The 57,671-nt window shown below is 33.6% G+C and carries 57 protein-coding genes and 1 rRNA gene (1 of these 58 running past the window's edge); 22 read left to right on the top strand and 36 right to left on the bottom strand.

Annotated features, from left to right (window positions below; translation table 11 throughout):
- The 3 genes in view from U6A24_RS08870 to miaA are tightly spaced (at most 32 nt apart) and all read left to right on the top strand, a layout consistent with a single transcriptional unit that may run on beyond the window.
- Positions 1-1,690: the 3' portion of a DUF3857 domain-containing protein gene (locus tag U6A24_RS08870; RefSeq protein ID WP_324179602.1), read on the top strand. It extends 290 nt beyond the left edge of the window; the window shows 1,690 of its 1,980 coding nt (coding positions 291-1,980); its start codon lies beyond the left edge, outside the window; the stop codon is at positions 1,688-1,690.
- A gap of 32 nt (positions 1,691-1,722) precedes the next feature.
- On the top strand, positions 1,723-2,559 hold the full coding sequence (locus tag U6A24_RS08865) for an ion transporter (RefSeq protein ID WP_324179601.1): 837 nt from the start codon (positions 1,723-1,725) through the stop codon (positions 2,557-2,559).
- The gene (miaA, locus tag U6A24_RS08860) at positions 2,552-3,457 is read left to right on the top strand and encodes a tRNA (adenosine(37)-N6)-dimethylallyltransferase MiaA (protein ID WP_324179600.1); all 906 of its coding nucleotides are present in this window, start codon (positions 2,552-2,554) and stop codon (positions 3,455-3,457) included. Before U6A24_RS08865 ends, miaA begins: the two co-directional genes overlap by 8 nt.
- A 43-nt stretch (positions 3,458-3,500) precedes the next feature.
- Here miaA and U6A24_RS08855 read toward each other — a convergent pair whose 3' ends face one another.
- The 26 genes from U6A24_RS08855 to U6A24_RS08730 form a co-directional block, all read right to left on the bottom strand.
- Positions 3,501-4,214 carry a response regulator transcription factor gene (locus tag U6A24_RS08855; protein ID WP_324179599.1) on the bottom strand — a complete coding sequence of 238 codons (714 nt, stop codon included), beginning with the start codon at positions 4,212-4,214 and terminating at the stop codon, positions 3,501-3,503.
- 3 nt (positions 4,215-4,217) lie between these two features.
- Positions 4,218-5,786: a sensor histidine kinase gene (locus tag U6A24_RS08850; RefSeq protein ID WP_407654019.1), complete on the bottom strand. Its 1,569-nt coding sequence runs from the start codon at positions 5,784-5,786 to the stop codon at positions 4,218-4,220.
- An 84-nt stretch (positions 5,787-5,870) separates the two neighbouring features.
- Positions 5,871-6,449 (bottom strand): dephospho-CoA kinase, encoded by a 579-nt coding sequence (gene coaE, locus U6A24_RS08845; protein ID WP_324179597.1) that lies wholly within the window; start codon positions 6,447-6,449, stop codon positions 5,871-5,873.
- Between the two features lie 8 nt (positions 6,450-6,457).
- Positions 6,458-7,417, bottom strand: coding sequence for a YbbR-like domain-containing protein (locus U6A24_RS08840; RefSeq protein WP_324179596.1), 960 nt, complete (start codon positions 7,415-7,417; stop codon positions 6,458-6,460).
- Between the two features lie 6 nt (positions 7,418-7,423).
- Positions 7,424-8,428, bottom strand: coding sequence for a glycosyltransferase (locus U6A24_RS08835; RefSeq protein WP_324179595.1), 1,005 nt, complete (start codon positions 8,426-8,428; stop codon positions 7,424-7,426).
- Between the two features lie 84 nt (positions 8,429-8,512).
- Positions 8,513-9,331, bottom strand: a complete 819-nt coding sequence (locus U6A24_RS08830) for an enoyl-ACP reductase FabI (RefSeq protein ID WP_324179594.1) — start codon at positions 9,329-9,331, stop codon at positions 8,513-8,515.
- Between the two features lie 156 nt (positions 9,332-9,487).
- Positions 9,488-9,919 carry a DoxX family protein gene (locus tag U6A24_RS08825; protein ID WP_324179593.1) on the bottom strand — a complete coding sequence of 144 codons (432 nt, stop codon included), beginning with the start codon at positions 9,917-9,919 and terminating at the stop codon, positions 9,488-9,490.
- On the bottom strand, positions 9,903-10,355 hold the full coding sequence (locus U6A24_RS08820; RefSeq protein WP_324179592.1) for a carboxymuconolactone decarboxylase family protein: 453 nt from the start codon (positions 10,353-10,355) through the stop codon (positions 9,903-9,905). The genes U6A24_RS08825 and U6A24_RS08820 overlap by 17 nt, the downstream gene beginning before the upstream one ends.
- A 74-nt stretch (positions 10,356-10,429) precedes the next feature.
- The gene (locus U6A24_RS08815; protein ID WP_324179591.1) at positions 10,430-10,999 is read right to left on the bottom strand and encodes a Crp/Fnr family transcriptional regulator; all 570 of its coding nucleotides are present in this window, start codon (positions 10,997-10,999) and stop codon (positions 10,430-10,432) included.
- Positions 11,000-11,059: 60 nt separating this feature from the next.
- Positions 11,060-12,715: a DNA repair protein RecN gene (gene recN, locus U6A24_RS08810; RefSeq protein WP_324179590.1), complete on the bottom strand. Its 1,656-nt coding sequence runs from the start codon at positions 12,713-12,715 to the stop codon at positions 11,060-11,062.
- An 81-nt stretch (positions 12,716-12,796) separates the two neighbouring features.
- A complete protein-coding gene (porD, locus tag U6A24_RS08805; RefSeq protein ID WP_324179589.1) occupies positions 12,797-13,684 on the bottom strand; it encodes a type IX secretion system protein PorD in 888 nt (295 codons plus the stop codon).
- On the bottom strand, positions 13,677-14,888 hold the full coding sequence (coaBC, locus tag U6A24_RS08800; protein WP_324179588.1) for a bifunctional phosphopantothenoylcysteine decarboxylase/phosphopantothenate--cysteine ligase CoaBC: 1,212 nt from the start codon (positions 14,886-14,888) through the stop codon (positions 13,677-13,679). The genes porD and coaBC overlap by 8 nt, the downstream gene beginning before the upstream one ends.
- 4 nt (positions 14,889-14,892) lie before the next feature.
- Positions 14,893-15,225 carry a DNA-directed RNA polymerase subunit omega gene (locus U6A24_RS08795; RefSeq protein ID WP_324179587.1) on the bottom strand — a complete coding sequence of 111 codons (333 nt, stop codon included), beginning with the start codon at positions 15,223-15,225 and terminating at the stop codon, positions 14,893-14,895.
- Between the two features lie 15 nt (positions 15,226-15,240).
- Positions 15,241-16,035: an outer membrane protein assembly factor BamD gene (locus U6A24_RS08790; protein ID WP_324179586.1), complete on the bottom strand. Its 795-nt coding sequence runs from the start codon at positions 16,033-16,035 to the stop codon at positions 15,241-15,243.
- A 120-nt stretch (positions 16,036-16,155) separates the two neighbouring features.
- Positions 16,156-17,097 carry an ion channel gene (locus U6A24_RS08785; protein ID WP_324179585.1) on the bottom strand — a complete coding sequence of 314 codons (942 nt, stop codon included), beginning with the start codon at positions 17,095-17,097 and terminating at the stop codon, positions 16,156-16,158.
- Between the two features lie 12 nt (positions 17,098-17,109).
- Positions 17,110-17,985 (bottom strand): 4-hydroxy-tetrahydrodipicolinate synthase, encoded by an 876-nt coding sequence (dapA, locus tag U6A24_RS08780; protein WP_324179584.1) that lies wholly within the window; start codon positions 17,983-17,985, stop codon positions 17,110-17,112.
- Between the two features lies 1 nt (position 17,986).
- Positions 17,987-18,508 carry a DUF6913 domain-containing protein gene (locus U6A24_RS08775; RefSeq protein ID WP_324179583.1) on the bottom strand — a complete coding sequence of 174 codons (522 nt, stop codon included), beginning with the start codon at positions 18,506-18,508 and terminating at the stop codon, positions 17,987-17,989.
- A 118-nt stretch (positions 18,509-18,626) separates the two neighbouring features.
- A complete protein-coding gene (locus tag U6A24_RS08770) occupies positions 18,627-19,169 on the bottom strand; it encodes a hypothetical protein (RefSeq protein ID WP_324179582.1) in 543 nt (180 codons plus the stop codon).
- Between the two features lie 229 nt (positions 19,170-19,398).
- The gene (locus tag U6A24_RS08765; protein ID WP_324179581.1) at positions 19,399-19,785 is read right to left on the bottom strand and encodes a hypothetical protein; all 387 of its coding nucleotides are present in this window, start codon (positions 19,783-19,785) and stop codon (positions 19,399-19,401) included.
- A 379-nt stretch (positions 19,786-20,164) separates the two neighbouring features.
- Positions 20,165-20,860: a hypothetical protein gene (locus U6A24_RS08760; RefSeq protein ID WP_324179580.1), complete on the bottom strand. Its 696-nt coding sequence runs from the start codon at positions 20,858-20,860 to the stop codon at positions 20,165-20,167.
- A gap of 162 nt (positions 20,861-21,022) precedes the next feature.
- Entirely contained in the window at positions 21,023-21,574 is a 552-nt protein-coding gene (locus tag U6A24_RS08755; protein WP_324179579.1) for a hypothetical protein, read from the bottom strand.
- 131 nt (positions 21,575-21,705) lie between these two features.
- A complete protein-coding gene (locus U6A24_RS08750) occupies positions 21,706-22,392 on the bottom strand; it encodes a lysoplasmalogenase family protein (RefSeq protein ID WP_324179578.1) in 687 nt (228 codons plus the stop codon).
- Positions 22,389-24,383 (bottom strand): NAD-dependent DNA ligase LigA, encoded by a 1,995-nt coding sequence (gene ligA, locus U6A24_RS08745; protein ID WP_324179577.1) that lies wholly within the window; start codon positions 24,381-24,383, stop codon positions 22,389-22,391. The genes U6A24_RS08750 and ligA overlap by 4 nt, the downstream gene beginning before the upstream one ends.
- Before the next feature lie 143 nt (positions 24,384-24,526).
- Positions 24,527-25,117, bottom strand: coding sequence for an LOG family protein (locus tag U6A24_RS08740; protein WP_324179576.1), 591 nt, complete (start codon positions 25,115-25,117; stop codon positions 24,527-24,529).
- 3 nt (positions 25,118-25,120) lie between these two features.
- Complete coding sequence (gene prmC / locus U6A24_RS08735) at positions 25,121-25,981, bottom strand: peptide chain release factor N(5)-glutamine methyltransferase (RefSeq protein WP_324179575.1); 861 nt, start codon at positions 25,979-25,981, stop codon at positions 25,121-25,123.
- Positions 25,982-25,992: 11 nt separating this feature from the next.
- Positions 25,993-26,481 carry a GNAT family N-acetyltransferase gene (locus tag U6A24_RS08730; protein ID WP_324179574.1) on the bottom strand — a complete coding sequence of 163 codons (489 nt, stop codon included), beginning with the start codon at positions 26,479-26,481 and terminating at the stop codon, positions 25,993-25,995.
- Between the two features lie 129 nt (positions 26,482-26,610).
- Here U6A24_RS08730 and U6A24_RS08725 point away from each other — a divergent pair, with 129 nt between their 5' ends.
- From U6A24_RS08725 to U6A24_RS08705, 5 genes are read left to right on the top strand one after another with little or no spacing between them, the layout of a single operon-like run.
- Positions 26,611-27,072 (top strand): hypothetical protein, encoded by a 462-nt coding sequence (locus tag U6A24_RS08725; protein ID WP_324179573.1) that lies wholly within the window; start codon positions 26,611-26,613, stop codon positions 27,070-27,072.
- A complete protein-coding gene (gene ribD / locus U6A24_RS08720; protein WP_324179572.1) occupies positions 27,073-28,116 on the top strand; it encodes a bifunctional diaminohydroxyphosphoribosylaminopyrimidine deaminase/5-amino-6-(5-phosphoribosylamino)uracil reductase RibD in 1,044 nt (347 codons plus the stop codon).
- Positions 28,109-28,717: an HAD family hydrolase gene (locus tag U6A24_RS08715; RefSeq protein WP_324179571.1), complete on the top strand. Its 609-nt coding sequence runs from the start codon at positions 28,109-28,111 to the stop codon at positions 28,715-28,717. The genes ribD and U6A24_RS08715 overlap by 8 nt, the downstream gene beginning before the upstream one ends.
- A complete protein-coding gene (locus U6A24_RS08710) occupies positions 28,714-29,583 on the top strand; it encodes a DMT family transporter (RefSeq protein WP_324179570.1) in 870 nt (289 codons plus the stop codon). The genes U6A24_RS08715 and U6A24_RS08710 overlap by 4 nt, the downstream gene beginning before the upstream one ends.
- A 10-nt stretch (positions 29,584-29,593) precedes the next feature.
- A complete protein-coding gene (locus U6A24_RS08705; RefSeq protein ID WP_324179569.1) occupies positions 29,594-30,208 on the top strand; it encodes an IMPACT family protein in 615 nt (204 codons plus the stop codon).
- On the opposite strand, the gene U6A24_RS08700 is transcribed toward U6A24_RS08705, so the two are convergent.
- Positions 30,197-30,610: an acyl-CoA thioesterase gene (locus tag U6A24_RS08700; protein ID WP_324179568.1), complete on the bottom strand. Its 414-nt coding sequence runs from the start codon at positions 30,608-30,610 to the stop codon at positions 30,197-30,199. The genes U6A24_RS08705 and U6A24_RS08700 overlap by 12 nt on opposite strands.
- A 198-nt stretch (positions 30,611-30,808) precedes the next feature.
- Between U6A24_RS08700 and dnaA the strand changes: the two genes are divergently transcribed.
- From dnaA to U6A24_RS08685, 3 genes are all read left to right on the top strand, one after another.
- The gene (gene dnaA / locus U6A24_RS08695; protein WP_324179567.1) at positions 30,809-32,236 is read left to right on the top strand and encodes a chromosomal replication initiator protein DnaA; all 1,428 of its coding nucleotides are present in this window, start codon (positions 30,809-30,811) and stop codon (positions 32,234-32,236) included.
- Positions 32,237-32,253: 17 nt separating this feature from the next.
- The gene (locus tag U6A24_RS08690; protein ID WP_324179566.1) at positions 32,254-32,718 is read left to right on the top strand and encodes a low molecular weight protein-tyrosine-phosphatase; all 465 of its coding nucleotides are present in this window, start codon (positions 32,254-32,256) and stop codon (positions 32,716-32,718) included.
- A gap of 103 nt (positions 32,719-32,821) precedes the next feature.
- A complete protein-coding gene (locus U6A24_RS08685; protein ID WP_324179565.1) occupies positions 32,822-33,550 on the top strand; it encodes an SAM-dependent methyltransferase in 729 nt (242 codons plus the stop codon).
- Positions 33,551-33,558: 8 nt separating this feature from the next.
- On the opposite strand, the gene U6A24_RS08680 is transcribed toward U6A24_RS08685, so the two are convergent.
- From U6A24_RS08680 to dapF, 4 genes are all read right to left on the bottom strand, one after another.
- Positions 33,559-34,206, bottom strand: coding sequence for a peptidoglycan-binding protein LysM (locus tag U6A24_RS08680; RefSeq protein WP_324179564.1), 648 nt, complete (start codon positions 34,204-34,206; stop codon positions 33,559-33,561).
- A 353-nt stretch (positions 34,207-34,559) separates the two neighbouring features.
- The gene (gene mltG, locus U6A24_RS08675; protein ID WP_324179563.1) at positions 34,560-35,603 is read right to left on the bottom strand and encodes an endolytic transglycosylase MltG; all 1,044 of its coding nucleotides are present in this window, start codon (positions 35,601-35,603) and stop codon (positions 34,560-34,562) included.
- Positions 35,593-36,120 (bottom strand): GNAT family N-acetyltransferase, encoded by a 528-nt coding sequence (locus U6A24_RS08670; RefSeq protein ID WP_324179562.1) that lies wholly within the window; start codon positions 36,118-36,120, stop codon positions 35,593-35,595. Before U6A24_RS08670 ends, mltG begins: the two co-directional genes overlap by 11 nt.
- Positions 36,114-36,899, bottom strand: coding sequence for a diaminopimelate epimerase (gene dapF / locus U6A24_RS08665; RefSeq protein WP_324179561.1), 786 nt, complete (start codon positions 36,897-36,899; stop codon positions 36,114-36,116). The genes U6A24_RS08670 and dapF overlap by 7 nt, the downstream gene beginning before the upstream one ends.
- A 167-nt stretch (positions 36,900-37,066) precedes the next feature.
- On the opposite strand from dapF, the gene U6A24_RS08660 reads away from it, so the two are divergent.
- The 10 genes from U6A24_RS08660 to U6A24_RS08615 all read left to right on the top strand — a co-directional run bounded on the left by U6A24_RS08660 (position 37,067) and on the right by U6A24_RS08615 (position 50,007).
- A complete protein-coding gene (locus tag U6A24_RS08660) occupies positions 37,067-38,485 on the top strand; it encodes a trypsin-like peptidase domain-containing protein (protein WP_324179560.1) in 1,419 nt (472 codons plus the stop codon).
- Positions 38,486-38,629: 144 nt separating this feature from the next.
- Entirely contained in the window at positions 38,630-40,078 is a 1,449-nt protein-coding gene (locus U6A24_RS08655; RefSeq protein WP_324179559.1) for a glyceraldehyde-3-phosphate dehydrogenase, read from the top strand.
- Positions 40,079-40,387: 309 nt separating this feature from the next.
- Positions 40,388-41,005: a tRNA (guanine-N1)-methyltransferase gene (locus tag U6A24_RS08650; protein ID WP_324179558.1), complete on the top strand. Its 618-nt coding sequence runs from the start codon at positions 40,388-40,390 to the stop codon at positions 41,003-41,005.
- 67 nt (positions 41,006-41,072) lie between these two features.
- Entirely contained in the window at positions 41,073-41,750 is a 678-nt protein-coding gene (gene trmD / locus U6A24_RS08645) for a tRNA (guanosine(37)-N1)-methyltransferase TrmD (RefSeq protein WP_324179557.1), read from the top strand.
- A gap of 136 nt (positions 41,751-41,886) precedes the next feature.
- Positions 41,887-42,237, top strand: coding sequence for a 50S ribosomal protein L19 (gene rplS, locus U6A24_RS08640; protein ID WP_324179556.1), 351 nt, complete (start codon positions 41,887-41,889; stop codon positions 42,235-42,237).
- 963 nt (positions 42,238-43,200) lie between these two features.
- Positions 43,201-45,426 (top strand): NADP-dependent isocitrate dehydrogenase, encoded by a 2,226-nt coding sequence (locus U6A24_RS08635; RefSeq protein WP_324179555.1) that lies wholly within the window; start codon positions 43,201-43,203, stop codon positions 45,424-45,426.
- Between the two features lie 281 nt (positions 45,427-45,707).
- Positions 45,708-48,092 (top strand): TonB-dependent receptor, encoded by a 2,385-nt coding sequence (locus tag U6A24_RS08630; RefSeq protein WP_324179554.1) that lies wholly within the window; start codon positions 45,708-45,710, stop codon positions 48,090-48,092.
- A 3-nt stretch (positions 48,093-48,095) separates the two neighbouring features.
- Entirely contained in the window at positions 48,096-48,920 is an 825-nt protein-coding gene (locus tag U6A24_RS08625; RefSeq protein ID WP_324179553.1) for a DUF4249 family protein, read from the top strand.
- Between the two features lie 51 nt (positions 48,921-48,971).
- Positions 48,972-49,787: an N-acetylmuramic acid 6-phosphate etherase gene (gene murQ / locus U6A24_RS08620; protein WP_324179552.1), complete on the top strand. Its 816-nt coding sequence runs from the start codon at positions 48,972-48,974 to the stop codon at positions 49,785-49,787.
- Positions 49,774-50,007 carry a DUF6095 family protein gene (locus tag U6A24_RS08615; RefSeq protein ID WP_324179551.1) on the top strand — a complete coding sequence of 78 codons (234 nt, stop codon included), beginning with the start codon at positions 49,774-49,776 and terminating at the stop codon, positions 50,005-50,007. Before murQ ends, U6A24_RS08615 begins: the two co-directional genes overlap by 14 nt.
- Before the next feature lie 19 nt (positions 50,008-50,026).
- Here the strand turns inward: U6A24_RS08615 and U6A24_RS08610 are convergent, their stop codons facing one another.
- Positions 50,027-50,536 carry a DinB family protein gene (locus tag U6A24_RS08610; RefSeq protein ID WP_324179550.1) on the bottom strand — a complete coding sequence of 170 codons (510 nt, stop codon included), beginning with the start codon at positions 50,534-50,536 and terminating at the stop codon, positions 50,027-50,029.
- A 296-nt stretch (positions 50,537-50,832) separates the two neighbouring features.
- On the opposite strand from U6A24_RS08610, the gene U6A24_RS08605 reads away from it, so the two are divergent.
- Positions 50,833-51,657: a hypothetical protein gene (locus U6A24_RS08605; RefSeq protein ID WP_324179549.1), complete on the top strand. Its 825-nt coding sequence runs from the start codon at positions 50,833-50,835 to the stop codon at positions 51,655-51,657.
- A gap of 153 nt (positions 51,658-51,810) precedes the next feature.
- Here U6A24_RS08605 and U6A24_RS08600 read toward each other — a convergent pair whose 3' ends face one another.
- The 4 genes from U6A24_RS08600 to rrf form a co-directional block, all read right to left on the bottom strand.
- The gene (locus U6A24_RS08600; RefSeq protein ID WP_324179548.1) at positions 51,811-54,834 is read right to left on the bottom strand and encodes a DNA polymerase III subunit alpha; all 3,024 of its coding nucleotides are present in this window, start codon (positions 54,832-54,834) and stop codon (positions 51,811-51,813) included.
- Between the two features lie 15 nt (positions 54,835-54,849).
- Positions 54,850-56,070, bottom strand: a complete 1,221-nt coding sequence (gene dinB / locus U6A24_RS08595) for a DNA polymerase IV (RefSeq protein ID WP_324179547.1) — start codon at positions 56,068-56,070, stop codon at positions 54,850-54,852.
- Between the two features lie 11 nt (positions 56,071-56,081).
- Positions 56,082-57,461 carry an exonuclease domain-containing protein gene (locus U6A24_RS08590; RefSeq protein ID WP_324179546.1) on the bottom strand — a complete coding sequence of 460 codons (1,380 nt, stop codon included), beginning with the start codon at positions 57,459-57,461 and terminating at the stop codon, positions 56,082-56,084.
- A 138-nt stretch (positions 57,462-57,599) separates the two neighbouring features.
- Positions 57,600-57,671: ribosomal RNA gene (gene rrf, locus U6A24_RS23245) — 5S ribosomal RNA — on the bottom strand; the annotation flags it as partial.

Genomic DNA, 57,671 nt, shown 5'->3' with positions numbered 1-57,671 from the left:
AGATAAAGAATTATTTAGAAACCTAACTGCATTTACACATAATCTTGAAAATGGAAAGATTACAAAAGTAAAATTACAAGAACAGCATATCTATAAGGAAGAGTATGATGAAAACCACAATGTTGTAAATTTCACATTTCCAAATGTTAAACCTGGATCTGTGATTACCTACAAATATCAATTAGAATCTCCTTTTATTTATAAGTTTAATGGTTGGGAATTTCAGGACGATATTCCCAAGTTATATAGCGAATTTATAGCGGATATGCCCGGAAATTATTTGTATCATGCAAAGCTTATTGGACCCTTTAATCCCGAAAAACGTGAGGAAAAGCTTATAAAAAGATGTATTGAAGTTCCTGGCGGAGGACATTCTGATTGTTCTCACATAGTATATTTCATGAAGGATATCCCTGCATTTAAAGAGGAACAGTACATGACTGCCAAAAAAAATTATTTCTCAAGAATCGACTATGAATTAAAAGAATACAAAGGCTTCGATGGTACTACTAAAAAATATACTGAAACATGGAAAAATGTTGATTCAAAACTAGCAAAAGAACCAAACATTGGGCTTCAATTAAAAAAGCTTGGCATTACTAAAAATCTATTACCGGATTCTATACAAAGTATGCCCAATACTCTTCCAAAAGCTAAGAGTATCTACAAACACTTTACTTTTAATTATAAGTGGAATGGAAATTATGATATTTTTAAAGATGATGACCAAAGCAGAGTCAAAAAAGTAATTGAAGACAAAATCGGTAATGTTTCTGGCATAAATATACTGTTTCATAACACTTTAAAACAACAGGGCTTCAATGTAAAATCCGTATTACTTGCTACCAGAGAAAAAGGTTACGCGACAAAATTATATCCTGTTATTTCGGATTTTAATTATCTAATTGTACAACTTACCATAGATAACAAAACCTATTTTCTAGATGCCACAGAAAATACTTTACAATTTGGCGAGGTTCCTTTTAGATGTTTAAATCAATATGGTAGATTGTTAGATTTTGATAATGGAAGCTCATGGACAGATATTAGGCCTAGCCAACGTTCCTCTAGCTACTTTAGAGAGTCTCTTACATTTAATTCTGAACTATATTTAGAAGGTAAAGCCGATCATATTTTTTCAGGATATAATGCCTACTTCAAAAGAAAAAAACTTGACCAGATTGATATTGAAAAATATATTGACCAGATTGAAAAAATAAACCATGAAATAGAAGTTTCTAATGTTTCTTTGAGTAATATTGATAAGTTGGACAAACCCTACAAGGAAGAATTTAACTTCATAAGAAAAGTAGAAGAAATTGAAGGCGTTGTATACATCAAACCTTTTTTAAGACCTTTTTTTAAAGAAAACCCCTTTAAGCTAAATGAAAGGACTTATCCTGTAGATTTTGGTTACACAGACTCATATAACTACTATGTTTCTATTGAATTACCAGAGAATTACGAATTTAATGACCTTCCAAAAAGCTCGCGATATACAATCCCCAATGAACTAGGTGATGTAATAACAAGTTATGAAATTAATGGAAAAAAATTGGTTATAAGTCATAGAATTATCTTTGGGTCTTCGTACTACCCAACAGAGTATTATTCAGGTCTAAAAGAGTTTTTCGATTTAATTGTAGAAATTGAGAATAACACACTTATCACTGTTAAAAAAGTGTTTTAGTATTTTTAGTATTTTTAACAAAATCATTTCACTTGAGTAAAGATTCATATCATAAAACCTGGAAAGACCGATTACATGATATCATTTATGAGGCTGATACACCAATAGGTAAAGTTTTTGACGTTACTTTGCTTATTCTTATTGTATTGAGTATCATTTTTGTAATGCTCGAAAGCGTAAAAGGATTACCAAATGATATCTACAATATATTATATTATGGTGAGTGGGTCATTACGGTATTTTTTACTTTTGAATATATTGCGCGTATAATCGCTATAAAAAGACCTTCTCGTTATATATTTAGTTTTTATGGCATCATCGATCTTCTATCTACGCTCCCGTTGTATCTGTCATTTTTCCTTACAGGCACTAGTGCCTTGCTTGCCGTGAGAGCTCTCAGATTACTTAGAGTGTTTAGAATACTTAAAATTTCACGATATATTGGAGAATCCAATAGACTAGTACGAGCAATCAAAGATAGTGGAGCAAAAATACTTGTATTTTTATTTGCTGTATTAGTACTTTGCATTATTATGGGCACAGTGATGTATATGATAGAAGGAGAAGAGAATGGCTTTAAGAGTATTCCCATTAGCGTTTATTGGTGTATTGTAACTATGACCACTGTTGGTTATGGAGATATCGCCCCAACAACGCCTCTAGGACAGTTTATTGCTGCTCTAATAATGATAGTTGGTTATGGTATCATTGCGGTTCCCACCGGGATTGTATCTGCAGAGTATGCAGCAGATCGCAAATCAGGAAAAGTACATTTGAACACCCAAGTATGCTCAAATTGTAATGCTTCAGACCATAAAGATGGTGCCAAATTTTGTCACAAATGTGGAGAGGATTTACACAATGAATAATACCCTTATTGTAATTATAGGACCCACCGCCATTGGAAAAACCAGTTTAAGTATCTCTCTGGCAAAGCATTTTAATTGCGAAATTGTTTCTGCCGATAGCAGACAATTTTATAGTGAAATGAGTATCGGTACAGCGGCTCCCTCTGAAGAAGAATTATCACAGGTCCAACATCATTTCATTCAACATAAAACAATAAAAGACACTTATACGGTTGGAGATTTCGAAAAAGACGCTCTTGAGAAGCTCAATACACTATTTACAAAAGAGAAATATGCTATATTAGTGGGTGGCTCTGGACTATACATTGATGCAATAACCAAAGGACTTGATACATTCCCAAATGTAGATTCTAATATCAGAGAAAAGGTGCGTGAGGAATTTGAGAATTTTGGAATAGAACATTTGCAAGATCGTTTAAAAAAAATGGACCCAATACACTATCACAATGTTGACCTACAAAATACACATAGGGTAATGCGAGCTATAGAGGTATGCTTAAGTAGTGGTAAACCATATTCTTCTTTTCTTACGCGTTCCAAAAAAAACAGGCCTTTCGACATTATAAAAATTGGATTAACAACCGATAGACAAATAATCTATGATAGGATTAATCTGCGCGTCGAGGTAATGATGAAAGAAGGCTTGTTAAATGAAGTAAAAAGTCTATACCCATACAAATCACTAAACGCGTTAAATACGGTTGGTTATAAAGAAATCTTCAACTATTTAGAAGGCCATTGGGATCTGGATTTTGCTATCTCTGAAATTAAGAAAAATACAAGGCGTTTTGCAAAACGTCAGCTTACCTGGTTTAGAAAAGACTCAGAAATTAAGTGGTTTGATTACCAAGAAGACGCCAAAAACATTATAGATTATATCAATAAAAAAACGCTCTAAAAATTAGAGCGTTTTTTTATTAGTATAGTTACCGTTATTTTTTTTAGGCTTCTTCGTTTCTTACTACAAGTCTAAAGCCCTCTCCATGTATATTTAATATTTCGACATTCTCATCCTTCTTAAGGTATTTTCTTAATTTGGCGATATATACATCCATACTTCGGGAAGTAAAATAATTATCGTCCCTCCATATCTTGGTCAGTGCCAGTTCTCTTGGCATAAGATCATTAAGATGTAAAGCTAATAAACGAAGTAATTCATTTTCTTTGGGAGAAAGTTTAATAGGGTCTTCGTCTTTGAAAGTTAAAAAACGAAGTTTAGAATTAAGATGGAAACCTCCTATTTTAAATTCAAATTGCTTACTATCTGCAACAGATTCGGTACTCTTACGTTGCATTATAGCCTGTATTTTCATTAATAAGACTTCACTATCAAAAGGCTTATTAAGATAATCATCTGCTCCTACCTTGTACCCTTTTAAAACATCTTCTTTCATTGCTTTTGCAGTTAAAAAGATGATAGGGATTTCCTCATTTTTGTCCCTAATTTCTTTGGCTAGTGTAAAACCATCTTTATATGGCATCATCACATCTAGAATGCACATATCATAATCATCCTTTTTGAATTTTTCGAAGCCTTCCATACCATTTTTAGCATGCACAACATCATAATCATTCATTACCAGATAATCCTTTAACACTGTTCCAAAGTTTGGATCATCCTCTACAAGCAAAATCTTTTTGTTTTCTGTTTCCATATTTTATGATATTAACGGTAATTTAATAATAAATGTGGAGCCTTTTCCCCTTTCACTCTCCACCCATATTTGACCATGATGGTCATCTATAATTCTTTTGACATAAGTTAAACCAAGCCCATGACCTTTTACATTATGTAAATCTCCGGTATGTTCTCTAAAGAATTTTTCGAAGATCTTTTTTTGTGCCACTTTACTCATTCCTATTCCCTGATCACGAATCTTAAGTATGATACTATTTTTTATATTTTCTGTATAAATATCAATTTTTGGTTCATGTTCTGAATATTTAATTGCATTATCCAAAATATTAACTACCACATTGGTTAAATGACTATCATTCGCCAAAACTGTTGTTTTAAGAGCTCCCAAGTGTGTTTTAATGTACCCTTGTCTATTCTCGACAATTAAAGAAACATGAGTTACCGCATCTTCTATAATATCATGAAGCTCTTGTTTCTCTTTCTTGATATTAAGTTCATTTTTCTCTAACTGAGATATCCTTAGAACATTTTCGACCTGAGCATGCATTCTTTTGTTTTCTTCTCTAATCATACTCATATAGCGCTGCACTTTTTCTGGATCTCCACCAATTTTCGGATTCTTTATAGAATCCAGAGCCAGATTAATAGTCGCTATAGGAGTTTTCAGCTCATGCGTCATATTATTAATAAAATCGGTTTTAATTTGAGATATTTGTCTTTGCTGTAAAAGCTGAGACAATGCACTGGAGTAAGCAATCACAATAATCAAAGTGAAAATTATTGATAATATGGCCATACCTTTAATTGTAGAAAGCACATATCGCTTTTTTCCAGTAAAATTGACATACAATTGATATTCACTTGCTCCTTCATCATCTACAAAAAGTGGTATTGCGTATGTCGTAGGGTAATCCAAACTAAAATCATCAGAACGTACTTTTGTCGCCAACGAATTGCTATAAATTGCATATTCGAAATCAACTTTTATATCTCTTTCTTCGAGCTCTTTTTTTAAAAGATATTCTATCTCCTTTTTTTTAACTCTTCTGTGTATAGGAATAAAGCTTGCTATTTCTCCTATTACAATTTCATAATCCTTTCTTTGAAGATCAGTCAATCCTCGTATTCTTTCCAATTTGGATTTAGAACTTTGTCTGGCAATACCGCTTTGAGTATCCTGTGCAGTAATATCTACATTACGATTTAGAATATTCTTTAGTTTTACCGTATCAATATTAAAGTTCACAAAGGATGAAAACAATTTATAATCTTCATCCAGAATCCCATTGGCGTAAGCAAAAGATTTTGTAGTATTATCAATACTAATATCTAATAACTGACGAATAGTTCTATTATCTGGATCTTCTCCTATGCTATCTAGTATTTCCTGTAGCGGAAAAAACATCTCCTCAAATTCTCTATACTGAATTCCATTGGAAACAGATATCAATATTTGTTTAGCATTAAAAGAAAACTGTTCTTTATTATTTTCAACTGTGTTGTTAATCCAATATCCCTGAACGAAAATAATCCCAATTAATGATAAACTCATAAGGATTATCAGCAATACGAATAACCTTTTATTCATAAATCAAAAGTAAGACTTTAACATTTAGCTACTTTACGGTTTAACCAAATGTTAACAAAATGAAAGATTAGGATTACAAACGTTTTAGGATAATATTCTAGCGTGAATTTCACTTACCTGATTTTCAGTTTCTTCTAAATTTGTATTGTGTATTATAAAATCGGCCAATGGAATTTTTCTCGAATCTTCCCATTGATTATTTGTCCTAGATAGTACCTGTTCCCTGGTTATTGCGTCTCGTTTTAAGACTCTTTCTATTCTTATTTCCAATGGTGCAACTACAAGAATGGTATAATCGCAGTATTTATATCCATCATTTTCGAATAAAATAGCTGCTTCTTTCACCACGTATTCTCCAGTTTGTTTATTCTTCCATTCATTAAAATGACTAGCCACTGCCGGGTGGACAATAGCATTCAAGCCTTCAAGTTTTGATTTGTCTTTAAAAACAATTTCGGCAATATAATTTCTGTTTAAAATACCATCCTTATAAGAATCCTCTCCTAACAATTCAATGATTTGCCCCTGTACGCTGGCATCTGTATTCATTAATTTTTTTGCCTCATCATCCGCAATATAAACAGCAACCCCAAGCTTATCGAACATTTTAGCAACGGTAGATTTTCCGCTACCTATTCCTCCTGTAAGACCTACAACTTTCATCTATATTTCTATTTTAAAACAACAAATTGAACTTGCTTTTCCTGTAGACGCACGTCGTGGATAGCACTAGGTAGATTAACAAGTTCCAATGTCAAAAATGAACTCTCTTCAGAAGCTTTGGCATAATCGGCAACAACCATAAAATCTCTTTCACTGATTTCATTATACTTATCTAAGCCAACTCTATAAACTACGTTAATTTCCTTAGGGAAAATCTTGATCTCTACTCCTTCGGGCACATTATTAAGTGTTATAGGAATTTTTTGATTTCCTTCAGTAAATTTACTCACCAAAATATTTGCCCCCACCTTGGTTGGTACTACGGAAATACTTGAAGGCAATGTTGAAATGTCAATATTTAATTCTGAACTATGATCTTGATTAACCCCTTCGATAACAAGCGACTCTGTATTAATAACCTTAATGGTATCGATAACTTTTGAAGGACCGCTTACTACAATAGAATCTGGAGTAACCACCAACCCCTTATCACTTCCGTAACCGATAGCATACTTAATATCTTGTATTGGTACCACGGGAATTTTTTTCTCAAGATTTAAGTCTAATTTTAATCGCAAACTATCTTTTTGTATCGCAAGAATACGTCCTTTAAAATCAAGTTTATCTCTTAATATCTTGGAGTTTTTATCCACACGAAAATAGTATTGATCTTCTGCACTTGAAGCTGCATCTTCAACATTAAATTCCAACATTGGTTTTTTCCAATTGTGACTCATTAATCTGAAACCGTTACCATTAAGGGTCATTCTTAAACTTTGATCACTTTCCTCATTAAATATTTTATCTTGCGGAATATTTACATACCTAATTCCGATCTCTACTTCTTGGGTATAATTTTTTGAAAACTGAATTAACAACCACAAAACGGACGTAAACACCAGAAAAAACAAAAAGGTCTTTACATTATTTTTTTTGAATGAAAATTTTTTCTTCTTTCTACTTGACATACTAGGTTACTTTGAGAAAAACAATGCCTCAAATTGTTTTTCGGGGACTTTTTTACGTAGATGAATATAATAATAAGATTTTAGGAATCCTTTTCCATATCCATAAAATTGAATAAAAACTGCTAGAATAGACTGCATGCCTATAGAAAAATTTTTATAAGCAAAGGTGGCTCCGAAAAAAATGAGCATGAAGTATAACCCTAAAAGCGCCATGAAATACCAGAGTCCAAATAACGCAGTAATCATTGCAAAAACTAAGTACCCTAGAAAAAGTGCTGGAAACCAATAGGTAACCTTGGCTGTCTCTGGATGCCATAGATTTAAAATTGGTCGTACCAACCCAAATTTATTGACTTGTATATAGAATTTTTTCCATGAAATTCTTCTTTTGTGGAATACTTTAGCATCAGGGATCAAAGCTGTATCATACCCAAGTTTCCAAAGTCTAATGGTAAGATCCGGATCTTCTCCTGGATGGATATTCCCAAACCCTCCAGAAGCTTCAAAAGCTTCTTTTGACAATCCCATATTAAAGCTACGGGGCTGAAACTTACCCATCGTATTTTTACGACCTCTGATCCCTCCTGTAGTAAGATATGATGTCATACTATAACTTATAGCTTTTTGAAGGTTTGAAAAGCTCTTATGTGCGTCGTCGGGCCCACCATAACAGTGTACAAACTGTTTTGTTAAAGACGAATCGACCTTTTCTAAATAATCTAGTGGTAGTATTACATCACTATCCAAAATAATGAAGTAATCTCCTTTTGCCTTGCGCATACCATAATTACGAGAATCCCCAGGCCCAGTATTAGGTTTTTTATAATAACTAATTGATAATTTATCTTTAAACCCTTCTATCACCTGCTCTGATGTTTCAGTTGATCCATCTTCTATGATAACAATTTCATAATCTCTTGAATATTTTACAGCCAACATACTTTGCAGCAGTTCATCAATTTCGTTAGGTCTATTATATACTGGTACAATAAAAGAAAAGTGTGGTTTCATGTCGCAAAAATAAAAAAGAAAAATCCCATTTCTATTCAAGAATGGGATTCTTCAGTTTATACTATCTAATCGTTTTAAACGATTTTATTCTTCGTCTACAAATTTATCCATAACCAATTGGCTTACTCCCATATTAGAAAAACCTCCGTCATGATATAAATTTTGTAATGTTACTTTTTTGGTAAGATCCGAGAACAGTGTCACGGTGTAATCAGCACATTCGTCTGCAGTTGCATTACCCAACGGAGACATTTTATCGGCATACTCAATAAATCCATCAAAACCTTTCACTCCTTTTCCGGCTGTAGTAGGTGTAGGGGATTGAGAAATCGTATTCACACGTACTTTTTTATCTCTTCCAAAGAAATATCCAAAACTACGCCCGATAGACTCTAGATAAGCTTTATTATCTGCCATATCATTATAATCAGGAAACACGCGCTGTGCTGCCATATAGGTCAAAGCAACAATACTTCCCCATTCATTCATTGCATCTTTCTTATACAATGTTTGCATGGTTTTATGAAAAGAAAGTGCCGATACATCCCAGCCTTTTTCACTATAATTATAATTAAGATCGGTATAGTGACGCCCTTTTCTAACATTTACAGACATACCTATGGAGTGTAAAACAAAATCTATTTTACCTCCTAAAATTTCCATTGATTTCTCTACAAGGTTTTCCAAATCTTCTACCGATGTGGCGTCTGCAGGTATAACCTGGGAATTTGTCTTTTCTGCCAAAGTATTAATAGCCCCCATTCTCATGGCAACAGGAGCATTGGTAAGTACAAAACTTCCTCCTTCTTCAAATACACGCTCGGCAGTTTTCCAGGCGATAGAACTTTCGTCTAACGCTCCAAAAATAATCCCTCTTTTACCTTTTAATAAATTGTGTGACATTTAGTTATAAATTAAAGTATAGTTATACGAGCGGTAAAGATAACAAAACAGCTTAAACCAGAGTTAAACAAAATGAATTTTAGTCCGAAATAAAGAAAATCAAAACTTAGTATTTTATTTGAAAAGTTGAAAAATTACTTCTAGTTTTTATGATCATTATTCATTGGATATGCTTTTTGATAACCAACTTAAAGAAAATGCAGCGGCCGACGCTATAAAAACTGAATAATCAAAAACCCCCTTAACCCCAGTATTTATAATCATTGCAGCAGCAAACATAAGCAACAAAACACCACTTGCTTTTGCAGCTAAAGCCTTTTTATATCCTATAAGCAAACATAATGAGAAAATTACCTCGGTCACAGTCGCTAAAATAGCAATAAAAGGTATTAATACTGAAGGGAACCAAGGATTAAGTACCCCCGTGTAATTCACAAAATTTTCCCAATTCCCCCATGCCGATACGCTTTCCGGCCAAAATCCAAATCGATCCAGTACTGCAGACAGAAAACCTAATGCTATTGAAAATCTCAAAAAATAATCTAACAAAACTATATCGGGAATTTCATACTTACTTAGCAACTTCATAATACCCTGCTTTAAAACCGAACACTTTCATCAATCTGTTCCATGTGTTAATTTGAGTAATCGTTAAACTCAAATACGATATTTCTGTTTTACTGAAGTGCTTTTCGAGTCGCTCAAAAATAGAGTCACGCAAAGATCGATGATCAATCATGGTTAACGCTTCGGCAAACGACAACGCTGCCTTTTCTTTATCAGTAAAAAAATCTGTTTCTTCCCAAGCAGATAAAAGGGATAATTTCACATCATTTTCTCCATGATGCTTAAGCTCTTTATGATGCATGTCCAGGCAATATGCACATCCATTTAATTGTGAAACTCTTAGTTTTATTAATTCAAGAAGATTAAAATCAAGTGGAGAGTTTTTTAAATACTCCTCGATCTCTCTTAAAGAGTCAAACATTCCTTTAGGCAATTCATTATAGGTAATTCGTTCCATACTATTTTATTTATATGAGTCAAAATTACCTGGGTGTAGTTTGAAAAAAAATAAGATATCTTAAGAAAAGTAGGTCATGGAGTTTTTCTTAAAAAACTTAAATATTCTGGAGTAATACCGAGGTATGAAGCAAGCATATACTGAGGTATTCGTTGTACAAATTCAGGATTTGCATCAATAAAACCTTTAAAAATTTCTTCGCCCGACATACTATACATAAACTCAATTCTTCGTTGTGTTGCTATATAGGTTCGCTCCATAATGATTCGGAAAAACCGCTCCATTTTGGGTATTTTTCGATACAATTCTTGAAGCGATACCTCTTTTAACTCTAGTACTTGTGTCTTTTCTACTGCCTCGATAATTAAATGTGATGGTATCTTATTGAGTAAGCTATCATAATTTGTTAACCACCAGTTCTCTATCCCGAAATGCATAATTTGTTCATGTCCTTTTTGATCGATATAATACAATCGTAAACAACCCGAGGTAATAAAATATCTGGCACGACAAATATCCCCACTTCGTAACAATTGTTCCCTTTTCTTAAGATTTAAAGTAGACAAATAGGAACTAAATACTAGAAATTCTGAATCTGAAATATCTATATACCTTCTAATATATTGCAGTAGATTATCATCCATAATTATGGCGTTATCTAAGGGTTACAATTAAAAAATCCAAATTTTGAAGCGTACATCAATTCAACCTTGTAGCAAAGACTTTGCATGAGTTAATGCAGAGTCTGAGATATCTTTACCCCCTATCATTTCGGCAATTTCCCTAACGCGTTCTTCTTCATTAAGAAGCCTAAGCTGGGTAACCGTTGTATTATTTATATCTTGTTTATACACCTTGTAGTGACTTTGACCATTGGCAGCAATTTGTGGCAAGTGTGTAATGCTAAAAACCTGAAGGTTTTTACTCATTCTCATCATCAAATCTGCCATTTTATGAGCTACTTCTCCAGACACTCCCGTATCTATTTCATCAAAGATTATAGTTGGAAGCTGTTCATATCTAGATAAAATAGCCTTTATTGCAATCATAATTCTTGATAACTCACCTCCAGATGCAACTTTTTTAAGTTCTCCGTATGCTCCCCCTTTATTGGCCGAAAACAAGAATTCTAGCTTTTCTTTTCCGTTAGATAAATATTTTTCTTCTAAGGTGACTGAAGTTTTAAAATTGGCATTAGGCATCCCTAGAGCCTTAAGGATATTTTCAAGTTCAGCAACCAGTTTTGGCAAGGCTTTCTTTCTCTTTTCATGAATCCTTTTTGCCACTTCGTCTAATTGAGATTGAATAGTACTGATCTCCTGTTTCAGCTTTTCAATATCATCAGATAAAGATTCGGTTTTTGAGACTTTTTCCTGAAGCTCATCTCTTAATTGAATAAGTTCTTCGATTCCTGAAGCACTATGCTTTACCTGAAGGTTATGCAATAGTTGTAATCTCTGGCTAACCTCTTCTAGTTGTTGAGGGTCTGCTTCGAGCTTATCCAGTTCATCAACCAAAGCAGTCTGAATATCGTCAAGCTCTATATAAATGCTCTCAACTCTTTCTGAAAGATCCTTTAAAACTTTGGAATATGATTCTATTTTGGAAAGGTTATTCTTTACAGTGTTTAACTGATCAGAGGTTCCTATTTCTTCTCCAGAAATTATAGAAACCGAACCTGACAACCGTTCTTGGATCTCCTCAATATTATTGAGTTTCTCATAACGTTCTTCCAGCTCACTTAATTCGTCTTTCTTAAGTTTAGCTTCTTCCAGTTCTTTAAACAGAAAAGAATTATAATCATATTCTTTGGTAAAACTTTCTTGGTTTTCTATAAGAGTATTTACTTCTTTTTCTTTTGTTTTCAGAAGTTTTAATCCTCTTTTGTATGATTCAATTTCGTGATCAGCATCGGCCAACGCATCCAAAACTTCAAACTGAAAATCATTTGAAGTAACCTCCAATGTTTGATGCTGGCTATGAATATCAATTAGTTTCACTCCCAAACTCGCAAGAGACTGAAGCGTAACGGGAGTATCATTAATAAATGCCCTAGATTTACCAGAAGGCAGAATTTCTCTTCTAATGATTGTTTCATCATCATAATCCAGTTCTTCCTCTTCAAAAAAAGAACCAAGATCATATGCTTTAATGCTAAAACTTCCTTCGATAACACATTTTTGTGAACTATCTTTAACACTACTTAAATCTGCTCTTTTACCTAGCAACAACCCCAAAGCTCCTAGTAATAGGGATTTTCCTGCACCAGTTTCTCCTGTAATGGTAATTAAACCAGTATCAAAAGTTACCTGCAGTTGTTCTATTAATGCAAAGTTTTTTATAGAAAGACCTCTAAGCAAAGGACCGAAAAGTTTTATTGTTTATTAGGAAGTAAATATACTATATAGTTTTAAAAAGATTTTATCTGTTCATATCATTTTTTAAAACTTAATATCTTTCCAATTATCTGTATATGTTGGAGCAATTTTGTTAAGGATCTGAACTGTTTCAGCAATGTTTACTGAGGGACCGCCTGAAAGAATACTAGAAATCTCGCTAGCTTTAGCGTCAAAAAACACTCGCATTATATATGAATTAGGTCGTACATTATGCATTTTTTCAAGAGATTCCATAGACTGAGTAATTGTCTGTTTCCCTTTTTTTACATTATTATACATAACGTCTAAACCCTGTCTGTGATAGGTATACATTGCAGATCTATAACCATCAAATGTTCCTGAAAGTAAATCATCGTTTAATCTAAACCTAGATTGATTTCCATCTTGCGCATTCCACCCAAGAGCACCACTACTTTGTGCGTTACCTACTAAATTTTTAGCCTCTTCATAATATTCTGTTCCTCCATTTAATTCGAAAGTATCTGCATCAACCCCAAGAATCATATACAAATAAAACGACACCACCGAGATAAGATTCGACTCAAAATTATTTGGATTATAATTTAATGGTTGAAATTCGAGATAGGTAAAATTGAATTGTCTATCATTTACATTAAAAATTGATGTCGAATAATTGGACCCATATATTGGTCGGGATGCTTGCACTTGCAACGTTGCATTAAACGCATCATTATCATACCCTGTAATCGTAACAAAAAAACTGCAATCGATACGTTCTTCTGTTCGATAATCTTTGGATGTCCATTTGGTATTATTAATAAACTCTGCTAGTGATCGCTCAAGTGTTGTAAACACTTGTAGATTAGGGTTTCCTGTTTGCTCTGCATTTACCACAACTTTGGCATTAAATTCTTGTGCAGATGCATTAACGCCTAATATAAGCACTAAAAGTAATATGAGTTTATTCATTTTTAAGCAGATTAATTTCGTTGAATATATCTTTGGCCACTTCTGCCTTTGTTTTTAAATCAAACGCTTTAGTTTCTAATTTATGATTAATCAAAGTCACTTTATTCGTCTGCCCCTTGAAGCCGGCCCCTTTGTCATTAAGAGAATTAAGAACAATTAAATCTAGATTTTTACCTTTCAATTTTTTCTTGGCATTCTCTTCTTCATCTTGTGTTTCTAAAGCAAAGCCAACCAAAAATTGATCTTTCTTCTCACTACCCATCCATTTAAGAATATCTTGGGTACGTTCTAGTTCTATAGAAAAGTCTGAATCTGCTTTTTTGATTTTTTGATCAGAAACATATTTTGGTCTATAATCTGCAACTGCTGCAGAAGCTATAGCAATATCGCATTCTTTATAATTTGAAACAACAGCTTGATACATATCTTTGGCGCTTACCACATTGATAACTTCTATTTGACTGTGACTTACGCTTAATGAAGACGGCCCTAACACAAGCTGCACATTTGCTCCAAGATTTGCAGCGGCTTTGGCTAGTTCAATCCCCATTCTACCACTAGAGTGGTTTCCAATAAATCTTACTGGATCAATTGCTTCAAAAGTAGGCCCGGCAGTAATTAGTACTGTTTTGCCTTTTAGTGGAAGTTTTCCAAGAATATCGTTTTCTATAAAGTCAATAATATTTTCTGGCTCTGCCATTCTTCCTTTCCCTACCAACCCACTTGCAAGCTCCCCAGACTCTGCAGGAATCATAATATTACCAAACTCTTGTAGTGTTTGAAAAGTATTATGAGAAGATGGATGATTGTACATATCAAGATCCATCGCAGGAGCAAAATACACAGGGCATTTTGCAGATAAATATGTTGCAAGCAATAAGTTATCACTAGCCCCAGATGACATTTTCGATAAGGTATTGGCTGTGGCCGGAGCAATAATCATTAAGTCGGCCCACAGTCCCAAATCCACATGGTTATTCCAAACTGCATTTTCATCTTCTTCATCAAAAAAAGAGGAAAGCACCGGATTTTTTGACAATGTGGATAATGTAAGTGGTGTAACAAAATCTTTTGCTGCCGGGGTCATTACTACTTTTACCTCTGCACCGGCTTTAATAAAAAGCCTAACTAAGGCGGCAGTTTTATATGCAGCAATACCAGCGGTGACACCGATTAAAACCTTTTTACCGCTTAATATAGACATAGATTTATAGAGATTCTGTGTCTGTTTTTGTGTTTCTATGATAGATTTTATCTTCTAACCATTCTTGAACAGCTAAAGCATGTGGCTTAGGTAATCTTTCGTAAAATTTGGAAACTTCAATCTGCTCTTTGTTTTCAAAAATTTCTTCTAAACTATCATTATAAGTAGCAAACTCATCAAGCTTTTCAAGAAGTTCTTTCTTGATGTCTGTATTAATTTGAGTGGCTCTTTTTGATATAATTGAAATTGCTTCGTAGATATTATCTGTAGGTTGATCAACAAGGTTTTTGTCGATAGTCGTTGTGTTTACAGGTGCATTGCTTTTTTTCAAATCCATCTTCTACTTTTTTTCTTATTTATATTGTTCTAGTCTTGCCTTTATATCGGTTCCTATTTCGTCTGCTTTCTCTATAAGTTCGCCTTCGGTTTTGTAATACTTCTTATAGTTGTTATAATACTGCTGTGCTGTCTCTAAACGCCCTTTTACAAGTCTTTCATAACTACCAATTGCCAAAAGATACTCAGATTCAAGCTTATAATATAATACCTTCTCTCTAAAAACCGAACCTGGATAATCTACCAGATAATTATCGAATGCTGCTATTGCGACTTTATAATCTTCCCTATGATGATATTGCTTTGCTATTTCATAGGCTTTTTGTTCCTTTTTCTCCCTTAGTTCTGCTACAAGTTGGTTGGCTTCTTTGGTCTTTTCACTTTCAGGATAAACGTTTATAAACTCCTGAAGCTTTTCTATTGCTTTTGTTGTTTCTTCCTGATCCAATGTATACCTTGGTGATAAGAAATAATAACTTTTGGCTCCTTTGTATGATGCCTCCTCTTTTTTATCACTTTTAGGATAAGACTTAGCAAATCTTTCAAATTGATAACCAGACAAATAATAATCCTCGAGCTGATAATATGTATCAGCATAATAATACATTATTCTTTCAGCCTGCGGCTTTCCTCTATACTGAGGGACAATTTGCTCAAAAAGAACTAATGCTTTTTTATACTTCCCTTCTTTATACAAAGCTTCGGCAGCTTTATATTTGGCACCAACATCCTCACCCTTTAAGACTTTTTGGTATTCACTACAAGACCCCAAGAGTAATAAAAAAACAAGTAAATAGAATAATCTCTTCATATATAAAAAAACATCTGGCAAAAATATATATTTCTAACGTATTACAAAAACTTTAGTTCATCAATTAATAACCGAATATTTCTCTCTATGTTGCAGGATCCGAAGGTTTAAATACCATTTTCAGGATTTAAAAGTTGAATCACCTGGCGTGGTAGAGGTCTGATTAAGTTTGTTATGATCAAGAATCGTATATCCGTCTTCGTCATAATAAAATGCCGGGACAAACTTATGATCAAACTTTAAATTTTTTAAAACATAGGAGTGCACCTGATGTACTTCTTGAGCAAAAGACTCATCATAATAACTTGCCAACAGCAAGATCTCACCATTAAGCTTTGACAACTCTTCTTTTCGAAACTCTTTCAAAGGACTTGAATCGTTTATAGGATGTACTATGGTCCAAGTTGTTGGAAGGTAGGTTATAGAACTTCTTTCCAATTTTAAGTTATAGAAGCTATTCGTATATTTTCCTGTTTTGTCTTTTTGAGATATCGCCAAGGTAACCTCTATTCTAGGTCTTATCATCACATTAACACTTCTACTCATAAGCCTAAACATAATACAATCTTCATCATTATGTTTTCTTAAAATAATACTATCACTAAACTGAATATTTGCCCGAGGCCTAGAGAATCTTCCATACAACAACCCTGTAATAAATGAAAAGCACAACAACCCTATCAAAGCTTCAAAAGAAGATATCACACCAAAAAGAAGTCCTTTTGGCGCCATAGCTCCATACCCTACTGTGGTAATAGTTTGTGCCGAAAAAAAGAACGCATTTAAAAAGTCTTTAAAAATATTCCCTGTAGGTTCAACAATATGAGAGATTCCCAACATTGTATAAACAATCGCAAATAAGGTATTGATTAGAGTATATCCCAATATCACCCACAAGAAAAACCTTGTCCAACTTATATTTATGAGATACTCATAACTCTCTGACAAGGAACTTGGTCTATTAATATGCTTAATATTAAAAGACCCATCATGATTAATAAAACGTTTAGCACGCTTATTCGAGCTTCTCCCGATCCCTGGATCTTTTATTTTTTTAGCCATGGCCAGTAAAAATTAGAAAGCCTCTATGTAGTTTTTTATTTTCCTTTCCAAATCCCCAGAAACCGAAACCAGGGGTGAACGAAGATAATCTTCACAAACTCCTTTTGTTTTTAAAATATTCTTTATACCGGCTGGGTTACCCTCTTCAAAAGCATACTCTAGTACCGGTAGAAGTTTATACAATATCGAAAATGCTTTCTCGGTTTCTCCTTTTAAGCCTAATCGTATCATCTTTGAAAATTCCTGAGGAAAACCTTGACCAATAACGCTAATAACACCATCTCCTCCTGCGGCAACAGCAGGTAATGCCAAGGCATCGTCTCCAGATATAACTAGAAAATCCTTTGGCTTATCTTTAATAATTTTAAGTACTTGAGTAAAATCTCCTACAGCTTCTTTAATACCTATAATATTATTAAGTTGTGCCAGACGTAAAGTAGTTTCTGCAGTCATGTTTGTACCTGTTCTTGATGGAACATTATATAACAACACAGGTATTGGGACTACATCATTTATTTGCTGATAATGATAAAAAATTCCCTCCTGAGTTGGTTTATTGTACATAGGAACTACCGAAAGTATCGCATCAAAATACGATAAATCTGTCTCTTTAATCTCTTGCAGGATTGCATTCGTATTATTTCCTCCAATACCAATCACCAAAGGAAGTCTACTATTATTTGTTTTTACTATATGATTAACTAATGTATGCTTTTCTTCTTTTGATAAAGTAACCGACTCGGCAGTTGTCCCCAAAACCACCAAATAATCAACACCTCCTTTGATACAATATTCGACCAAGGATGTAACTCCTGGATAATCAATCGAACCATCTTTATTAAAAGGAGTAGCCAATGCTACACCCGTTCCTCTAAGAAAACCACTCATTTTATATAACCTGTAAAATTTTTAAATACTTTTTAAGTTCTTTTATAAAGAGATTAGGATTATTTACAGTCGCTCCTATGATTAAATCATTAATACGATTATCTACATTGGCAAAACCAACTTTTAACTTGGCATTTGAAGCAGCTGCCACATAATTTAATTCTATTTTATCTTCCCCATAAAAACTTATTAAAACATCATAATCCTTTCCTACAAACTCCTGTAACGATCGACTTTTAATGGCTCCATTCACTCCAAAGCTCTTGTCATTGTAGTATGCCGCATCTTTATCGTCTTCTACTTCTTTATCTTCTTTGTACCCCATTATTTTCAAATTGTTGGGTGATACACCTAACTCATTAGCCAACTTAACCAATGATAAAATATTGACAGAATAAGAAGCATCAATAAGAACTGCAAGAGTTTTAAGATTAGAGATATGCTGTGAAGAAGCATTTCTTTTATCAAGACTAGCTTCAATACTTTTCTTTATGGCATTTCTCTTAAGACCCTTTAAAATCATTTACAAAAAGATTACGAAGCCACAAATGTAGCCATTTTACATTTTAAAATCACCTCTACAACTTCAAGAAAAACAAAAACGCTGAAAATCAGCATAACATATCTACAACTCTCAAATTTTAGAAATATTTTTCATTTAAAAAATCATTATTCACAGGTTTTGCTTCTATAAAAAACCTTGTAAAAAAATACACGCCTATTCCTTCTGCTATATTAATAAGAACAGTAAATATCTTATTGTAATAATACAATTCATTCAACCCTAAAAGCCCATTTATGAATAATGCGCAACATGCAGCTATGAAAAGAAAAATAACTTTCTCATATCTATTGGCCAAATAGATAAAAAAGCTCGTCACAACAAATAAAATCATACTAGCAACCACTATGACAACCACCACAACAGAATCTTTAATTTGCGGTAAAGCCAATTCTGAAATAGCAAACATCAAATATACAATGAGCATTATACTTATTAATCTTGGTGGTGACGTGAACTTACTTAATCTAATATCTTTCCTGGAAATAAACTTTCTGGACAGAAGTACACACAGAATGTAATGCGTTATTATAAACAACGCTATAAAATTATAGTATTCAACAAAATCAATAGAAACAAAAATATTGGCTCCTGCTAATGCTAGCATACAAATTGGAAACATAACATTTATCTCTTTGACTGATTTGACATATGATAAAATTAAAGATATAGGAATCAGTGGTTTGAAATACATTAACACTTCTTTATCCCAAAAGGCAGCCACAAATACAACTATCAAAAAAGAAACATAAAAAGGTAAATATGTAATATTTGTTTGCCTCAAGCCTGTTACAAGAATTGTTTTGTTTAGGTAAATTAACATAATTCTTCCTAAAAAAACAGACCTAATCTCAAAAAAAGCTATCTTCTTTTAAGGTTGAATTCTTGGGTTCTGTTTCTATAAAAAAGCTTGCAAAAAAATAGAGCCCAAATACTTCTGCAATATTAACAAGTACAGTAAAAACCCTATTATAATAATACAATTCGTTGATTGCCAATAGTGCATCTACAAATATTGTACAGCTTGCTGCGATAAATAAATAGAGTGTTTTTTCATACCTATCAGACACATAGATAATAAAACTAAATGCTGAAAAAGCGAGCATACTGATAACAATAAAAACTACATATTCTATAGAGTTATCGACTCTGGGTAAAGTTAATTGAACGATAGAATACAAAACATAAAATACCAAAACAACACCAATAATCATTGGAGAAGACATTAGTTTTTTCACTTTCAGATCCTCTTTGGAAATAAACTTTCTCAATAGTAAAATACAGAAAACATAGAAGACTGTGATTAGAACAGCTATAATCTCAAAATGTTTTAAAAAATCGATATAGGTAAAGATATCTATCGTAATAATTATAATCATACTTGAGGGAAACAAGTAATTAACTTTCTTAACCGATGCAAGGTATAGTATGATTAGAGATAAATTAACTATTGGTTTTGTATATATTAGAAGTGCTTTATCAAAAAAAATAGCCACACACACAACTAACAAAAAGGTGATATAAAAAATCCAATAAGTAATATTCATCTTTTTCAAAAAAACCAGATTTTACATAAAAAATTAACTATATGATTCTTAATTACAATCAACTAATGTTCTAAAAATAATCATCTTCATTTGGTGTTAATTCATGTTGTTCTATAAAAAATTTAATAAGAAAAAATTGTCCGAAAATTTGAACCACCGTTGTGATCACAGTAAAAACATCCAAGTATATATAAAACCTGTTTAAGGCTGTCACAATATTCGAAATCAAAAAACACGATGCAGCCACCATTAATGAATAGCTCACCACAGTCTTACTATTTAGGTATATATAATAACATACCCCTATAAATGCTGTAAAAGAAACAATTAACATAGCAAGAAAGCTGCTCTGTTCTCTGATTTGAGGCTTTATAAGCTCTACTACCGAATACAAAACATAACCAATCAAAGCCATTGAAATTAAAAGCTGTACGGTAAAAACCTTTTTGAATCTAATTTTGATTATTTGTAAGCTTTTCCACAACAAGATGATATTAAACAAATAATATAGAGAAAGAAGAATGTTTACGGTTTTAAAGTTACCCCGGTAATCCTTAAAAAACAACACTTCACACACCAAAATAAGAAGCAAACTAAGCACAACCAGATAATTGTTATGTTCTGAATTTACAACATACAACAAACATAAAGAAATGATTACAGGAGGTTTAAAGTAAATAAGCAATTCGTTTGCAAAAACCACTACAAGCAGCACAAAAAAACTTGCTATATAAAATAATTGATATGTAAACTTTTTGATATTCAAGTGTTTTTTGTTTTATACAAATTAGAACCCTTCAAATTCTTCCGATTTTAACTTCAAAGACCTTGTAACCATATAATTAATCAAAAAAATCATAGCTAACGAATCACAAATCAACATCAAAATCTTTAACTCGTGTGATTCAAGGTAAAACCGATCTATTAATCACATGTAATCTCCAAACGCAAAATTGAGCATTGATAAAAAAACCATAACGATTTTTCTGACCTTATTTATATAGTACATTGCTCCAATAATCACCAAAACATAAAGCAATAACAGATGAAGAAAACCAAGCAAATGCAAATCTCCCATCCCATCTTTAAGAGCCTTATATATCATAAAAAAGATCACCGTATACAGCAGCGTTCCCAATATCAATGTAAAAATATCCCTACTATTATAAACAAATGATTTATGGTTATAATACAGGAAATAAAATAGCAACACAAATACACTTATTCTAATAACAATCAGGCTCCTTAAATTGTTTTCACCATTAAAAAACTCAAACAATCCTCCAAAAAAAAGCAACAGAAGAACTACAAGATGAAAGACTCTTACTTTTTTAGTACCAACTATATATGATAACATTAATAGCCCTATAAGAATTACACCAGAATAAGCAGATAAAAAAACACTCTCTAACACAAACCCCAGCACTTGACCAATAACAAAAAACGAGATAAGAAATTTTAGTAATTTTTCTCCATTCATTAAATTTTACTTGTATCCAAAGATTAACACTACTTAATTTTGAATACTCCCCTGATTAACAATTGTGTAATTTCCTTTACACAATATACTAAATTTCAAAAACAAGTAAAAACCGTTAAAAAATTGAGGTATCATATATTCTTTAACTTAAGCGAAGTAGGGCTAGAAATCTTAAACTGTACGAGAAAAAAAACAGCCAACAATTGATAAATAGAATTTATAATCTCAAATTCTATTGCCGGTATATAAAACCTATTTAGTGCAAAACATGAATCACTAATCACAAAATTTAAAACAGCTATTAAAAACCAAAGAGATTGAGATGATCTTATATTCACATACTGAAAAACGGCACCAATAAAAAGCAAATACAATATGATCAAATAGCTCACACCATAAGGTCGAATTTCATCCATTGTTCCTTGAGTAGCATCATAAATTTCATAAGCTATATAGGTCCATGCCACAAAAAAAACAGCTAAATAAATAATGTCTACATTACTATAATCGACAGGAGTATAATTTTTATACAAATAATAAAACAATATCAAATAGCAAATGGTATAGCTTAAAAGCACATACACAAAACTATTATTTATATCAACCAACAGAAAAATATCTCCTAAAAAGCATAATAATAAGATTATCAAAAACAAACTATCAGTTTTTTTCACACTAAACCAGTACAACATAAAAAACAAAGGCACAGTAGTTGGTTTTATATAGAATTCCAATTCTGTCCATTGCAAAGCCGTACATAGAACACAAAGCCCACCTGTTATTATTAGCAATATTTTAATAAGTGTTCTTATCCTCATTTTATCTTATCAAGAAATTCATCTTCACTTATTATGGGTACTTCTAATTTATTTGCTTTTTCTAATTTGCTTGGCCCCATATTTTGTCCTGCCACAACATAAGCTGTTTTGGAAGAAATTGAACTTGAGACCTTACCCCCATTATCTTCTATTAATTTTTTAAGCTCGTTACGAGACACTTTTTCAAAAACCCCAGACACTACAAAAGTTTGACCACTTAGAGTATCGGTTTGGTTCGCTAGTTTTTCTGCTGAAATTTCTAACTGTACCCCGTAATTTTTTAATCTATTGACTAAAGCTTCATTTTCTTCAGAAGTAAAAAATTCGTTGACACTTTGCGCTATTTTAATGCCAATCTCATCTACATTTACAAGCTCTTCTTCTGAAGCTGTCATAATAGCATCAATCGATTTATAATGCTTTGCTAATTTTTTGGCTACAGTCTCGCCTACATATCTAATTCCCAGAGCAAACAATACCCGTTCAAAAGGAATTTCTTTAGACTTCTGTATGCCCACAATAAGATTATCTGCACTTTTCTCAGCCATTCGTTCCAATGGAATGACTTGTTCTTTTTTCAGTTCATATAAATCTGCATAATTCTTTATCAGGTCTTCATTCACCAACAAAGCAACGGTTTCACCCCCAAGCCCCTCGATATCCATTGCTTTTCTGGAAATATAATGCTGAATACGCCCAATAATCTGAGGATTACACCCTTGGTAATTAGGACAATAATGCTGGGCTTCTCCTTCTTTTCGAATCAACTCGGTACCACATTCAGGACATTGATGTATATATTGTGTAGGCACAGAGCTTTGATCTCTTTTTTGAAAATCAACACCAATAATCTTTGGAATAATTTCACCTCCTTTTTCTACAAAAACTGTATCTCCTACACGTATATCCAGTTTCTCTATTTGATCGGCATTATGCAACGAAGCTCTTTTGACAGTAGTACCCGCCAATAATACCGGATCAAGATTAGCAACGGGTGTAATTGCCCCGGTACGACCTACTTGATACGTGATTTCCTGAAGAACAGTTGAAGCTTGCTCTGCTTTAAACTTGTATGCCATGGCCCATCTTGGTGCTTTGGCTGTATACCCCAATTCTTCTTGTTGCTGAAGATCATTTACTTTGATCACTACACCATCGGTCTCATAAGGTAAATCATGACGATGCTCGTCCCAATACGCAACGTATTCAAGAACCTCATCTATAGATTGTACCAATTTTGATTCTACTGGCACCTTAAACCCCCATTGCCTAGCCTTTTCTAAATTTTCGTATTGAGTAATTATCCCTAATCGATCTCCTTTGATACTATATAGTAAACAATCCAAAGGACGTTTTGCCGTTTCACTACTATCTTGAAGTTTCAAGCTTCCCGAAGCTGTATTGCGGGGATTAGCATACGGCTCTTCTCCCGCTGCCAAGCGCTCTTGATTCATTTTTGCAAAACCGTCGTAAGGCAAAACAATCTCTCCCCGAATATCAAATTTTGCAGGAAAATTTCCTTTTAACTTTAAAGGAACCGACCTAATGGTCTTTACATTGGTGGTAACATTATCTCCCTGAATTCCATCTCCTCGAGTAACCGCCCTTATTAATTCACCATTTTCATAGGTTAAACTTATTGATGCTCCATCATATTTGAGCTCACAAGTATAATTAACCTCCCCGTCAACTAATTTTTTAATCCGTTTTTCCCAATCCAACAAATCTTCTCTCGAATAAGAATTATCCAATGAATACATTCTATGTTCATGAACTACAGTCTCAAAATTTTTGGTTACCTCACCTCCAACTCTTAGTGTAGGTGAATTAGAATCATAAAATTCTGGATGCTCCTCTTCCAGTTTTTGAAGCTCTTTGAGTTTCATATCAAAGTCGTAATCACTTATAGTAGGCGCATCTAAAACATAGTAATTGTAGTTATGTTGACGTAATTCTTCCCTTAATTGATTAATTTGTTGTTCTGTATTCATGTTTTAATTCCCATTTTCGCACTACAATATAGGTAGTGATAACATTTCTATGATTCTAAAAATCTAATCTAAATTTATAAAAGAATGCTTCAAGCAGCAATCTGAATATTTTATAACATTTTTATAACCCCGAAGATCTTTTCTTAGGTTCTATCCAGTTTTAACCATTTTGGCACCTCTACAGGTTTAAAAGTTTTCATTTTTTCTATTAATCGGTCGATATCATCATCAACCAACAATAAATCATAATTTTCCATTTTCAAGAACCCTCTTCTTACCATATTTTCAAGCAAACCTAAAAGATGGTCATAGAATCCACCAGTGTTTAGCAATCCAATAGGTTTTTGATGCAACCCCAACTGGGACCATGTAATAATTTCAAAAAGCTCTTCAAGAGTTCCAAATCCTCCCGGGAGGGTTATGAACCCATCACTAAGTTCATGCATCTTCATCTTTCTTTGATGCATATTATCTGTAGTGATCAACTCACTCAATCCCTGGTGCACTACTTCTTTAAGTTTAAGAAACTCTGGGATCACCCCTACAACCTTCCCTTTATGTTTCATAGCACCCTTGGCAACTTCTCCCATAACTCCAATTTTGGCGGCTCCATACACAAGAGTAATATCCCGTTCTGCCAGTTTCTCACCTAATAAAAAGGCTTCAGAAATTACATTGGTATCATTCCCTTCACTGCTTCCACAAAAAACACAAATAGAATTCAATTTATTCATACCTTATATATTTTTGGTTAAACTTGCTCGTATCATTCGCTCATTATTATATAAATCCTTACGCAGCTCTACCAAATCAAACCCAACTTTATTAATCACACCCACAGTCTCAGGCCCCAGATACTGATTAATTTCAAAATACAATACTCCTATAGCTGATAACCTTTTCTTTGCCAAATTTGTAATCTTTTCATAAAAAATAAGCGGATCAATATCTGATACAAATAAAGCCTGATGTGGTTCATTATTCAAAACATTAGGTTTTATCTCTTTTTTCTCTAACGCTCTTACATAAGGGGGATTAGAAACTATGATATCAAAATCTTCAGACAAATTATCTGTCTTTAAAATGTCTTGATGAATAAATTTTACAGAAACCTTATTTCTTTTTGCATTCGTTTTTGCCACCTCAATCGCTTTTTCTGAAATATCTATAGCCTGCACCTTGGCATTTGGTAAATTTTTGGCAAGTGAAATCGCTATACAACCACTACCGGTACCAATATCAAGAATTTTTAAAGTACTACGATTACCCTTTTGATCTTTAAGAATCCAATCAATAAGCTCTTCTGTTTCAGGCCTTGGTATAAGCACATTCTTATTGACCATAAAAGGTAAACCATAAAAATGAGTCTCACCCAAGATGTATTGAATGGGCTCTTGGTCTTTGAGTCTTTTTTTGGCTTTTTCAAATTCCTTTATTTCTTCCTGAGGCAATTCTTTATCAAGATGTATTGCCACGTCTACTCTCGTTAAATTTGAAATTTTTTCTGAAAGCATATAGAAAAAAGAAAGAACCTCTTCTGGCTCATAAAGCTCTATTAAAGAATCAGTAAAATCTGCTCGAATATCTTTAACCTTCAACGTTACTTATTTTAATCCAATTCTTTTATCATCCATGCCTGACAACTATAATGCCCGGTATTTCCAAGCGGGGCTTCTAATTCCACAAAACCCATCTTTTTATATAACTTTCTTGCTGCTTTCATATAAGGCATAGTCTCTAAATAGCACTTAACGTAGCCCTGATTCTTAGCAAAATCCAAACATACATTAATCATCTTGTGCCCAACGCCTTTACCTCTAGCTTTAGGTAAAAAATACATTTTTTGTAGTTCACAAGTGTCAGCATCTCCATTTTCCAGAGGAGCTATACCCCCACCACCTATTACTTTTCCATTTTCTTCGATAACAAAATAGGAGCTCCTCACCTGGCCATAGGTTTCAAACATCATATCCAATGCTTTATCTTCATAAGCGGTACCTACTTTAGGGACTCCCATTTCAATCAAAACAGATCGAATTACTGCTGCAATTATTTGGTTATCTTCCCGTTTTATTGTTCGGATTTTTATTGCCTCCATTATATTTTAAACACTACTTTTGCCCTTTACTTTAGATAAATATGATCTTAAAGGTTATTTATAGTTTTTAACTAAAAGATTAATCTTTATAACGACATTGAAATATACGCTAAATCTAACAAGGAATCAATGAGGAATTTTTTATTATTATCAACAATATTTGTGCTACTTACAGCATGTACTTTTTCGGAAAAACCGAAGTTTAAATATGTTGACAACCTTGAGGTTAAGAACATAGGATTGCGCAATGTAACCTTAAAAGCAGATGCTATTTTCAACAATCCAAACCACTTAAAAGGCAAACTTTCGATTGATAGCGTTCTTGTTTTTGTTGATAACATTGAAGTAGGCGCAATTTCTGCTCAAGAGTTTAATGTTCCCTCGCAAAGTGAATTCGCGATCCCGCTTGAAGGCACTTTTTCTCTTTCGAAAATTTATGAAGAAAACAAAAAAAGTCTTCTTGGAAGTGTCTTAAAAGTAATCCAAACCGACTCTCTTGATATAAAATATGAAGGAACAATACGTTATCACCTAGGGAGTTTTTCTTATCCTTATCAAATAAACAAACAACAAAAGGTAAGCATAAAATAAGTGGACACGCATAACATTTACATACAACGATGCCTGCAACTAGCCAAAAATGGCTCAGGAACATGTTATCCTAATCCTATGGTTGGAAGTGTTATTGTTTATAATAATAAGATTATTGGCGAAGGTTGGCATTATAAGGCTGGCAAACCTCATGCCGAGGTAAACGCCATTCAATCTGTTAAAAATCAATCGCTTCTTAAAGACGCTACTATATATGTAAGCTTAGAACCCTGTAGTCATTACGGAAAAACTCCTCCTTGTAGTGATCTTATCATAGAAAAAGGAATTAAAAAAGTCGTAATCGCTACTATTGATCCGTTTGCGAAAGTATCAGGAAGAGGCATACAAAAATTAATAAATGCCGGCTGCGATGTTGTTGTGGGTGTATTAGAAACCGAAAGCCACGAATTAAACAAGAGGTTTTTCACTTTTCATACCAAGAAACGCCCTTATATTATCTTAAAATGGGCCAAGACTAAAGATGGTTTCATAGCTCCTTTAAATACTCAAAAAAGAGAACCGGTCTGGATAACAAATAAATATTCCAGGCAACTTGTACATAAATGGCGTGCAGAAGAACAAGCTATATTAGTTGGCAACCAAACTGTTGTAAAAGACAATCCCACTCTTACAACTCGAGACTGGAACGGACCCCATCCTATAAGAGTAATCATAGACAGGTTTGGAAAAATCCCAAAAGCATCCAATGTCCTTGACCAAACTACACAAACAATAATAATTACTTCAGAAGAATTTAAAAAAGAAAACAACAAAAACATTATTTACGAAGTAATTGATCAAAAAAACAATGAGGTTGACCAAATTTGCGACATTCTTTATCGTTACAATATCCAATCGGTAATTATCGAGGGAGGCGCTGTTACTATTAATACATTTGTCAATCAAAAAATTTGGGATGAAGCTCGTGTTTTTGAAGGAAATCTTTCTTTCGGAATGGGAATTAAATCCCCTGTGATTAATGGAAGATTGGTTTCTGAACGTAAAATAATGAATGACACATTAAAGACATATCGAAATGATTAAGAATATAATATTTGACTTTGGTGACGTCTTTATTAATCTGGACAAAACAGCAACATATAAAGAACTATTAAAACTAGGTGATTTTCAAATTACAGCCGTAGTAAAGGAAGTTAACGACCTTTATGAGATGGGACAAATTTCTACATTAGAGTTCATTGACGCCTATCAAAAAGTACTACCCAAAGCTTCAAAACAAGATCTTATCCAAGCCTGGAACGCTATTTTACTTGATTTTCCATTATATCGCTTAAATTTTCTAGAGAACCTGGCAAAAAAACAAAACTATAAACTTATTCTTTTAAGTAACACCAATGAATTACATATTACTTGGATCAAAGAGAATATTTCATTTTATGAAACTTTTAAATCCTATTTTGATGAGTTTTATCTTTCACATGAAATATACCTAAGGAAACCTAATACGGATATTTTTGAATTTGTTTTAGAAAAAAACAATATCCAGTCACATCAAACCATTTTCATCGATGACACCAAAGAAAATACTGATTCTGCAGCCAAACTTGGGATTCATACATGGAACAACAACCCTAAAACTGAAGATATCACTAACCTGTTTACTATAAAATCTGATTTATTTTGATTTACCTTATTCTAAGCATCCTAGCCTCAAGTTTGATTTTTATAATTTTCAAACTTTTCTCTAAATACAATGTAGACACTTTACAAGCTATTATTGTAAATTATGTTGTTGCCTTTATATCTGGAATCATAGCCTATACAGAACCTGTAGAAATAACAACCATAACAAAGCAAGGTTGGTTTTATGGAGCCATGGTTTTGGGGATAATTTTTATATCGGTATTTAACCTAATGGCGATTACTACTCAAAGAAATGGTTTATCGGTTGCTGCAGTAGCCACCAAAATGAGTTTAGCCATCCCTATTATATTTGGCATCATAGTGTATAAAGAAAGTACAGGAATCTTAAAAATGACAGGGATTATTATTGCTCTTGCAGCAGTATATCTTACCTCTATGAAAACCGGCGAAGGTGTATCAATCACAAAAAAAACACTAATATTTCCGCTTTTGGTATTTATTGGCAGCGGAATTATAGACACCAGTCTAAAATATTTTGAAACACATCATGTTTCAAAAAATGATGTCCCTATTTTTTCGGCCACTATCTTTGGCTTTGCGGCAATTGTAGGGCTTTTTACTTTGTTATACAAAAGAATAACGGGTACTTTAAAGATCTCTTTAAAGAATATAATTGCCGGTATCGGTTTGGGTGTCCCTAATTATTTTTCAATTTATTTTTTAATAAAAGCATTAAGGCACGACAACATGGACAGCTCTACCGTCTTTACCATTAATAACGTAGCCATACTTTTGGTCTCTACTCTTGCCGGTATTTTATTTTTCAAAGAAAACTTAACATTGAAAAACTGGATTGGCATTATACTGGCAATACTAAGTATTGTTTTGGTAGCATTTTCTATATAATACTACTTGTTTGGAAACAAAAGACACATACAACACAATTATTACCCCCGGAGAAGAAGTGCTTTTCAAAGACCGTAATAGCAAATTCTTTGGATATGCATTCCCCATTTCTACAGAAGAAGATTCCAAATCAATTATAGAAGCACTCAAAAAACAACATCATTCAGCAAGACACTGGTGTTATGCCTGGCAAATAGGTACCGAAAATATTAGATATCGCACAAATGACGATGGAGAACCTTCTAATTCTGCCGGGCAACCTATTTATGGCCAAATACAATCCTTTGATATTACTAATATTTTAATTGTCGTAGTGCGATACTTTGGAGGTGTTAAATTAGGTGTTGGAGGGTTAATAAACGCATACAAAACTGCAGCTCAATTAGCCTTGGAAGCGTCTAAAATTGTAGAAAAAACCATTAATATTAATTATCTTATCACTTTTGAATACAAAGACATGAATAAGGTAATGCGAATTATAAAAGAACATAATTTAACTATTACAAAGCAAGAGCTCGAGCTGAACTGTAAAATTTATATTTCTGTAAGAAAAAAAGTCGCAGACAAAATAAAAGAGGTTTTTTCCCCGTTGTATGAAGTAAAAATTGACAAATTAGAAAGTTAATGGTTTTTTTATTTTTTTTAATAAATAAGGAGGACATTGGATTGGTTTTCTTGTTTCACCATCAACAAAGACCAGGGTTGTAGAAGCAATTGTTAATAATTCGTGATGTTGATTAAAAATTTCGTAATCAAAAACAATTCGAACCGTAGGAATTTTCCTCAACGAAGTTTTAACAGTCAATTCATCGTCGAAGAACGCAGATTTCTTAAATTTAAGGTCTAAAGTAAACACAGGAAGCATAATACCATTTTCTTCCATTGATTTATAGGAAATTCCTAATCGGGATAACCAATCAATTCTCGCTAACTCTAAGTATTGAGCGTAGTTTCCGTGATGGACGATGCCCATTTGATCGGTTTCGGAATATCGCACATTTAGTTTTGTTTCTGAGTTGATTAGCATATATTTAAATCAAGGATTATTAACATTTTTAAAAGTAGTACTATCAAATTATGCAAAAAAAATAATTAAAATTCAACCCCAAAATCGTTTTTTTTTTACATTTTTTGTTCACATATTTGTCAAGCAAAAACAGTAAGGAGTTTTTCAACAATTTCTTTTTAATAACTTAACAGAAAAATAGTAAATCTAACCACTCGAATGAATGTAACTGCGCAATCAGTTTGGGATAATTGTTTATCTTTTATAGAAGACAATATAACACCACAAGCTTTTAAAACCTGGTTTGAACCGATCAAGGCTGTAAAACTTACGGATGGCGCTCTTAGTATTCAAGTACCAAGTAAGTTTTTTTATGAATGGTTGGAAGAACATTATGTAAACCTTTTAAAGGTTTCTCTTACTCGCGAGCTAGGGGAAAATGCAAAATTGGTTTATGTGATTAAAATGGAAAACACCTACGGTAACAAAAAACCATTTACCGAAAAAATTCCTAGTGCAAATCGCACTTCAGTAAATTCTCAGGAAGTTGATGTTCCTATTAAAAGCAAAAATCCAGAGTTAAAAAATCCATTTGTTATTCCCGGAATTAGGAATGTTAAGATAGAATCCCAACTTAATCCAAGTTATAATTTTGAAAATTTTCTTGAAGGAGACTCGAATAGATTAGCGCGCTCTGCAGGAATGGCTGTTGCCAATAAGCCAGGAGGCACATCATTTAATCCATTACTTATTTTTGGTGGAGTGGGCCTTGGAAAAACACATTTGGCACATGCAATTGGAGTAAACATTAAAGACAACTATCCAGAAAAGACAGTTCTGTATATATCTGCAGAAAAGTTTACACAACAATACATAGAATCTGTAAAAAAGAACAATAGAAATGATTTTATTCATTTTTATCAAATCATAGATGTATTAATCGTTGACGATATACAACTATTATCTGGTAAAGCTGGAACTCAAGATGTATTCTTTCATATATTCAATCATTTACACCAAAACGGAAAGCAAGTTATCCTAACTAGCGATAAGGCGCCTGTAGACATGCAAGATATCGAACAACGGCTACTTTCACGTTTTAAATGGGGATTATCTGCCGAATTACACCAACCAGATTTTGAAACACGTGTTTCTATAATCAGAAACAAACTATATAGAGATGGTGTTGAAATGCCTGAAGAGATTGTTGAATTTCTGGCAAACAATATCAAAACTAACATCCGCGAACTTGAAGGGGCCATTATTTCATTAATAGCACACTCATCTTTTAACAAAAAGGACATTACCATCGACTTGGCAAAAGCTATAGTTGATAATTATGTAAAGAACACAAAGCGTGAGGTTTCTATTGATTATATCCAAAAAGTTGTAAGCGATTATTTCCAAATGGATGTAGAAACTTTGCAATCCAAAACACGTAAGCGCCATATTGTACAAGCACGTCAGCTTGCTATGTTCTTTGCAAAAAAACTCACCAAAGCATCTTTGGCTAGTATAGGTACACAAATCGGAAAAAGAGACCATGCCACAGTTCTTCATGCCTGCAAAACTGTAGATAACCTATCTTCTACAGACAAGCAATTCAGAAAATATGTTGAAGACCTAGGAAAGAAACTTACTTTATAGCAATATATTTCTTCAAAATGAAAATCAAAATTTTAATGGTATGCCTTGGTAATATCTGTAGATCACCATTGGCAGAAGGTATCTTGAAGTCAAAATTGGACGCTAATAAGTATATTGTAGATTCTTGTGGAACAAGCAGTTATCATATTGGAAACAAACCGGATCAAAGATCAATTGCTATCGGAAAAAAATATGGCATTGACATCACAGATCAAAAAGCTGCTCAATTCAACACCAATCACTTTCAAATTTTTGATCATATCTACGCCATGGACAACTCTAATTATGAAAATATCTTAAAGCTAGCCAAAACAGATCAAGAAATTAATAAAGTGAAGTTAATCCTTAACGAACTCTATCCCAATGATAATCTAGATGTCCCCGATCCATATTATGGTGGAGAACAAGGATTTGAAGATGTTTATCAAATGCTCAATAAAGCATGTGATAACATCGTTAATAAACTAGAGAATCTATATTAACTTTTTCAGATGTAAAGTTTTCGTATATTTAGATTTGTGTTATTGCTTACACATTACTAATAAACAAATTTAACCATAACAAGTATCAAACAACAGTCTCCCTATGGAACTTAAACCCCTAGATCCCAAAGGAAAGCTATATTTAATACCTACACGATTAGGAGATGATGTACCCCTAGAAGTACTTCCAATATCTATAAAAAAGGTATTAGAACAGGTTAATCATTACATTGTAGAAAATGAAAAACCGGCTCGTAGATTTATAAAAAAAGTAAGTCCAAGTAAATCTCAACGCTCCCTTGTTATCCACACGGTAAACAAATACACCGATGTATCTGAGATACCCAGTTATTTAACACCTTGCCTTAACGGAGAGTCAATAGGATTACTATCGGATGCCGGTTGCCCTGGAATTGCTGATCCTGGAGCAGAAGTAATACGTATAGCTCACGAAAAAGGAATCCCGGTAACACCACTGGTTGGCCCCTCCTCTATCCTGTTAGCAATGATGAGCAGCGGAATGAACGGTCAAAACTTCACTTTTAATGGATACTTACCTATAGATAAAAATGAGAGGAAATCTACAATTAAATATTTAGAAAAAACATCATTAGAGAAAAATCAGGCGCAAATTTTTATAGAAACACCTTATAGAAATGACAAGATGTTTGCCGATTTAATATCTATTTTACACAATAACACACGTCTTTGTATTGCTTGTGACATCACTCTTACCACCGAGTTCATAGCAACAAAAACAATCGAAGAATGGAAAAAAAAAGAAGTTGACCTCCATAAAAGACCAACTATTTACATTATACAACGAGATTAATAAGCTATCTACAATTCGACTTTTGCTTTCCTATTAGGAACCACATAAGAGGTATCATACCCTCCAAACCTTTTCATGTAGTAACGAATTGTAGTTCCGAACGCATCTGCAAAACCATCAACTCCGCCACTTCTTAAATATCTTTTTACAGCATTTGGCCCACCTAAATGCGCAGCAGCAAGAATTCCAGATTCCGTAACCTCTACCCCATTCATGGTTCTACCAACAAACCATTTTATATCTCGTCGTAAAACCCATTTGTTTCTGGAAAGGTATGCGTAAAATGCTTTCTCTTGAAGCACCGGATTAGCAAGAAAATCATTTCTACTTATGTTTTTTACTCCAATTAAATCCAAAGTACCTTTACCAAACTGGTATTTTCCCATGTATCCGAATTGATTTACAACACCGTAATCTCCTCTTGATTCTTTAAAAGCAACTGCTTCTTTAAACCCCAAATACGATTTCCCAAGTTCTGGAGTAACATAAGTAGCACCTTCGTCTTCGATTTCATTAAAATTAGGAGCAACGTAATAAAGATCCAGCCCTGCAGTACTATATGAACTAAAATCTGCTTTCTCTTTTGTAGTAAAACTTAACAAAAGTATCCCCCCAATTGTAAGTAAAATAGATAAACTTATTATCTTCTTTATCATATAAAAAATTTCTAAGTAGCCACTCAAAAAAATGGTCCCCCCTACTTAAATTTTTGCCGTGCAAATATACGGCATTTTTTTATATAAAAAACAATAACATGTTAAAATAATTATAATATTGAAAAACAGGTGTTTACGCAAAAAATACAGGGGAAAAACCCCCTAAAAGTGCTAAAAAAAACCAAAAATCGACACTTAAACGTCAAATCATGCGTCTTGATCGATAAAAATTATACATCTATACTAAACAGAAATTCACAAAAAAAAGATAATTTTGTTGATAAGTTTATACGTTTTTTAAACTTTCAGATAAAAAAAGCTCTTTTTTTCCTACAAAAAATAATTCCAGAAAATCACCTTTTAATCCCCTGTTTGTTAATCCATTTTACATATTGTTTTTTGTTTCGATTATGCTGAGCCAGAGTCTTTGCAAATTTATGATATCCCATATTCTCAACATTGGCCACAAAGAAATAATAATCGTGTCTTTCATAGTTAAGCACAGCATCTATCGAAGAGATATCAGGCATTGAGATTGGACCAGGAGGTAATTCAGCATATTTATAAGTATTATAAGGACTATCTAGCTCCAAATCCTTATACAAAACTCTTTTTATAACTGTATCCCAATCGTTACGATGTTTCTTTATAGCGAATATCACAGTTGGATCAGCGTCTAGTTTCCAACCATTTTTATACCTATTCATATAAACACCTGCTACTCTAGGGCGTTCATCAACTTTTGCAGTTTCTTTTTGCACTATTGATGCAATTGTCGTAACCTGATTAGGAGTAAGCCCAATTTCATTGGCTTTTGTCTTACGTTTTTCATTCCAAAAGCGATCATACTCCTTATACATCCTATCTCTAAATTGTTCTGCAGAGGTATTCCAAAAAAACTCATACTTATTAGGAATATACATAGACAAGGCGCTTTCTAAAGAAAACTTTTTTTCATTAATAAAAATAGAATCCTTAAAGGCCTTAACCAATGAAGTACTATCTGCCTCAATCTGAACAGCTATTCTTCCTGCAAGATTTTCAAGTCTTTCCTGATTATTAAAACTAACATTGATTGGAGTGTTTTTACTGCGTAAAACTCCAACAATATCATTGTTATTAAGCCCTTTTTTCAAAATATATCTACCTGCTTTTATATTATCTACATATCCTTTTCTTCTGGCTATTCTATCAAAAGTGTATATATCTTTTACTAATGGACTAATCTCTTCAATAAGTTCTGTATATGTTGCTCCTGTAGGGATATAAACTGTTGCAGTTTCAGTTTCAAAATCTGTATTTGGTGAAAAAATTGCCTGATACACATAGTAAGCAAAAATCCCTCCACCTATTAATCCTAATAAAACTATTATTAATAATATTTTTTTAATGTACATATAGTCGTTGATATAAAAGCTCGTCCTTGTACGAGTTGTTTATTAAATTCCATTCCTTTTTAATCCCCACTTTACTAAACCCACAGTTTTCAAAAAGTTTGATACTAGTAGTATTGTCTTCAGATATATTAGCATACAACTGATGTAAGCGCAAGTGTGTAAATCCATATTTTGTAATAAGCTCAAGAGCTTCGGCTCCATAACCTTTGCCTCGCTGCTCTTTTTCTGCTATTATAATACCTACTCCAGCTCTATTATGCGTGGGGTTATAATCAAAGAGATCAATCAACCCAATCGATGCGTCATCATAGGTACAGATTACCAATCGCAGTTGCTTGATTTCATAAATATCTTGATGTGCGTTTTCTAAATACTGTTTAATCAAAAACCTCGAATACGGGGTTTGGGTAGAGCTCATTTCCCATATCTGCTCATCATTTTCGATAACATAGACAAAATCCAAGTCTTCTGGCTCCAAGGCTCTTAAAAAGATATTTTCTCCTTTTAGTGTTAGCATTCAATCTCCCCTTTAAACACCTGTTCTGCAGGCCCTATTAAAAAGATATTTTCATATTTATTGGCACTTTTAGAAAAAGTAACTTTAAGCTCTCCTCCGGGTGTTTGTACACTTACCTGATTTTCATTTGTTACCTGGGTGGCATGCATAGAAAGTGCTACAGCAGTGACCCCGGTTCCACAGGACAATGTTTCATCTTCTACTCCTCTTTCATAAGTACGAACCGCAAATGAATTTCCATTTATTTTTTCAACAAAATTCACATTACTCCCAACCTCAAAATAAGGAGCCCCATTTCTTATTTCCCTTCCAACATTTTTCACATCAAATTCTGGTAATCCATTTACCATAGTCACGTGATGAGGGGACCCTGTATCTAAAAACAAATGTGAGTCATACTCCTCAATCTCTGAGACATCTTGCATTTGTAAATACACCAATCCGTCTTTAATCTCTGCATAGTGCTTACCATCTATAGCGGTAAAGGTAGTTTTATCCTTTATAATCCCAATAAAAGCTGCAAAAGCTACCAAACATCTTCCTCCGTTACCGCACATCGAGCTTTCGTTACCATCGGCATTAAAGTACACCATTGTAAAATCATCTTCCTGATTTTTAGGCTGTTCTAACAACATCAACCCATCTGCACCGATTCCAAATTTTCTGTCACAAAGTCTTGTAAACAATTTGGTATTATTTTTGGATATTATAGAATCTCGATTATCAATGATTACAAAATCATTTCCTGTACCCTGATATTTATAAAATGTGAGTGTCATTATTATCTTACCAATTATAAGGGCAAAGGTACAAAGAATGTAAACATAAAAGCGTTGTTAATTGTGAGTTAAATATCGTAAAAAAAGTATACTATAATTGTAATTTTAAAAGTTATGTACAGTCTATTTATACAGAACTAATTTAATTAAACAAAAAAAAGAAAAAGATGATGAAAAGATTTTTAAGTTTATTGGTTGTAGCAGTCCTGGCAGGGATCATGACAATTAGTACATATAAATTGTTTTTAGAACCAGAAGCGGTTGTGGTTCATAATACTGAAAGTAAATCAGACACAATTCCTGTAAATTATACTGTCCCCAACACAAGTTATACCGCATCTGCAGCTAGTATTGATTTTACCGAGGCAGCTGAAAAAACGGTTAATGCAGTAGTACATGTTAAACAATATGGAATAAGTCGTACCCCAAGAAATTTGATGGATTTCTTCAGAAACGGGGGCGCCGCAGAACGTAGAATCCAAGGAGCAGGCTCTGGTGTGATAATTACTGAAGATGGTTATATTGTTACCAATAACCATGTAATCGATGGCGCTTCAGACTTGGAAGTAACATTAAATAACAATAAATCATATAAAGCCAAAGTAGTTGGTACTGCTCCACAGGCGGATATTGCTTTAATCAAAATTGATTCAGACCAAAAATTATCTTATATCCCTTTTGGCGACTCAAATTCTGCTAAGATTGGTGAATGGGTACTTGCTGTAGGTAACCCATTTAACTTAACCTCTACTGTCACAGCTGGTATTATTAGCGCCAAATCAAGAGATCTAAACGAATATGATGACACAGCACAATCTTTTATCCAGACTGATGCAGCTATAAATCCTGGAAATAGCGGAGGAGCTCTGGTTAATATAAAAGGAGAACTTATAGGAATCAATACCGCTATCACATCACAAACTGGAAGCTATGTTGGATATGCCTTTGCAGTTCCTTCAAACAATGCCAAGAAAATCATTGATGATATTATTGAATTTGGTGATGTGCAACGAGGTATTATTGGAATTACAGGTGGTAATATAAATCCAAGTGCTGTCGAAGCCTATGACATCTCTACTTCACAAGGTGTTTTTGTCGCCTCGGTTGCAGAAAATAGCGGTGCCAAGAAAGCAGGCATAAAAGAAGGTGATGTTATAAAAGAAATTGACGGACTACCAATAAAAAGATTTGCCGACTTGACAGGTTATGTAAACAGTAAGAGACCTAATGATATTATTAATGTGAAAATCTTAAGAAAGAAACAAGAACTTGTTGTCCCGGTAAAACTTACAAAATACGAAATTCAAAGCTACAATATTAATGACGTGGGTGTTGAAGTTGTTAATCCACCAAAAGATTATCTTAAAAAATTTAAAATGGACCATGGCGTAGTAATTAGCAAAGCATTAAGCTCAAGAATGAAAAGATACAATCTAGAAGGTCTTATAATTAGTGAAATTGATGGAAAAAAGGTAAAAAGTGTTTTGGAAGTCAAAAAAATTATAGAAAGCAAATATCCAGATGAAGATATTACTATTAGTTTAATTGACAGAGAGGGTGATAAAAGAGAATTCGTCTTTCAATAAAAAAACCAAAAAGCCTATAAAAACAATAACTCCCACTACTTTAATTAAGTAATGGGAGTTTTTTATTAAAAAAGGTTTTACGAAAACGTTTGAAATATATACTTTTGCACGAAATTTCAAGACCGTTAAAAAACACAACGAACTATGAGCTCTAATGAAGTTTATGAAAAAGAACTTGCCTTTCAGGCAGACAGACGTCGCGCAACAGTAGCATTTATCAAAACTGTAAGTGATTTATGGTATGACAACTCTATAGAGTTGGTACTTTTTAGAAATCAGTTAATAGACAAAAATGTTAGCGAAATTATCAATCTGCATGAGTATGCTGGAGAATTTGTACAAAAACCGATATCCATTTTTGATTCGGTAGAAATCGCACAAGCCATAAAATTAATGGACTTGCCTCCGGCCAAATTAGACATTGGCAAACTTACTTACGAATATCATTTGTCTAATGACGAACATGGTTCAATCAACAGGTTTGTTCAAAACAAACTTAAAGATGCAAAAAAGGTAAAACCGATTTCTCCAAAAAATGTGGTACTATATGGTTTTGGAAGAATTGGCCGTTTGGTAGCAAGAGAACTTATGACTATTACAGGCAAAGGTAGTCAGCTACGGCTTAGAGCTATTGTTACAAGAGGTCCCGTTACAGAAGAAGTGCTAGAAAAAAGAGCTTCTTTATTAAGAAATGATTCTGTACATGGTGATTTTGCAGGTACCGTAGAAACCGATATAGCTAACAAGGCCCTTATCATTAATGGCACAACGGTAAACATTATTAGCGCCAATAATCCCGAAGATATTGATTATACCTCTTATGGAATTAATGATGCTTTGGTTATAGATAATACTGGTGCTTTTAGAGATAAAGAAGCGTTAAGCAGACATCTAAAAGCCAAAGGAATTGATAAGGTTTTACTTACTGCTCCTGGAAAAGGTGTCCCAAACATTGTACATGGAGTGAATCACAAAGAATACGATCCGGATCAGGTGGATATATTTTCGGCTGCATCTTGTACTACAAATGCCATTACGCCAATTTTGCAAGCTGTTGAAGATAGTTTTGGAGTTGTTAATGGTCATTTGGAGACGATACACGCATATACAAACGACCAAAACTTAGTCGATAATATGCACAAAAAATACCGAAGAGGTCGCGCAGCGGCCCTTAACATGGTAATAACTGAAACAGGTGCAGGTAAAGCCGTTTCAAAAGCATTACCTAGCCTTGAAGGAAAGCTAACTTCAAATGCAATTCGAGTTCCTGTCCCTAATGGATCACTGGCAATTCTAAATCTTAACTTGGAAAAGAAAGCTTCTAAAGAAAGTATGAATGCCATTATCAAAAAATATGCACTGGAAGGAAACCTGGTAGAACAAATCAAATATTCATTAAATAATGAACTTGTATCTAGCGATATCGTAGGGTCTTCAGCTCCATCAATATATGACAGCAACGCAACGATAGTTGACTCAAATGGAAACAATGCTATATTATACGTATGGTATGATAATGAATATGGATATAGTCATCAAGTAATAAGATTATCAAAATATATTGCCAAAGTAAGACGTTTCACATATTACTAGAAGTAAAAAACATATTGATTATAAAAAAAGCCGCTGTCTACAACGGCTTTTTTTATTGAATCAACTCAAAAGCAATATATTTATTTTCAATTGATTAATAATAATTTAGAAGCCGCTCAAATTCTTGCAAAAAAAACTTTCTAATTATCCACAATATCGTACATTTATTGTCGTTACAGAAGAAATTAACCGGAAACTAAAAAAGGGATATCCTCCCCAAAAACTTAGACATCGTTAATTAACAGTTCACCTTTCTACAGAATCGGTGATTATTCGGAGCACATAATTTAAAACTAAGAACCTAAACGCATGAAATTATCAAAATATCTATTAGCTATAACTATACTACTTTCTTTTTCTTCAATAACCAATGCACAGGAAGAAAATGTAACTGTTGAGCAGGCATTAAAGCAAGAGAATATTGAAAAGCAGTTTGATATTGTTATAAAGAAATCCAGCAGATATCAAGAATACAAGGTTATAAAACAAGTATGGATCAATAAACTTAAGGCAAATCTTGCTGATACATTAAAAACATTAGAAGGAAAACTAAACACCACGAATAAACAAATAGCAGATCAAAAATCAACTATATCCGGTTTAGAAGCTTCCCTTGCCAAAACAAATGAGGATCTTGCTTCGGTAACCCAACAAAAAGATAGCATGAGCTTTTTCGGGGCTATGGTAACCAAATCCAGTTACAAAACGATCATGTGGGTAATTATTGGTGTGCTTTTAGCCCTACTAGGATTTTTTATCTACAAATTTAAAAACAGCAACGCTGTTACGATCCAGGCAAAAAAAGCTTTAGCCGAAACTGAAGAAGAGTTCGAAGATCACAGAAGAAGATCTCTCGAGCGTGAACAAAAGGTTATGCGAAAGCTTCAAGATGAGATCAACAAGCAGCGCAAAGCAGGAGCCAAGTAATTCAGTTTTTTAGATTTTTTTATTGTATTCTTTTGCATCTTTGTATTCCATTGAATTTTGAAATGAGATGCGAATAGATATTATTACCGTTGTACCCGATATTCTGAAAAGTCCTTTTGAAGCCTCAATCATGAAGCGATCTATAGAAAAAGGATTAGTAGATGTACATTTTCACAACCTAAGAGATTATACTACCGACAATTATAAACAGGTAGATGATTATCAATTTGGTGGCGGCGCTGGTATGGTCATGATGATTGAACCTATAGACAAGTGCATTTCCAAATTAAAATCAGAAAGGGATTATGATGAAATTATATATATGACTCCCGATGGAGAAACATTAACTCAAAGCATAGCTAATCAACTCTCTTTAAAAGGTAATCTTATCGTTTTATGTGGTCATTACAAAGGGGTCGATCAACGTGTAAGAGATCATTTCGTAACCAAAGAGATTTCTGTTGGAGACTATGTATTATCTGGCGGGGAATTAGGAGCTCTTATTCTTTGTGATGCCATTATACGATTAATTCCAGGTGTACTGGGCAATGAAACTTCAGCATTAACCGATTCATTTCAAGATGATTTATTAGCCCCTCCCATTTACACGAGACCTGCTGATTATAAAGGATGGAAAGTTCCAGAGGTCTTAACATCTGGTAATTTTCCAAAAATTGAAGCCTGGAGAGAAGAACAGGCATATAAAAGAACTCAAGAACGTAGGCCTGATCTATTAAAAGAGTAAATTTGAAATATTTCAAATTTACACCGTAAAACGCTTGCATGTAATCAAATAATACTTATTTTTGCACCCTGATTGAAATAACCTCTGGCGAAAATCGTGAATGTTGTCTCAACAAAACCAAAGAAACTATATCAAAATGGAAGATTTAGTAAAATTCGTACAAGACGAATTTGTTGCAAAGAAAGAAGTACCTGAATTCTCTGCTGGTGACACAATCACAGTTTATTATGAGATTAAAGAAGGAAACAAAACACGTACACAGTTCTTTAGAGGAGTAGTAATCCAAAGAAGAGGTTCTGGATCAACTGAAACGTTTACTATCAGAAAAATGTCTGGAACTATTGGTGTAGAACGTATTTTTCCAGTAAATTTACCGGCTCTTCAAAAAATTGAAGTTAACAAAAGAGGTAAAGTTCGTAGAGCACGTATATTCTATTTCAGAGGACTTACTGGTAAAAAAGCAAGAATCAAAGAAAAAAGAAGCTAATTTTCTTTTCTCTTTCAAACGTAAAAAAGACTGCAAAATGGCGGTCTTTTTTTATGAACAAAAGTTAATATCTTTGGTTCATAAACAGTTGATAACTAATGCAATAACATTTTGTGATCAAATAATCAATTTTTCTTATCTTTATATAACAAAATTACAATCTTTAAGAGATGACAAAAGGATTCCTAAATTTTGTAATTACACAATACGTTCTTTGAACAACTGAAGACCAGTTTAAGATTAAAATAAATATGAAACGAAAGTTATTTTTTTGAGTACATCCTTGAAATCAATTTAAGGGCCTTACTTTGAAATAATTTCAAAATGAAATTCAAAAGAAAAAATTAAGTTTTGACACCTTTTTAATTTTAGATGGCATAAGACTATATAAGTGAAAAACTGAAAAATTACTAACGTAATTAACAAAAGCAGACACCTCTAATAGTCGTTAGAGTAGCTCTTATATTATTCAAATTTTTATTTAATAATTAATCTACTCAAAATGGAAGTAATGATTGCATGGTATAAAAAACGAAAGTTTTTATTTTATTGCGGGTAAAACAGCTAACGTGGTAGATGATTATTTCCGATGAAGCCATATCAAAATACTTGTATTCTTGATATGGCTTTTTATTTTTTATAATTCTTTATATTATTTAGACAAAAATTACTTATCTCCTATTTATCGCCCTCTTTATTTCAGGATAGTCTAATTACATCTCTTTAACTCAAAACTAACAACACACAGGTTGCATTTGCATGACTAGATTTGTATCTTCGCGCACGGAAAATTTCTATGACAGCTAGTATTATTTTGTTATTACAACAAAATCATCACCATGAATTGTTTGTCTTAGTAAAATTATACGACTAATTATTTCCTTAAAAAAGAATAAAACAGAAAGGTATCGCAACACTTGGTCGTACTTATGATTAAGATACCGTTATAAAAAAACAAGAAATATGGGAGTTAATACCTCAAAGATTGTTTACACCAAAACTGACGAAGCACCAGCTTTAGCAACCTACTCTTTCCTACCTTTGGTAAAAAGATTTACAAAAGCAGCGAATATCACTATAGAAACAAAAGATATATCCCTGGCCGCAAGAATTCTTGCTATTTTTCCTGAAAAATTAACAGACAAACAAAAGCAGGCCAATGCCCTTGCAGAACTTGGTGAACTTGCTCAAAAGCCCGAGGCAAACATAATCAAACTCCCAAATATTAGTGCTTCAATTCCACAATTAAAAGCTGCAATAGCCGAATTACAACTTCAAGGGTTTGATTTACCCAACTACCCCGAAGAACCAGAAAATGATACCGAAAAGGAGATCAAAGCCAAATATGATAAAATAAAAGGGAGTGCCGTAAACCCTGTACTAAGAGAAGGAAACTCTGATCGTAGAGCTCCAAAACCAGTAAAAGAATACGCCAGAAAAAACCCTCACTCGATGGGGGCATGGAGTGCAGATTCAAAAACTCATGTATCCACCATGAATAGTGGAGATTTTCGTTCTAACGAAAAATCTGTGACCCTATCAAAGGCTGGAGATGTAAAGATCGAATTAGTTGAAAGCAATGGAACAACAAAAGTTCTTAAAGAAAAAACAACGTTACTCGAAGGTGAAGTAATCGATGCTACAGTTATGAGCAAAAAAGCGCTAATTGCTTTTCTTGAAGAACAAGTGGCAGATGCAAAAGATAAAAATGTATTGTTTTCATTACACATGAAAGCAACTATGATGAAAGTTTCTGATCCAATTATATTTGGACATGCGGTAAAAGTATTTTTTAAGGATATTTTTGAGAAACACGCCGATGTACTTGAAGAAATTGGTGTAGAAGAGAATAATGGATTTGGAGATTTAATCAATAAACTAAAAAGAGTACCAGACGCCAAAAGAGAAGAGATCAAAGCAGATATCCAGGCTTGTTATGAGAAAGGCCCAAAGCTTGCCATGGTAAATTCTGATCAAGGAATTACCAACCTGCATGTACCAAGTGATATTATCATCGATGCTTCTATGCCTGCGATGATTCGTAATTCGGGACAGATGTGGGATGCAGATGGAAATACGCAAGACACAAAAGCAGTAATACCAGACAGTAGTTATGCCGGTATTTACCAGGAAACTATCGATTTCTGTAAAAAACATGGTGCTTTTGACCCTACTACTATGGGTACCGTACCTAATGTTGGATTAATGGCCAAAAAAGCTGAAGAGTACGGTTCTCACGACAAAACTTTTGAGATCCCTGTAGATGGTAGCGTTCGAGTGGTGGATAATGAAGGGAATACACTAATAGAGCATACCGTAGAAAAAGGTGATATCTGGAGAATGTGTCAAACCAAAGATGCTCCGGTAAAAGATTGGGTTAAACTTGCTGTTAATAGAGCAAGAGCTACCAATACACCTGCAATCTTCTGGTTAGACGAAAACCGAGCTCATGATGCCGAATTAATCAAAAAAGTAAATACCTATTTACCAGTACATGATACATCTGGACTTGATATACGAATTATGTCTCCTATAGAGGCCACACGCTTTTCTTTGGAAAGAATAAAAGATGGGAAAGATACAATATCAGTTACAGGAAATGTACTGAGAGATTATAATACTGACCTCTTCCCTATTCTAGAATTAGGAACTAGTGCAAAAATGCTATCTATCGTTCCGTTAATGAATGGTGGTGGATTATTTGAAACAGGTGCAGGAGGATCAGCTCCAAAGCATGTCCAGCAATTTAATAAAGAAGGACACCTAAGATGGGATTCTTTGGGAGAATTTTTGGCGCTAGCCGTTTCTCTTGAACATCTTGGCGAAACGAACAATAATCAAAAAGCCTTAATCATAGCAGAAGCGCTTGATCAAGCTACAATAAAGTTCTTGGACAATAAAAAATCTCCTTCTAGAAAAGTAAACGAGTTAGATAATAGAGGTAGTCATTTTTACCTGGCAATGTATTGGGCTCAAGCCCTTGCCGGTCAAGCTCAAGATACAGATTTACAAAAAGAATTTGCTGCAATAGCAAAGCAATTAGAAGAAAATGAAACAAAAATCATCCAAGAATTAAACGATGCACAAGGGAGCGCCGTTGATATGGGTGGATATTATTGGCCCAATGTTGATAAAGTAGCAAATGCAATGCGACCTAGCAAAACATTAAATACGATTATCAATGCTTAATCATAATCATAAATAAGAAAAAAAAGGCCAGTATTCGATAATACTGGCCTTTTTTATAGCCTTTTACGGCTATTTTTAATAATTAAATAACATTTGGCTATCAAAATAGTCGTTAGCTTTGACCGTTACTATTTATGGATTATGATATAAGGTTGATCGATAGATTTTCTTGATTTGTATATTATTCTTTGAAAAAAGAGAGCTTCATTATAATTTTAGGTATGAAACTTGTGCCAACCTCCCTCATAATATCACTAAATAAATTTTAAATCATTTATCCCTTGAAAAAGCACACTTTAATCAGCTTATTATCCCTGATCATTCTTCAATTTTCTGCACTAGCCCAAGAAAAATACACTTTAAGCGGAACGGTTTCTGAACAATCCAGTAACGAAACTCTAATTGGAGTAAATGTTATTTTTCCCGAAATAGGAAAAGGAGTGGTGACCAATGAGTATGGGTTCTACTCCATCACTTTACCACAAGGAACTTATAAATTACAAGTAAGTTATCTTGGATTTAGAGATATTGTGCAAGAAATCGAATTAAACGAAAATAAAAAACTTAATTTTCAGTTGACCGAAGCTTCTGAAATGTTGGACGAGGTGGTCATTACCGAAAAAGCTGAAAAACTAAATATAAAAACCCCACAAATGAGTCTTAATAAACTCTCTGCAGGAACAATTAAACAGATTCCTGTCGTTCTAGGGGAAGCAGATGTAATTAAATCGATCATTCTTTTACCCGGTGTTACTAGTGGTGGTGAAGGTGCATCAGGATTTAATGTACGTGGAGGCTCTGCAGACCAAAACCTCATTCTGCTCGACGAGGCTACCATATTTAACTCCTCTCATCTTTTCGGGTTTTTCTCTGTATTTAACCCAGATGCCATTAAAGACATAAAACTTTATAAGGGAGGTATCCCAGCAAAATATGGCGGACGTGTATCTTCAGTTCTAGATATCTATCAAAAAGAAGGGAATAGTAAAAAGTTTAAAATGAGCGGAGGCCTTGGTGCAGTATCGAGTAGATTATTAGCCGAAGGACCACTAAAAAAAGATAGAGGAGCTTTTCTTGTGGGAGGAAGAGCTTCATACGCCCATCTGTTTTTACCACTGGTAGATGACGGAAACGATAATGTAGCCTACTTTTATGACCTTAACACCAAACTAAATTATAAACTTAACGAAAATAATAACTTATACTTATCAGGCTACTTTGGTCGCGATGTATTTGGCATTAGTGAGAGTTTTGAAAATATTTATGGTAACACGGTATTAAACCTAAGATGGAACCATTTGTTTTCAGATAAATTATTCTCAAATCTATCACTTATCTACTCCGATTATTTTTATGGCCTCGAATTGGATTTTGTAGGTTTTGAGTGGGATTCTGGGATTAGAAATTTCAATATTAAATATGATTTAAAACATTATCTAAGCGATAGTTTTCAACTTAATTACGGGATTAATAATATCTATTTTAGATTTAATCCCGGTGAAATTAAACCCAATAGTGATGATTCTGGAATTACCCGGGAAAAGTTAATTAATAAGTATGCCAATGAGTTTGGAGCATATATCGACGCTGAACATAAAATTTCTGAAAATTTAACACTTCAATACGGAGTTAGGCTTAGCAACTTTATACGTTTAGGACAAGATGAGTTAAATGTATATCAGAATGATAATCCACTTTTATTTAACGAAGAACTGCAAATCTACGAATCTGCAGAACCTATAGGAACAGAAAACTTTAGTCGAAGTGATCAAATTGAAACCTTCACAAATCTTGAGCCTCGCGTAGCTCTGGCTTACGCTTTCAACGACAACACCTCAGTTAAGGCCAGTTACAACCGAATGGCTCAATATTTACATCTACTTTCAAACACCAACTCTCCTACTCCGTTAGATGTATGGACACCAAGTGGAAAATATATCAAACCACAACTTCTTAATCAATATGCATTAGGATATTTTAAAAGCATAAACGACAACGAATATTCCCTTGAAACCGAGATTTTTTATAAGGATATCAAAAATCGAATCGATTATATAGACGGAGCAGATTTGATTGCCAATAATGCAATTGAGCAAGATATATTAAATGGAGAAGCCAGAGCATACGGTTTAGAATTTCTATTACGTAAAAATGAAGGAAAGTTTAAAGGTTGGTTAGCTTATACCTTGTCAAAATCTGAACAAAGAACTCCTGGAAGAACACCTAATGAACCCGGGATAAACAATAATGAATGGTATAATACACCTTATGATAAAACTCATGATATATCCTTTAATGGGTCTTATGAATTAAATGAAAAGTGGAAATTCGGGGCTAATTTTGTTTTTCAAACAGGGCAGCCTACAAACTATCCTACGGGACAATTTGAATATCAAGGCCTAGTAGTACCGGTATTTGATGGCCCAAGAAACAGCGAACGTTTACCATCATATCACCGCATAGATGTGTCTGCCACATTAACTCCCAGAAAAAATAAAAACAGGAAATGGCAAAGTGAATGGGTGTTCAGCATCTATAATTTATACAATCGTAGAAATGCAGCTTCAATTACATTTGCAAGAAATACAGATACATTTGTAAATGAGGCTATCCGGACTTCAATTTTTGGTATTATACCTGCAGTAACCTATAATTTCAAGTTTTAGAAAATGAAAAAGATAATTTATATACTAGTATTTACCTTGGTCTTTACAAGTTGTGAAGATGTTGTTGATGTAGATGTTCCTGAAGGAGAACCAAGATTGGTTATTGATGCTTCTTTTGAATTATATAACAACGAATCACCTATTACAGTTGAAGGCGGTGTGAAACTTACACTGTCTGCACCTTTTTTTGATGAGGAAGTTCCTGCAGTAAGCGATGCTACTGTTTTTATTACAAATCTCAATGACAATTCAATTATTAATTTTTCAGAATCTATTAATGAATCGGGGCTTTTTACACCCGATGCGATAGACTTCATTCCTGAATTTGATACTACATATCAACTTACTGTTATTTATAACAATGAAACCTATATTGCTACAACAGAACTAATCCCAACCGTTCCGATCGACAATATAGAACAAGGCGATGGTACTTTATTTGATGGTGACGAAACAGAAATTATTATTTTCTTTACCGATGATGGAAACCGTGATGATTTCTATCTTTTTGATTTTGATTTTAGTTTATTTCTAGCCAGTGAAGACCGTTTTTATCAAGGACAACCCTTTAACTTCTCCTATTTCTATGAAGACATGGTAGCAGGTCGAGATGTAACTATCAAAATACTAGGAATCGATAAACGGTATTTTGAATACTCAGAATTACTGATCGCCCAAAGTGAGCAAGATGGAGGAAATCCCTTCCAAACTCCACCTGCTATACTTAGAGGTAATATTATTAATACTACCAATCAGGATAACTATCCTTTAGGATATTTCAACCTTTCTGAAGCAGATAGATTTGAATTCACTATACAAGAAGAATAGTATTTATAAAAACCTATCTGCCTAGACATTAAAAATGAGTATTTTTGAAGCATGAATTTTACCAAAACAACAGAGCAAGCTTCAAAGTACAACCATCTTGAAAAGATGAGTGTTCATGAATTACTGACTAATATCAATAGTGAGGACAGCTTGGTACCTCTCGCAGTAGAAAAATCAATCCCTCAAATTGAAATTTTGGTTTCCAAAATAGTAGATAAATTAAAGAACGGAGGGAGACTTTTTTATATAGGTGCGGGAACAAGTGGTCGTTTAGGTATTGTTGATGCGAGCGAATGCCCTCCCACTTTTGGAGTATCGCATGATTTGGTTATTGGATTAATTGCAGGAGGAGATAAGGCTATTAGAAAAGCGGTAGAATTTGCCGAAGATAGCACACAACAAGGGTGGCAAGATTTACAAGAGTGTCACATTTCAGAAAAAGATGTAGTGATTGGGATTGCAGCATCAGGAACCACCCCCTATGTTATAGGCGCACTACAGAAATGTAACGAAAATAATATAATTACCGGTTGTATTACATGCAATGAAGGAAGCCCCTTGGCCAAAACAGCACAATTCCCGGTGGTCATTATTGTTGGCCCCGAATTTGTAACAGGAAGCTCCCGAATGAAAGCTGGTACTGCTCAAAAACTTGTGCTAAATATGATTTCTACAACTACTATGATCCAATTAGGCAGAGTAAAAGGCAATAAGATGGTTGATATGCAGCTTAGCAATAACAAATTGGTAGATAGGGGTACTCGAATGATTATGGAAGAATTAGATATTTCGAAAAAAGAAGCAGCAGAGTTATTAGAAAAATATGGTAGTGTACGCAATGCGATCAATAATTATGGAACCAAATAGAACGAACAAAGAGTTACTTGGCAAAGGGGTGCAACGCATGGCTATTGCTCTTATTTTTATGTTTATTAGCCCGGTAATTATCCATTCGGCCTTTAAAAATCAAGATCATCCTTTATATATCCCAATTTTAATACTAGGGCTGATAGGGGCTGGATTTGCAATATTTATGGCTTTCAAAGGGATACGCACCATTATGGAGTCTATGTTTGGAAAACGATAACCCTATTTATTATCTCTTATTAAATCCCTTCTCGTTTGTTAATGGGTGAGGTAGGATTATAGCCAAAACCTGGAATTTTTATTTCTATCCCTAGAGTATTAAGAATATATCCAATAACAGCATAATGATGTATAGTATGACTATTTGCATGAGAAAGAATACTTTCTAAGGTATAGTTTACTGTTACTTTTCCCTGCCCCATATTATCGGTAACATGAATAAGGTAATCTGTATTTACATCTATATAAGAAAGTAGTGTTTCTTGCAATTTATATATATGCTGTATGGCTGATTCTTTACTGGTAGATAATACCTCATCTCTTTTACGAGCTGTTAAATCAATATTATTAGAGTCCAAACCGCTAATAACGCAATCAAAAAAATCAAGTGTATGCCTTATATGAGATCCAATACTAGAATAATAAGGTCCAACAGATGTATCTTGATAGGTTTTAGAATCTATCGCATCTAATAGAGCAATAGCATTATTAAGGTTATGATTAATTGAGGATATGATTAGTTGTTTCATGGGCTATTTAGACGTAAGATACATAATTAACTTACATAATACAGTCATTAGAAAGTAAAATTAGTTTTTTTGATGGTATAGCAAAATATTAAACGGTTATTATCGTTTTCAATTACAGATATTTATAACACAACGAAGTTCTTTCTTACAGAACAGTAGGACATTTATCACTAAAATTAAGGTTTACCCGTAAAAATCAAGATAAAATGCGCATTTTATCGATTAATGACGTTTTTTTTTGGATGATACCTAAAAAATATCGTATACTTGTTCCGTGATTTAAAAGCCCCATTAGAATGAAAAAAATTGCACTTATCTTATTCTTATCTTGTTTTATCCCCAAAATCAATGCTCAAAACTTGTATGATGATGCTTTGACTGCTGCTAGTTATGCATACTCTCATAGTAAGAAAGCACATGGGTCTAACAATGTATATCACACACAAGAATATGCAGATAAAGCTATTGAAGCTTTTGAAAAAGTAGAAAGCCTTGCCGATCAATGTGGATGTAAAAAGGCAAATGAAACTGCTTATCAAGCAAGAGTTGATATGCAAAGTTCGCTGGAGCAAGACACATATGAGCGTAGTAGATTTTTTGCAAAGCGTGCCAAAGAGCTTGGTTCTACATTACTTGAACAATTAACATTCTGTCAGGCCAATACTGGTAGTTATGATGATAGTTATACAGAAGAGGCTTCTATAGATGAAGAAAATGATATAGCTGACTTGAGCGATGATGTATCCAACAAACAAAGAGAATTAGAAGAAAAGAGACGTCAATTAGAAATCGAACAAAGAAAATTAGAGCAGCAAATCGCAGAGCAAAATAAACAAAAAGCTGAATTTGAAGCTAGACGTGCTGCCGAATTAAAAGAGCAAACAATTATAAAGTCAAAAGCTGAACAAGCATTAAAAAAGCTTGAAAATGCATTACAAGAACTTAGCGTAGTACTTAATGAAGAGGCTACTTTCGAATCACAAGCAGATTATTTACGAAGTGAGAACGAATTAAAAAACGAATCTCTTGACGATACAAAAAGTTTCTATGTAAACAGAGCAAAAGAACTTACCCAGACGGCTATGCAACAGTTTGCAGGTTACAATATGGTAGAAAATTAATATTAATGCTGAATTTTATTTTGAGCCCCAAAATAAAATTTTTCGAGACGGCACCTTTACAAAAGGTGTCGTTCTTTTTTTAATTCTTTTTGGTTATTACCACTCTTAAAAGCAGTAGATCATCAAAATATTTTGGATCATCTATCTACTGCGTTATCTCAATAATCCAAAAGACATACCGTTTTTTTCCGGTAATCCCTTTCGATTATAAGTTACATTAAATCTAGGGTCTGACACATAAGGCATTCGTTCTTGTTTAATAACTTCAATACTTAAAAAATCAAACTCAGAGACTACCTTTCCTGTAATACGGTAAATCCCTTTCCCTTTGAAAGGATATTTCTTGGCTGCCGGTGGAAAATGCACCGTATCAATCCACGCTCCTTTCTGATCTAAAAATGTTCCAAAAAACATACGATCACCTCTGGAAGTTCCCGTGTTCTTAACAGTTATTAAATATCCATAAATCACCACAATGTTATTTAAATATGAAACCAAATTACTAGTCAGCAAATTACTTGTAGGTGGTTTTTCTAATAAAACAAAAGGATTATATAATGTAAAATTCAATAATTCCAGTTGATCAAAAGCGTTTTCTAGATCTGTGATCGTAAACTCGGGTAAGACAAAATCCTTAATATTTACCTTGAATAACTGCTTCTGAAATTCATCACTGGCAACGTGATTACATTTATAATATGCCTCCCATAATAAACTACGTTTATTCTTACCAAAAGATCTAAAGGCATCAATTCGAATAAGAATATCTAATTGTTCTATAGATAATGGTACACGTTCCATAAAATCATCTAAGGAATCAAATAAACCATGCACTCTAGCCTCTATTATTTTCACCATTGAACGCTTTTCAAGCCCTTGAAGATGTTGAAAACCTAAGTAGATTTCATTTCCATTAATTGTTGATTCTATTAAACTGGTATTGATACAAGGTACATGAATAATTGCACCATTAATTCTTGCTTCATGTAAATACATTTCTACACGATAAAACCCTCCTCCATTATTAATAGTAGCCACCATATACTCAAGAGGATAATAACACTTCAAAAATAAACTTTGATAAGACTCTACTGCATAAGAGGCAGAGTGTCCTTTTGCAAAGGCATACCCCGCAAAACTTTCTATCTGTCGCCATACTTCAAAAATTACATCATCTACCTCTCCACGCTCGCGACAATTAGCAATAAATTTATTTTTCACAGCTTGAAACTCTTCTCGAGAACGATACTTGCCACTCATTCCCCGACGTAATACATCTGCCTCTCCCAGGTCAAGACCTGCATAGTGATGAGCTACCTTGATAACATCTTCTTGATATACCATTACTCCATATGTATCGGGCATTATATCCCACAAAACAGGATGTGCTTGCTTTCTACGTTCTGGATTTTTATGTCGTAAAATGTACTCCCGCATCATCCCGCTTTTTGCTACTCCCGGGCGTATAATAGAGCTAGCTGCAACCAATGTCAAATAATCTCGTACTCCTAACTTTTTCAATAGCATTCGCATTGCTGGAGATTCTACATAAAAGCAACCGATACATTCGGCTCTTTCGATCATCATATTGATATTAGGATCCTTAAAAAAAGGCTTTGCATTATGGATGTTAGGTAAAATTACCTCGGGATGGTTTTCTTTGATAATGGCAATAGCATCCTTTATTTTTCCAAGCCCTCTTTGCCCTAAAATATCAAATTTGTAAAGTCCAACATCTTCAGCAATATGCATATCAAACTGAACCGTAGGAAATCCTTTGGGAGGTAAATGCGTGGCTGAAAAATAATGAATAGGCTTTTCGGAAATAAGGATTCCAGCTGCATGGATACTTATATAGTTTGGGCGACCATGCAAATATCTTGCATATTTAAGCACTAATCTTGAGAGTTTATCCAGCTTATTGGGATCGTATTTCCCATCGCTTAATTTATCTATTTCGTGTTTGGGAAGCCCAAATACTTTACCTAACTCTCGAACTGCACCACTATGCTTAAAAGTTACATATGCTCCTAATAAAGCAGCTTGTCCATCATTTCCAAATGCTTCAAAAATAAACCGTGTTACATCTTCTCTATCCCAGCTAGAAAAATCAATATCAAAATCTGGCGGGCTTGCACGATATAAATTCATGAAACGTTCAAAATATAAATCTAGTTCTATAGGATCGACATCGGTAATTTCTAATAAATAAGCAACGATACTATTAGCCCCACTACCTCGCCCTACATGATAATAGTCTTTGGATTTTGCATATTGAATGATTTTCCAATTAATTAGAAAAAAACTCACAAAATTTTGCTGCTTAATCAAAGACAGTTCTTTTTCTAAACGTTGACGTATAGAATCAGTTATTAATTCATAACGTCTTGGTAATCCTAATTCACATAATTCGACAAGCTTTTCAAAATCTGCATCAATACTTTCAAAAACTGTCTTTAAATTTTGATTTTCTCTATCCTTTGAAAAATTAAACTCAATACTACATTGTCTAAGCAATTTCTCTGTATTCTTTAAAATATGAGAATAATTTTGAAAAGCCTTTTTGATATCTGTTACAGGATACATTTTATGTTCAGGTTTACCTTGTTGTGATTCGGGCAATTTACTTAACAACATATTGGTATCGATAGCGCGTAAAAGCCGGTGTGTATTAAAGTCCCGTTTATCCCGAAAAGTTACAGGATGTAATACTACCAATTTATCGGTAAACTCACTAAGCTTCGAAAAACGTAACTTATTAATATCGGTTAGCCCTACACCAATAAATTCATTAGCCAGAAAGGTTGTTTTTTCTGAAGCTAATAACTTTTCAAAAGGATAAATAACCAAACTATGATAAAAGGGGGGAGCTTGATCAGGAAACGTTTTTTCTTCATGTAAATGTTCAGAAAGGAAACGGTTTAGTTCAAAAAAACCCTTATTATTCTTTGCCAGGCAAACATAGCATTGCTTGGCATCATTACGAAAATCAATACCAACAATAGGTTTAATGTCATACGAAGGTGCTTTTCGAATAAAATTTAGACAAGCAGACGTATTGTTTATATCGGTCAAAGGAAAATAATCACACCCATGTTGTTGAGCCATTTCTAATAGCTCAATTTCAGATATAGTACCGTATCGAAGACTATAATAAGAATGATTATTTAGATACATTTAGGTTAAAATTATTTATTGCGTTCTATGTGCTAATACTATAGGTGGCTCTCCACTAAATGGATTTGTAAAATTTCCGATAGTACGCGCCCCTTCTCCCATAGTAGCAGCACGCATAATACTTCGATCTCCAAAACGAATCCGTATATCATCCATAGCCCTATACAGATTAACTGTTTTCTTTTCATCATCAAATAAATTGATTTGATAAGTTCCTGCAGTTAAACCACTATATCGTACTCCTACGAGGCGTATTAATAACCTTCGTCTAAAAAGGTTTTCAAATAACTGCATTACTACTGGAATTAAATGATGATCTGCCGAGGTATACGGAATTTTTATTTGCTTTGAATAAGTCTGAAAATCAGAGTAGCGAATCTTAACAGTTACACAAGAGGTAAGCTTCCCTCCTCGTCTTAATTGAAAGGCCAGATTCTCTGCCATTGCCGTAATTGTAGTTTTTAACGTAGTTATATTAATTGTGTCCTGACCATAGGTGCGCTCACTAGAAATAGATTTACGCTCATGATACTCTACTATTGGTGTGTGATCGATTCCATTGGCACGTTGCCATATGATGCGGCCATTTTTACCAAACACCGAAGTCATCATATCTACAGGCATTTTTTGTACCATATGCACATTCTTGATTCCCATATTACAAAAAGTACGATAAGTTTTCTCTCCAACCATTGGTATTTTCTTGATGGATAGTGGTGCCAGAAAAGCCTTTTCATAACCAACATCGATTTTTAATTGATTATTAGGCTTAGCTTCATTTGTAGCAACTTTGGATACTGTTTTATTTACTGAAAGACCAAAGGAGATAGGCAACCCCGCCTCGTGAATAATTTTATTTCGCAACTCTGAAGCAAATTTATAACATCCAAAAAAACGATCCATTCCGGTAAGATCGGCATAAAATTCATCTACACTGGACTTTTCTAAAACAGGCACTTCGCTTTGCAAGATCTCGGTTACTTGTTTTGAAAATTTAGTATACGTCCCGGCATTGCCACGTATATAAATTGCATTAGGACAAAGTTGCCTAGCCATTTTCATAGGCATTCCAGAATGAACACCATATGCTCTTGTCTCATAACTTGCTGCACTTACTACTCCGCGATCACCTGTACCGCCAACAATAACAGGTTTATTATTGAGTCTGCTATCCAATAGACGTTCGCAGGACACAAAAAAAGTATCCAGATCGAAGTGCACAATTGTAGTATTCATAACAATTCCTTTTACATATAAACAATATTATTTTCCCCATGTTTGCGTAAATAACTCTTGATGATTTTAGTAGTATGATATGTATGCTTTTGTAGCACCAAAAAAGGTTCAAAATCATCAAAATATGATATTTGTTCTGATTGATGAACATAACCATACCCTTTATACATTCCGTTTTGAATCATAACGAAACTATGTTCATTTATAGTTCTACCTTTTTCCTTTATTAGGTAGGTTTCTTTTTGTTTTTCTATAGATGTCAATGCTTTTTGAACACGCATATTATATAATGCTATAGATTCTTGACCATAACATATTCCTTTACAGTTTTTGATACGATAATGCGAGCAACTTCCTATAGTGTTTTGTAATCCACAATATCGAGGGCAAAGTTGGTAATCAAAGCATAGCCGTTCTAATTGTTCTATAGCATCAGATCGTTTATAAAACACTTCTAATGAATCATCAGTACTCTTTGATCTGTTGATGGCTAGCTGCACAACTCCTTTCCTATTAATGTATTTTATTATTCGGTATGGAGCTACAGGCCTTTTTTGAGCGGTATTAAATTTCGGAAAGTGTTTCTGTATCTTTTCTGCTTCCAACAATAAAGCTATTAATTCGTTACCTGTTATTTCATAATCTATGGTATATGTTTCCTGACCAAGAGCGTATTCTTTATTCTTTTTATCATAAAAATGACTAATCACTCGTTGCTTTATATTCTTTGCTTTACCAGCATAGATCACTTTCCCTTTTTTATCTTTAAAGAGATAAACTCCTGTTTCTTCTGGTAATTTATTAATTACATCTACATCAAGATGCGGCGGAATTGTTGCTTCTTTTGAGCGAGCATTTAAAAAAGAATTTATGATTGTGTAATTTGGATCAAGCGTCAAAATCCGTTGAAACAAAATCACTGTAGCATCGGTATCTCCTTCTGCACGATGTCTATCAATCAAAGGGATATTAAGAGATGAACAAAGCCTACCTAAACTATAAGAAAATAGTCCAGGTATCAATTTTCTGGAAAGCCTTACCGTACAAAGTTTTTTTCGAGTAAATGTATATCCTAAATTTCTAAATTCTTCTCTGATAACATTGTAATCAAAACTAACATTATGAGCCACAAAAATAGCATCGGTAGTGATTTCGATAATACGTTCTGCGATTTCATGAAATTTAGGGGCATTTCTGACCATATCATTATCAATACCTGTAAGTCCAGTAATAAAAGAAGGAATACTTTGCTCTGGGTTGACCAGGGATGTAAATTTATCCAGGATTTTATTTCCTCGTAATTGTACAATACAAATCTCTGTAATACGGTTTCCCAAAATACCTTTTCCGGTAGTTTCGACGTCAATAACGGTATATAGTTGGTCTTGCATTATACTTTTATTAAGAAATACAAAACTACTATAAAAAAATGAATTTATGGAATATTTCCTATTAATTGGAAATATTCCATTTAACAATAAAAAACAGGCATAAAAAAACCCTCATCGGTTAAGATGAGGGTTTTATAAAGAAGGCGGTGACCTACTCTCCCACGATTGTAGTACCATTGGCGCTAACGGGCTTAACTACTCTGTTCGGAA

Origin of the sequence: Aquimarina gracilis, assembly GCF_035285365.1 — a bacterium.
Taxonomy (GTDB): Bacteria; Bacteroidota; Bacteroidia; order Flavobacteriales; family Flavobacteriaceae; genus Aquimarina; species Aquimarina gracilis.
This window is presented reverse-complemented; position numbering and strand designations above follow the sequence as displayed.

Excerpts from the sequence above, each read along its gene's own strand:
- miaA (WP_324179600.1), top strand. The coding sequence starts at position 2,552 with ATGAATAATACCCTTATTGTAATTATAGGACCCACCGCCATTGGAAAA.
- U6A24_RS08855 (WP_324179599.1), bottom strand. The coding sequence starts at position 4,214 with ATGGAAACAGAAAACAAAAAGATTTTGCTTGTAGAGGATGATCCAAAC.
- U6A24_RS08850 (WP_407654019.1), bottom strand. The coding sequence starts at position 5,786 with ATGAATAAAAGGTTATTCGTATTGCTGATAATCCTTATGAGTTTATCA.
- coaE (WP_324179597.1), bottom strand. The coding sequence starts at position 6,449 with ATGAAAGTTGTAGGTCTTACAGGAGGAATAGGTAGCGGAAAATCTACC.
- U6A24_RS08840 (WP_324179596.1), bottom strand. The coding sequence starts at position 7,417 with ATGTCAAGTAGAAAGAAGAAAAAATTTTCATTCAAAAAAAATAATGTA.
- U6A24_RS08835 (WP_324179595.1), bottom strand. The coding sequence starts at position 8,428 with ATGAAACCACACTTTTCTTTTATTGTACCAGTATATAATAGACCTAAC.
- U6A24_RS08830 (WP_324179594.1), bottom strand. The coding sequence starts at position 9,331 with ATGTCACACAATTTATTAAAAGGTAAAAGAGGGATTATTTTTGGAGCG.
- U6A24_RS08825 (WP_324179593.1), bottom strand. The coding sequence starts at position 9,919 with ATGAAGTTGCTAAGTAAGTATGAAATTCCCGATATAGTTTTGTTAGAT.
- U6A24_RS08820 (WP_324179592.1), bottom strand. The coding sequence starts at position 10,355 with ATGGAACGAATTACCTATAATGAATTGCCTAAAGGAATGTTTGACTCT.
- U6A24_RS08815 (WP_324179591.1), bottom strand. The coding sequence starts at position 10,999 with ATGGATGATAATCTACTGCAATATATTAGAAGGTATATAGATATTTCA.
- porD (WP_324179589.1), bottom strand. The coding sequence starts at position 13,684 with ATGAATAAACTCATATTACTTTTAGTGCTTATATTAGGCGTTAATGCA.
- coaBC (WP_324179588.1), bottom strand. The coding sequence starts at position 14,888 with ATGTCTATATTAAGCGGTAAAAAGGTTTTAATCGGTGTCACCGCTGGT.
- U6A24_RS08795 (WP_324179587.1), bottom strand. The coding sequence starts at position 15,225 with ATGGATTTGAAAAAAAGCAATGCACCTGTAAACACAACGACTATCGAC.
- U6A24_RS08790 (WP_324179586.1), bottom strand. The coding sequence starts at position 16,035 with ATGAAGAGATTATTCTATTTACTTGTTTTTTTATTACTCTTGGGGTCT.
- U6A24_RS08785 (WP_324179585.1), bottom strand. The coding sequence starts at position 17,097 with ATGGCTAAAAAAATAAAAGATCCAGGGATCGGGAGAAGCTCGAATAAG.
- dapA (WP_324179584.1), bottom strand. The coding sequence starts at position 17,985 with ATGAGTGGTTTTCTTAGAGGAACGGGTGTAGCATTGGCTACTCCTTTT.
- U6A24_RS08775 (WP_324179583.1), bottom strand. The coding sequence starts at position 18,508 with ATGATTTTAAAGGGTCTTAAGAGAAATGCCATAAAGAAAAGTATTGAA.
- U6A24_RS08770 (WP_324179582.1), bottom strand. The coding sequence starts at position 19,169 with ATGTTTCCAATTTGTATGCTAGCATTAGCAGGAGCCAATATTTTTGTT.
- U6A24_RS08755 (WP_324179579.1), bottom strand. The coding sequence starts at position 21,574 with ATGAATGGAGAAAAATTACTAAAATTTCTTATCTCGTTTTTTGTTATT.
- U6A24_RS08750 (WP_324179578.1), bottom strand. The coding sequence starts at position 22,392 with ATGAGGATAAGAACACTTATTAAAATATTGCTAATAATAACAGGTGGG.
- ligA (WP_324179577.1), bottom strand. The coding sequence starts at position 24,383 with ATGAATACAGAACAACAAATTAATCAATTAAGGGAAGAATTACGTCAA.
- U6A24_RS08740 (WP_324179576.1), bottom strand. The coding sequence starts at position 25,117 with ATGAATAAATTGAATTCTATTTGTGTTTTTTGTGGAAGCAGTGAAGGG.
- U6A24_RS08730 (WP_324179574.1), bottom strand. The coding sequence starts at position 26,481 with ATGGAGGCAATAAAAATCCGAACAATAAAACGGGAAGATAACCAAATA.
- U6A24_RS08725 (WP_324179573.1), top strand. The coding sequence starts at position 26,611 with ATGAGGAATTTTTTATTATTATCAACAATATTTGTGCTACTTACAGCA.
- U6A24_RS08715 (WP_324179571.1), top strand. The coding sequence starts at position 28,109 with ATGATTAAGAATATAATATTTGACTTTGGTGACGTCTTTATTAATCTG.
- U6A24_RS08700 (WP_324179568.1), bottom strand. The coding sequence starts at position 30,610 with ATGCTAATCAACTCAGAAACAAAACTAAATGTGCGATATTCCGAAACC.
- dnaA (WP_324179567.1), top strand. The coding sequence starts at position 30,809 with ATGAATGTAACTGCGCAATCAGTTTGGGATAATTGTTTATCTTTTATA.
- U6A24_RS08690 (WP_324179566.1), top strand. The coding sequence starts at position 32,254 with ATGAAAATCAAAATTTTAATGGTATGCCTTGGTAATATCTGTAGATCA.
- U6A24_RS08685 (WP_324179565.1), top strand. The coding sequence starts at position 32,822 with ATGGAACTTAAACCCCTAGATCCCAAAGGAAAGCTATATTTAATACCT.
- U6A24_RS08680 (WP_324179564.1), bottom strand. The coding sequence starts at position 34,206 with ATGATAAAGAAGATAATAAGTTTATCTATTTTACTTACAATTGGGGGG.
- mltG (WP_324179563.1), bottom strand. The coding sequence starts at position 35,603 with ATGTACATTAAAAAAATATTATTAATAATAGTTTTATTAGGATTAATA.
- U6A24_RS08670 (WP_324179562.1), bottom strand. The coding sequence starts at position 36,120 with ATGCTAACACTAAAAGGAGAAAATATCTTTTTAAGAGCCTTGGAGCCA.
- dapF (WP_324179561.1), bottom strand. The coding sequence starts at position 36,899 with ATGACACTCACATTTTATAAATATCAGGGTACAGGAAATGATTTTGTA.
- U6A24_RS08660 (WP_324179560.1), top strand. The coding sequence starts at position 37,067 with ATGATGAAAAGATTTTTAAGTTTATTGGTTGTAGCAGTCCTGGCAGGG.
- U6A24_RS08655 (WP_324179559.1), top strand. The coding sequence starts at position 38,630 with ATGAGCTCTAATGAAGTTTATGAAAAAGAACTTGCCTTTCAGGCAGAC.
- U6A24_RS08650 (WP_324179558.1), top strand. The coding sequence starts at position 40,388 with ATGAAATTATCAAAATATCTATTAGCTATAACTATACTACTTTCTTTT.
- trmD (WP_324179557.1), top strand. The coding sequence starts at position 41,073 with ATGCGAATAGATATTATTACCGTTGTACCCGATATTCTGAAAAGTCCT.
- rplS (WP_324179556.1), top strand. The coding sequence starts at position 41,887 with ATGGAAGATTTAGTAAAATTCGTACAAGACGAATTTGTTGCAAAGAAA.
- U6A24_RS08635 (WP_324179555.1), top strand. The coding sequence starts at position 43,201 with ATGGGAGTTAATACCTCAAAGATTGTTTACACCAAAACTGACGAAGCA.
- U6A24_RS08625 (WP_324179553.1), top strand. The coding sequence starts at position 48,096 with ATGAAAAAGATAATTTATATACTAGTATTTACCTTGGTCTTTACAAGT.
- murQ (WP_324179552.1), top strand. The coding sequence starts at position 48,972 with ATGAATTTTACCAAAACAACAGAGCAAGCTTCAAAGTACAACCATCTT.
- U6A24_RS08615 (WP_324179551.1), top strand. The coding sequence starts at position 49,774 with ATGGAACCAAATAGAACGAACAAAGAGTTACTTGGCAAAGGGGTGCAA.
- U6A24_RS08610 (WP_324179550.1), bottom strand. The coding sequence starts at position 50,536 with ATGAAACAACTAATCATATCCTCAATTAATCATAACCTTAATAATGCT.
- U6A24_RS08605 (WP_324179549.1), top strand. The coding sequence starts at position 50,833 with ATGAAAAAAATTGCACTTATCTTATTCTTATCTTGTTTTATCCCCAAA.
- U6A24_RS08600 (WP_324179548.1), bottom strand. The coding sequence starts at position 54,834 with ATGTATCTAAATAATCATTCTTATTATAGTCTTCGATACGGTACTATA.
- dinB (WP_324179547.1), bottom strand. The coding sequence starts at position 56,070 with ATGAATACTACAATTGTGCACTTCGATCTGGATACTTTTTTTGTGTCC.
- U6A24_RS08590 (WP_324179546.1), bottom strand. The coding sequence starts at position 57,461 with ATGCAAGACCAACTATATACCGTTATTGACGTCGAAACTACCGGAAAA.